General features: G+C 65.8%; 57 protein-coding genes and 2 tRNA genes (1 of these 59 running past the window's edge). 27 read left to right on the top strand and 32 right to left on the bottom strand.

Annotated elements, in window-relative coordinates; genetic code table 11:
- Both AB1411_14605 and AB1411_14600 read left to right on the top strand, forming a co-directional pair.
- On the top strand, positions 1-315 hold the end of the coding sequence (locus AB1411_14605) for an ABC transporter ATP-binding protein (GenBank protein ID MEW6544825.1). Its footprint begins 774 nt before the window's first position; the window shows 315 of its 1,089 coding nt (coding positions 775-1,089); the start codon falls outside the window, past its left edge; it ends in the stop codon at positions 313-315.
- Positions 316-371: 56 nt separating this feature from the next.
- Entirely contained in the window at positions 372-1,604 is a 1,233-nt protein-coding gene (locus tag AB1411_14600) for an MFS transporter (GenBank protein ID MEW6544824.1), read from the top strand.
- A gap of 120 nt (positions 1,605-1,724) precedes the next feature.
- Here the strand turns inward: AB1411_14600 and AB1411_14595 are convergent, their stop codons facing one another.
- The 8 genes from AB1411_14595 to AB1411_14560 all read right to left on the bottom strand — a co-directional run bounded on the left by AB1411_14595 (position 1,725) and on the right by AB1411_14560 (position 6,153).
- Positions 1,725-2,030: a PilZ domain-containing protein gene (locus AB1411_14595; GenBank protein ID MEW6544823.1), complete on the bottom strand. Its 306-nt coding sequence runs from the start codon at positions 2,028-2,030 to the stop codon at positions 1,725-1,727.
- 184 nt (positions 2,031-2,214) lie between these two features.
- Positions 2,215-2,290: transfer RNA gene (locus tag AB1411_14590), tRNA-Met, on the bottom strand.
- 94 nt (positions 2,291-2,384) lie between these two features.
- A complete protein-coding gene (locus AB1411_14585) occupies positions 2,385-2,702 on the bottom strand; it encodes a hypothetical protein (protein ID MEW6544822.1) in 318 nt (105 codons plus the stop codon).
- A gap of 171 nt (positions 2,703-2,873) precedes the next feature.
- Positions 2,874-4,025 carry a hypothetical protein gene (locus AB1411_14580; GenBank protein MEW6544821.1) on the bottom strand — a complete coding sequence of 384 codons (1,152 nt, stop codon included), beginning with the start codon at positions 4,023-4,025 and terminating at the stop codon, positions 2,874-2,876.
- A gap of 34 nt (positions 4,026-4,059) precedes the next feature.
- Entirely contained in the window at positions 4,060-4,272 is a 213-nt protein-coding gene (locus AB1411_14575; protein ID MEW6544820.1) for a hypothetical protein, read from the bottom strand.
- A gap of 88 nt (positions 4,273-4,360) precedes the next feature.
- Positions 4,361-5,056: a hypothetical protein gene (locus tag AB1411_14570; protein MEW6544819.1), complete on the bottom strand. Its 696-nt coding sequence runs from the start codon at positions 5,054-5,056 to the stop codon at positions 4,361-4,363.
- A 39-nt stretch (positions 5,057-5,095) separates the two neighbouring features.
- Positions 5,096-5,335, bottom strand: coding sequence for a hypothetical protein (locus tag AB1411_14565; protein ID MEW6544818.1), 240 nt, complete (start codon positions 5,333-5,335; stop codon positions 5,096-5,098).
- A 110-nt stretch (positions 5,336-5,445) separates the two neighbouring features.
- A complete protein-coding gene (locus AB1411_14560; protein ID MEW6544817.1) occupies positions 5,446-6,153 on the bottom strand; it encodes a chlorite dismutase family protein in 708 nt (235 codons plus the stop codon).
- 193 nt (positions 6,154-6,346) lie between these two features.
- On the opposite strand from AB1411_14560, the gene AB1411_14555 reads away from it, so the two are divergent.
- The 14 genes from AB1411_14555 to AB1411_14490 all read left to right on the top strand — a co-directional run bounded on the left by AB1411_14555 (position 6,347) and on the right by AB1411_14490 (position 22,626).
- The gene (locus AB1411_14555) at positions 6,347-6,934 is read left to right on the top strand and encodes a hypothetical protein (GenBank protein MEW6544816.1); all 588 of its coding nucleotides are present in this window, start codon (positions 6,347-6,349) and stop codon (positions 6,932-6,934) included.
- Between the two features lie 25 nt (positions 6,935-6,959).
- Positions 6,960-8,249 carry a competence/damage-inducible protein A gene (locus AB1411_14550; protein MEW6544815.1) on the top strand — a complete coding sequence of 430 codons (1,290 nt, stop codon included), beginning with the start codon at positions 6,960-6,962 and terminating at the stop codon, positions 8,247-8,249.
- Positions 8,213-8,845, top strand: coding sequence for an RNA 2',3'-cyclic phosphodiesterase (gene thpR, locus AB1411_14545; GenBank protein ID MEW6544814.1), 633 nt, complete (start codon positions 8,213-8,215; stop codon positions 8,843-8,845). Before AB1411_14550 ends, thpR begins: the two co-directional genes overlap by 37 nt.
- A 174-nt stretch (positions 8,846-9,019) precedes the next feature.
- Positions 9,020-10,117: a recombinase RecA gene (gene recA / locus AB1411_14540; protein MEW6544813.1), complete on the top strand. Its 1,098-nt coding sequence runs from the start codon at positions 9,020-9,022 to the stop codon at positions 10,115-10,117.
- Between the two features lie 98 nt (positions 10,118-10,215).
- Complete coding sequence (locus tag AB1411_14535; GenBank protein MEW6544812.1) at positions 10,216-10,695, top strand: RecX family transcriptional regulator; 480 nt, start codon at positions 10,216-10,218, stop codon at positions 10,693-10,695.
- On the top strand, positions 10,692-13,325 hold the full coding sequence (alaS, locus tag AB1411_14530) for an alanine--tRNA ligase (protein ID MEW6544811.1): 2,634 nt from the start codon (positions 10,692-10,694) through the stop codon (positions 13,323-13,325). Before AB1411_14535 ends, alaS begins: the two co-directional genes overlap by 4 nt.
- Before the next feature lie 83 nt (positions 13,326-13,408).
- Entirely contained in the window at positions 13,409-13,858 is a 450-nt protein-coding gene (gene ruvX / locus AB1411_14525) for a Holliday junction resolvase RuvX (protein MEW6544810.1), read from the top strand.
- Entirely contained in the window at positions 13,855-14,880 is a 1,026-nt protein-coding gene (mltG, locus tag AB1411_14520) for an endolytic transglycosylase MltG (GenBank protein MEW6544809.1), read from the top strand. Before ruvX ends, mltG begins: the two co-directional genes overlap by 4 nt.
- Positions 14,881-14,891: 11 nt before the next feature.
- Complete coding sequence (gene deoC / locus AB1411_14515) at positions 14,892-15,578, top strand: deoxyribose-phosphate aldolase (GenBank protein ID MEW6544808.1); 687 nt, start codon at positions 14,892-14,894, stop codon at positions 15,576-15,578.
- A gap of 42 nt (positions 15,579-15,620) precedes the next feature.
- Complete coding sequence (locus tag AB1411_14510; GenBank protein MEW6544807.1) at positions 15,621-18,074, top strand: hypothetical protein; 2,454 nt, start codon at positions 15,621-15,623, stop codon at positions 18,072-18,074.
- Between the two features lie 16 nt (positions 18,075-18,090).
- A complete protein-coding gene (locus AB1411_14505) occupies positions 18,091-19,266 on the top strand; it encodes a phosphopentomutase (protein MEW6544806.1) in 1,176 nt (391 codons plus the stop codon).
- 76 nt (positions 19,267-19,342) lie between these two features.
- Complete coding sequence (locus tag AB1411_14500) at positions 19,343-19,804, top strand: RidA family protein (protein MEW6544805.1); 462 nt, start codon at positions 19,343-19,345, stop codon at positions 19,802-19,804.
- Positions 19,805-19,992: 188 nt separating this feature from the next.
- On the top strand, positions 19,993-21,645 hold the full coding sequence (locus AB1411_14495) for an IPT/TIG domain-containing protein (protein ID MEW6544804.1): 1,653 nt from the start codon (positions 19,993-19,995) through the stop codon (positions 21,643-21,645).
- Between the two features lie 105 nt (positions 21,646-21,750).
- A complete protein-coding gene (locus AB1411_14490) occupies positions 21,751-22,626 on the top strand; it encodes a YCF48-related protein (GenBank protein MEW6544803.1) in 876 nt (291 codons plus the stop codon).
- A 14-nt stretch (positions 22,627-22,640) separates the two neighbouring features.
- Here the strand turns inward: AB1411_14490 and AB1411_14485 are convergent, their stop codons facing one another.
- The 9 genes from AB1411_14485 to AB1411_14445 all read right to left on the bottom strand — a co-directional run bounded on the left by AB1411_14485 (position 22,641) and on the right by AB1411_14445 (position 34,184).
- Positions 22,641-23,381: a 16S rRNA (uracil(1498)-N(3))-methyltransferase gene (locus AB1411_14485; GenBank protein MEW6544802.1), complete on the bottom strand. Its 741-nt coding sequence runs from the start codon at positions 23,379-23,381 to the stop codon at positions 22,641-22,643.
- Between the two features lie 148 nt (positions 23,382-23,529).
- Positions 23,530-24,660 carry a molecular chaperone DnaJ gene (gene dnaJ, locus AB1411_14480; protein MEW6544801.1) on the bottom strand — a complete coding sequence of 377 codons (1,131 nt, stop codon included), beginning with the start codon at positions 24,658-24,660 and terminating at the stop codon, positions 23,530-23,532.
- 29 nt (positions 24,661-24,689) lie between these two features.
- On the bottom strand, positions 24,690-26,597 hold the full coding sequence (gene dnaK, locus AB1411_14475; protein MEW6544800.1) for a molecular chaperone DnaK: 1,908 nt from the start codon (positions 26,595-26,597) through the stop codon (positions 24,690-24,692).
- Between the two features lie 49 nt (positions 26,598-26,646).
- Complete coding sequence (gene grpE, locus AB1411_14470) at positions 26,647-27,243, bottom strand: nucleotide exchange factor GrpE (GenBank protein ID MEW6544799.1); 597 nt, start codon at positions 27,241-27,243, stop codon at positions 26,647-26,649.
- A gap of 76 nt (positions 27,244-27,319) precedes the next feature.
- On the bottom strand, positions 27,320-28,093 hold the full coding sequence (locus AB1411_14465; protein ID MEW6544798.1) for a type III pantothenate kinase: 774 nt from the start codon (positions 28,091-28,093) through the stop codon (positions 27,320-27,322).
- An 86-nt stretch (positions 28,094-28,179) separates the two neighbouring features.
- On the bottom strand, positions 28,180-29,046 hold the full coding sequence (locus AB1411_14460) for a biotin--[acetyl-CoA-carboxylase] ligase (protein ID MEW6544797.1): 867 nt from the start codon (positions 29,044-29,046) through the stop codon (positions 28,180-28,182).
- Positions 29,047-29,050: 4 nt separating this feature from the next.
- Positions 29,051-29,947: a carboxylating nicotinate-nucleotide diphosphorylase gene (gene nadC, locus AB1411_14455; protein ID MEW6544796.1), complete on the bottom strand. Its 897-nt coding sequence runs from the start codon at positions 29,945-29,947 to the stop codon at positions 29,051-29,053.
- The gene (locus AB1411_14450; protein MEW6544795.1) at positions 29,944-32,757 is read right to left on the bottom strand and encodes a valine--tRNA ligase; all 2,814 of its coding nucleotides are present in this window, start codon (positions 32,755-32,757) and stop codon (positions 29,944-29,946) included. The genes nadC and AB1411_14450 overlap by 4 nt, the downstream gene beginning before the upstream one ends.
- A gap of 380 nt (positions 32,758-33,137) precedes the next feature.
- Positions 33,138-34,184 (bottom strand): response regulator, encoded by a 1,047-nt coding sequence (locus AB1411_14445; protein MEW6544794.1) that lies wholly within the window; start codon positions 34,182-34,184, stop codon positions 33,138-33,140.
- Positions 34,185-34,336: 152 nt separating this feature from the next.
- Between AB1411_14445 and AB1411_14440 the strand changes: the two genes are divergently transcribed.
- Positions 34,337-34,843 carry a DUF1284 domain-containing protein gene (locus AB1411_14440; GenBank protein MEW6544793.1) on the top strand — a complete coding sequence of 169 codons (507 nt, stop codon included), beginning with the start codon at positions 34,337-34,339 and terminating at the stop codon, positions 34,841-34,843.
- Between the two features lie 30 nt (positions 34,844-34,873).
- On the top strand, positions 34,874-35,590 hold the full coding sequence (locus AB1411_14435; protein ID MEW6544792.1) for an HAD-IA family hydrolase: 717 nt from the start codon (positions 34,874-34,876) through the stop codon (positions 35,588-35,590).
- Between the two features lie 17 nt (positions 35,591-35,607).
- Here AB1411_14435 and AB1411_14430 read toward each other — a convergent pair whose 3' ends face one another.
- A complete protein-coding gene (locus AB1411_14430) occupies positions 35,608-36,333 on the bottom strand; it encodes an NAD-dependent deacylase (GenBank protein MEW6544791.1) in 726 nt (241 codons plus the stop codon).
- A 247-nt stretch (positions 36,334-36,580) separates the two neighbouring features.
- On the opposite strand from AB1411_14430, the gene AB1411_14425 reads away from it, so the two are divergent.
- Genes AB1411_14425 through AB1411_14410 form a run of 4 tightly spaced genes read left to right on the top strand, consistent with a single transcriptional unit; the run spans position 36,581 to position 39,903 of the window.
- Positions 36,581-37,948: a 2-dehydropantoate 2-reductase gene (locus tag AB1411_14425; protein ID MEW6544790.1), complete on the top strand. Its 1,368-nt coding sequence runs from the start codon at positions 36,581-36,583 to the stop codon at positions 37,946-37,948.
- Between the two features lie 28 nt (positions 37,949-37,976).
- Complete coding sequence (locus tag AB1411_14420) at positions 37,977-38,336, top strand: hypothetical protein (protein ID MEW6544789.1); 360 nt, start codon at positions 37,977-37,979, stop codon at positions 38,334-38,336.
- Complete coding sequence (locus AB1411_14415; GenBank protein MEW6544788.1) at positions 38,228-39,457, top strand: DUF2779 domain-containing protein; 1,230 nt, start codon at positions 38,228-38,230, stop codon at positions 39,455-39,457. Before AB1411_14420 ends, AB1411_14415 begins: the two co-directional genes overlap by 109 nt.
- 26 nt (positions 39,458-39,483) lie before the next feature.
- Positions 39,484-39,903, top strand: a complete 420-nt coding sequence (locus AB1411_14410) for an HIT family protein (protein MEW6544787.1) — start codon at positions 39,484-39,486, stop codon at positions 39,901-39,903.
- Positions 39,904-40,142: 239 nt separating this feature from the next.
- Here the strand turns inward: AB1411_14410 and AB1411_14405 are convergent.
- From AB1411_14405 to AB1411_14350, 12 genes are all read right to left on the bottom strand, one after another.
- Positions 40,143-40,232 (bottom strand) — tRNA-Ser (locus AB1411_14405).
- A gap of 127 nt (positions 40,233-40,359) precedes the next feature.
- Complete coding sequence (gene tadA / locus AB1411_14400; protein MEW6544786.1) at positions 40,360-40,869, bottom strand: tRNA adenosine(34) deaminase TadA; 510 nt, start codon at positions 40,867-40,869, stop codon at positions 40,360-40,362.
- Positions 40,870-41,001: 132 nt separating this feature from the next.
- Complete coding sequence (locus tag AB1411_14395) at positions 41,002-41,883, bottom strand: hypothetical protein (GenBank protein MEW6544785.1); 882 nt, start codon at positions 41,881-41,883, stop codon at positions 41,002-41,004.
- A 168-nt stretch (positions 41,884-42,051) separates the two neighbouring features.
- Positions 42,052-43,098, bottom strand: a complete 1,047-nt coding sequence (locus AB1411_14390; protein ID MEW6544784.1) for an anti-sigma factor — start codon at positions 43,096-43,098, stop codon at positions 42,052-42,054.
- On the bottom strand, positions 43,098-43,691 hold the full coding sequence (locus AB1411_14385) for a sigma-70 family RNA polymerase sigma factor (protein ID MEW6544783.1): 594 nt from the start codon (positions 43,689-43,691) through the stop codon (positions 43,098-43,100). Before AB1411_14385 ends, AB1411_14390 begins: the two co-directional genes overlap by 1 nt.
- Before the next feature lie 127 nt (positions 43,692-43,818).
- Positions 43,819-44,961: a nucleotidyltransferase family protein gene (locus AB1411_14380; protein ID MEW6544782.1), complete on the bottom strand. Its 1,143-nt coding sequence runs from the start codon at positions 44,959-44,961 to the stop codon at positions 43,819-43,821.
- A 70-nt stretch (positions 44,962-45,031) separates the two neighbouring features.
- Positions 45,032-46,051, bottom strand: coding sequence for a hypothetical protein (locus tag AB1411_14375; GenBank protein MEW6544781.1), 1,020 nt, complete (start codon positions 46,049-46,051; stop codon positions 45,032-45,034).
- Positions 46,048-47,193, bottom strand: coding sequence for a 50S ribosomal protein L11 methyltransferase (locus AB1411_14370; GenBank protein MEW6544780.1), 1,146 nt, complete (start codon positions 47,191-47,193; stop codon positions 46,048-46,050). Before AB1411_14370 ends, AB1411_14375 begins: the two co-directional genes overlap by 4 nt.
- A 47-nt stretch (positions 47,194-47,240) precedes the next feature.
- A complete protein-coding gene (locus AB1411_14365) occupies positions 47,241-47,453 on the bottom strand; it encodes a lasso RiPP family leader peptide-containing protein (GenBank protein MEW6544779.1) in 213 nt (70 codons plus the stop codon).
- Positions 47,454-47,477: 24 nt separating this feature from the next.
- Entirely contained in the window at positions 47,478-49,445 is a 1,968-nt protein-coding gene (gene asnB, locus AB1411_14360) for an asparagine synthase (glutamine-hydrolyzing) (protein MEW6544778.1), read from the bottom strand.
- Positions 49,442-49,891, bottom strand: a complete 450-nt coding sequence (locus tag AB1411_14355) for a lasso peptide biosynthesis B2 protein (protein ID MEW6544777.1) — start codon at positions 49,889-49,891, stop codon at positions 49,442-49,444. The genes asnB and AB1411_14355 overlap by 4 nt, the downstream gene beginning before the upstream one ends.
- The gene (locus AB1411_14350) at positions 49,863-50,153 is read right to left on the bottom strand and encodes a PqqD family protein (protein MEW6544776.1); all 291 of its coding nucleotides are present in this window, start codon (positions 50,151-50,153) and stop codon (positions 49,863-49,865) included. Before AB1411_14350 ends, AB1411_14355 begins: the two co-directional genes overlap by 29 nt.
- Positions 50,154-50,353: 200 nt before the next feature.
- Here AB1411_14350 and AB1411_14345 point away from each other — a divergent pair, with 200 nt between their 5' ends.
- From AB1411_14345 to AB1411_14335, 3 genes are all read left to right on the top strand, one after another.
- Positions 50,354-51,859 carry a hypothetical protein gene (locus AB1411_14345; GenBank protein MEW6544775.1) on the top strand — a complete coding sequence of 502 codons (1,506 nt, stop codon included), beginning with the start codon at positions 50,354-50,356 and terminating at the stop codon, positions 51,857-51,859.
- Positions 51,856-52,422 carry a hypothetical protein gene (locus AB1411_14340; protein MEW6544774.1) on the top strand — a complete coding sequence of 189 codons (567 nt, stop codon included), beginning with the start codon at positions 51,856-51,858 and terminating at the stop codon, positions 52,420-52,422. Before AB1411_14345 ends, AB1411_14340 begins: the two co-directional genes overlap by 4 nt.
- A gap of 99 nt (positions 52,423-52,521) precedes the next feature.
- Positions 52,522-52,998, top strand: coding sequence for a group 1 truncated hemoglobin (locus AB1411_14335; GenBank protein ID MEW6544773.1), 477 nt, complete (start codon positions 52,522-52,524; stop codon positions 52,996-52,998).
- A gap of 85 nt (positions 52,999-53,083) precedes the next feature.
- On the opposite strand, the gene AB1411_14330 is transcribed toward AB1411_14335, so the two are convergent.
- Positions 53,084-54,133, bottom strand: a complete 1,050-nt coding sequence (locus AB1411_14330; GenBank protein ID MEW6544772.1) for a hypothetical protein — start codon at positions 54,131-54,133, stop codon at positions 53,084-53,086.
- Positions 54,134-54,336: 203 nt separating this feature from the next.
- Between AB1411_14330 and AB1411_14325 the strand changes: the two genes are divergently transcribed.
- A complete protein-coding gene (locus tag AB1411_14325; protein ID MEW6544771.1) occupies positions 54,337-54,687 on the top strand; it encodes a cupin domain-containing protein in 351 nt (116 codons plus the stop codon).
- A gap of 13 nt (positions 54,688-54,700) precedes the next feature.
- Here the strand turns inward: AB1411_14325 and AB1411_14320 are convergent, their stop codons facing one another.
- Positions 54,701-55,042, bottom strand: coding sequence for a hypothetical protein (locus AB1411_14320; GenBank protein ID MEW6544770.1), 342 nt, complete (start codon positions 55,040-55,042; stop codon positions 54,701-54,703).
- Between the two features lie 116 nt (positions 55,043-55,158).
- Here AB1411_14320 and AB1411_14315 point away from each other — a divergent pair.
- A partial coding sequence (locus AB1411_14315) for a SagB/ThcOx family dehydrogenase (protein MEW6544769.1) occupies positions 55,159-56,306 on the top strand: 1,148 nt, incomplete at its 3' end.

Here is a 56,306-nt window from a genome sequence, read left to right as displayed (position 1 = left end):
GCGCTGGTTGTCGGGGAGGTGCGGCTTTGGGCGGTCGAGCCCCAGGGCCAGGGGGATTCGTTCTACCTCTGCATCAGGGCCGAGGACGTGACTCTGGAGCGGGGCGCTCGGCCGGACAGCAGCGCCAGGAACCACCTCGTCGGCCGCGTGGCCGAAGTCCGCGCCGCCGGACCCGTTTCCCGCGTGGTCGTGGACTGCGGCGTGCTCTTGAGCGCGCTCGTGACCAGGCAGGCGGCCCAGGAGCTGGCTCTGGGACCGGGGGCCCCCGTCACGGCCACCATCAAGGCCTCGGCGATTCATCTCGTCCCAAGATAGCGAGGCGAGGCCGCCTCCGTCGGGCCGGTGCATCGAGCCCGAGCGGAACCGACGCCATGTCCCTCTCTCGTGATTCTCCTGAATCCGGCCGGTCCTGGATCACGACGACCGTGGTCGGCATCGTGCTGGCCACGTTCTTCTCCGACGCCAGCCATGAGATGTGCACGGCGGTCCTGCCGCTCTACCTGGCGACGCTGGGGCTGGGCCCCGCGGCGCTGGGTCTGATCGAAGGGATCGCCGATTTCCTCGTCAGCCTATCCAAGCTTGCCGGTGGGGTCGTCGGCCACCGCGTCCGGCGCAAACGCCCGTGGGCCTCGTTGGGCTACCTCGTCACGACCGTGGCGACGAGCGCCATCGCATTGGTCGGCGGGCTGGTTGCCCTGGTCTCGTTGCGGGGGATGGCCTGGGCCGGGCGAGGCTTCCGCGGGCCGCTCCGGGATTATCTGCTGGCCGACGCGGTGGGCGCGAGCCACTATGGCCGGGCTTACGCGCTGGAGCGGGCGGGCGACATGCTCGGGGCCGTGGCCGGGCCTCTGGCGGCCACGCTCCTCGTGTGGGTCGGCCTGGAATTCCGCACCGTCATTCTCTGGACCCTGCTGCCCGGTCTCCTTGCCGCCGGCTCGATGTTTTTCCTGACCAAAGAGCGTGGCCAGGCGGACGTCGGGAATGAGGACCCGGACGGGAAGCTGCCCTTTCGGTCGTTTCCCAAGGGCTTCTGGCTCTTTCTGATCGGGGTTCTCCTGTTCGGCCTGGGGGATTTCTCACGGACGTTCCTCGTCTGGCTGGGCGTTCGCGCGCTGGGCGAAACGGGCCTTCACCAAGCCGGAACGGTTTCGGCCGCCGTCCTCCTGTATGCCGGCCACAATCTCGTGAGCGCGGTGGCGGCCTATCCGATCGGCCATTGGGCTGATCGGCACTCCAAACGTCGGCTCCTGCTGTGGGGGTACGGTCTGGGGGCCGGCACGAATCTGCTGCTCGCCTGGTTCAGCGGATCGGTGCCCTGGCTCCTGGTCGTCGTGGCCCTGTCCGGGACGTACATCGCGGCGGAGGAGGTGCTGGAGCGGGCCGTGGTCGCGGAGATGCTCCCGCGCGAGCTGCGCAGCCTGGGCTTCGGCATCCTCGCCTGCGCGAACGCCGTCGGCGACATGGTGTCGAGCCTCTATGTCGGGGTGGCCCTGGAAACCCTGACCCCGGCGTGGACGTTCGGCACGGCCGCGGCCTTCAGCCTCGCCGGGACCCTCTGGCTGGTCCTGGTACACCAGCGGCGTCGGTCAGGGCCGCCTGTCTGATCTTGGATTCACGTATATCTCGGCCACGTGGAGCGCGCGAGACCCGCCGGTTATGACGGTTGTCTGGCGCATGATCACCTTAGCGAAAGCAGATGGAGGGAAAGAAAAGGAATGAGGAATTCAGCGGAGCCGGTGCAGAAGATGCGTGAGCCGGTCCTGTTCATCCGGACGGGTGTTCAGAAACTCCAGTCCGAATTCGTTGCCGGATGACCATCGGACGACCGCCTGGTCGATCTTGATCGGCGCATCGTCATCCACGTAGATACGCAGCGTCAAGGTTGTGCCTTGAGGGACCGGCGCCGTGGTGCTGATGGCACAGCCCGATTCCGAGAGGTTGCGCGTTGTGCCTTCGCCGACGTCCAAGTCACCGGTCACGGTGATCTTGAAAAGGACCGGGATTCGCTCGTGACGCCGCTTGTCTTCCACAGCCTCACCCGCCGAGCCCATGGTACGTCAGGGAACCACGGTGCGCAAGGTTTTTCCTTACGCTCGCTTGGGGCTTTTACCGGATGAGCGGCCTTGTGATTGGGAATAGATCAGTGGAACGGAGCAGCTTCAGCGCTGCGATGGATCGCCCCCCTCCGCATCCCCCGGTCGGGGGTTCGAAGGGTGGTGGCGGTGGAGGGGATCGAACCCCCGACCCGCGGCTTATGAGTCCGCTGCTCTACCAACTGAGCTACACCGCCACGAGGATTGGGTTGTATCAAGGGCTGTGATCCCGCGTCAAGCGGCTATCCCGTCTCGACGGTCAGAGGGGTGGGCGGCGGACGGAACGGACGGTCAGCCGACCAAGTCCGGGTTGAGTCGTTCCAGCGGGCGGATGAGACTGGCCTTGATCTCGTTGTAAATGATGGCGCGTCCGACCTGGCGCAGCCGGCTGAAGACCCCTTCGACAACCACCAAGTCGCCTTCGTGCACATCGGCTTTGCCCAGCCCGACGACCTTGACGGTGCTGTCCTTGTCCTTCAGAAGGAAGCCGTAAGCCAGCTGCCCCTGCCGGTTGGCCGCGATTTGAAGGTTGGCCACTCGTCCGACGACGACGACGTTCTGGTGGTCGTATTGCTCGGCATGGGCCAGAAGCTCCTCGATCTCGGTCATGCCGACGGCCCGAGCCGATGTCGGAGCCAGGATGAACAGGCAAAGCCCCGCGAGCAAGAATGCAAGAGGGAGGGGAGACGGAAGCGTTGTCCGAGGCCGCTTCGAGGGGCACCGCATGGGCGTCATTATAGCCTCGGAGGAAGGAATTGCAAGCCCGACACCGTGAACGGTCTATTCGCCCTTGAAGCTCCGAAGGATGTGCTCGCCCATCTCGCCGAGCTGAAATTCCGCCGGCTTGGCCTCCGGTTCGGGCAGCCCCGGAAGCTCTTTCGGCCTGGGGGAGATTCGCGCGATGAGATCCTGTTCCAGCGCCTCTGCGGAAGTATCCATCTCGTTGAGGATGGCGTGCAGCCGCTGCAGGGCGAAGAGCGACTTGAATTTGACGTACTCGCTCATCGGATTGGCTTCCTGGATGATGGACGACCAGAAGCGGCCTTCGACTTCCTCCGGAAGGGAGCCGAACGCGAAGGCGGTCAGCTTGTCCATGAGAGCCGCTTCGCTGCCTTCCATCCCGTCATACTCGTCGACCGACCGTTCGACCGGTCGCTGGGAGAGGGCGACGAACGTCTCCTTCCAGAGATCGACCGGAGAATGGGAGGCCTGGGAGCCGGCCGGCATGGCCGGCTTCAGTTTGGCTTGCATTTCCTGAAGAAACTGGTGAAGGTACTTCACCTTCCTGGCGGCCAGGCTTCCGATCGGAATACCCCAGATGAGGGCGATCTCGTGGTCCTGTAGCGGTGACAGGCTGACCGTCTGGAATTCACGCCTGGCGAGGTCCAGGCGACCGCGTTCCCGGAGCAGCTTGCGCTGCAGGCTCTGATACTCGGTGCACAGCCGCGCCTTGCGGTAATCCTCTTCGGCGATCTCGTCTTTCTCCCATTTCCGCTCCAGTTCCCGGATCGCCGGTTTGGGGAGGGCCGTCCGGGCCTGCTGAGTCAGGGTCTCCAACTCGGTTGCGTCCAGACCGAAACGGGTCGTGAGCAAGCGTTTGGCGAGCTGGATCTGGGCTTCCGTCAGAGCGATCTGCTTGCTCAGGCATTCGATCTGGAGCCACCGCCTCTCGCGCTTGTGACGGGTCATGGCGCGGTACTGGGCGACGCGGTCCGTAATGCCCTGGATCGTCTCCTTGGAGATGTAGGGCGTGAGCGGCTTGCCGCCCGACTGGAACCGCGGGTCGGGCCGATCCGCCGCCATGTATTCGACGTCTTCGGGCGGCACGTCCAGGTATTGCAGCATCAGCAGCCGCATCATGATGCGGCCCTGGACGGGCATGGCGTTGACGATCGTTTCGATCTGTTCGGGGCTGATGAGAGGTGACGTCATGTCGGGAAAGAATCGTGTGAGCGAGGCCGTGGGGTTACGCGGAGCGCCCCTCCCGCTCCTCAAGATAGGTGGCGACGAATTCCCGAATCTGTTGGATGGTCCCGCTGATGTAGAGCTCGCGCGGAATGTCCACTTTTACCAGGCGGTTCGGGTCTACGCCCTTTTCGATCGCGTAGGCCTCGTCCACGTAAAGGCTGACAGACCCGTCGGCGTATCTGATCGCCCAGAGAGCGCTGGATTCTTCCATGTGACGAGGTGCCCCGTTCCAGTGCGCGCCCAGGCGGCGCCGGAACCCCTGACGGTGTGATTGTCGTAACACATCGGTCTGCGCCCTGTCAAAGCGCGGCCCGCCCCGTATCGGATGAGCGGAAGCGGTCTCGGCGCCACACCACATAGGCAGTGAACGCCAGGAGGGTGACCAGAAACACGGTCCGGACCCGCCCGTACCCGAAGCAGGCGTAGTTGGCCGTGGCGTTGAGCAGTCCGAAGCCGGCATAGGCGAGATACAGGAAGAGCGACCAGCGCGTGAGGCGCAGGAAGCCGTAGCCGATCAGAACGTGCAGGGTTGGGGACTGGGCCTTGGCCAGGACGCCCCACAGGCCGGCCGGCTTGCTGCAGAAGACCGTCAGGGCGTATTCGGGGTTTGCCACGATGATGTAGAAATCCGTGACGGCGGTCAGGAGGAAAAGGCCTCCCAGGTAGCGGATGTCGTGGGCGCCGGACCAGGCCAGCCGGGCTGCGGGCCGGAGGCCGAGCCAGCTGGGCCGTGCCGACGGAGCGGGGATGGGTAGGAAGGCGTCGTAGCTTTGCAGGGCCCACCAGGGCAGGGCCAGGAGCATGAAAGCCAACACGGCGGCTCCGCCGCCCGCAACCCTCCCGATCCCCCACGTGCCGGCCAGGAGGACCATTCCCGTCAGGAAAATCAGACCGGCCTGTCGCGGTTGGCGCTTGAGCGCCTGCCCGAGCCCCGGGACGAGCGCGGACAGAACGGCTGGCCAGGGGTGGGGCTGTTCAGGAATCGATGGGCTCATCGAGCGTGGAGCGTGGGGGATGCGTGCTCGTCGGTTCCGTCAGGCCCGGGCCGCTGGCTTCCTGGGCCGTCCTTCCGTCTTGGATGGACGATCGGGGGAGCCGGCCGTGACGGAAGGGGCCTGGCGGCTCGGGCGCTCTCCTCCTTGGCCGTCGAGACGATTCTGGACGATCGTCCGGTCGAGTCGAAGACCGCACTGGATGCATCGCCACCCGTCGAAACGTCCGCTGTGGGCTTGGCTGTCTTCCTTGATGAGGAACCCGGCGCACTTGGGGCACATCGCCAACGGTTCTCCTTGGGGTCACAACGCCAGGCTGTCGCCGGAAAGCGGCACGGCCCCCCGGTGCTGCGGGAGGCCGTGCGCGCGACACGAGTCAGGAGCCGGAAGGATTACCCGCAGAGCGTGTCGAGGGTTTCCTTCAGGCTCTTCAGGATGCACGAGAAAATGGGCGTGTCGCGCTCGGTGTAGCGGCTGGCTTCCGCTGAGCGGAGCTCCATGACGAGATCCAGGAAATCCTCCGGCTTGTCCGTCTCGAACGCGACGACGAACTCCTGGTCGTCCAATCCGAAGGAATAGGTGGTGTTCAGTTTGACGGACGGATAGCGATGGCCGATTTCGATGTGCTCGTCCATCATGCCCTGGCGGGCCGCCTTGGTGAGCAGATACCACTCGCGCTTCTTCACGAACGGATAGACGAAGATGTACTTGCTCTTTCCCGGAACGATCTGGAGCCGCCGGCTCTCCTGTCCCTCATGGACGTGATGATCCACGTAGATCGATCGCTTGGTCATCGACAGGTAGGAGTAAGGCGTGGTCATGTACTTGCCCAGGCTCGTGGCCAGCAGCTTGGTCATCATCTCCTGGAACAGCTCGAGCTCGTAGCCGATCCGCCAGAGCATGAAGTCGCAGTCGCCCCTGATGCCGATGAGGGTGTAGGGAATGACGATGACCTTGGACGAATATTCCTCGACGACGCGGATGAATTCCTGCTTGCCCCGGCTCCGCTCTTCCTCCGGAAGCCGGCGCCACGCGGGGTCCACCTTGTGGAAGCTGAAATTGACGAATTGCCGCCTGGCGTTCTGCTCACCGCTGGCCATTACCCGCCTCCTTGCACCGCACCCAGATCACCGGACCCTCGGAAGGCGTGTTCCTATCACTTCGGAGCGCACGTTGTCAACCCGGACGGGGGGCTGGCCGCCGCACCGTTTGCCGCCATGGAGTTGCCGGGAGCCGTTGACAGGACCCAGGTGATCTGCTATCGCCTCACCCGATCGCTCCGAGAGGACGTGCATGCGGATCTTCGTGCTGCCGGTCGTCGCTTGGGGCCTGCTGGGATGGGCGGCCGTCGGGCAGGCCATCGAGGTCCACCCGACTCAGACCCAGATCGAGGCGGCTTTGGAGCGTGGCCGGGCGGCCGCAACTGCGCGCACCCCGCCGGACCGCCTCTATGCCTGGTTCGGGCCGCGGCGCGAGTTGGAACCGCAGGGCTTCCTCATGAGCAAGATCGTCGGGCTGACCGTCATGTCCGCCCACTTCGCCCTCCGCTCGGCCACGCCCAGCGAGAGGGAGATCAAGCAGGTCTTGGACGACGAGCTGCTCCTCGTCAGCGTCGTCATCTTCGGAGATTGGCCCGACTTCGCCGTGGACAGCTATATGACGCTCACGCAGGGGGAGCGGGTCATCAAGCCGGTCCGGGTGCGGTTCGATGGGCAGGCGGCGAGGACTTCCGTTTGGCCCAACCAGCCGGCCTACAGGGCCAAGGTCGTGGCCTCCTTCCGCTACGCCGATCTGGACCCGAAGGCCAGGACCAGGCTGTCGGTCTTTCCTCCGCGCGGGGGCGAGGTTTCGTTCGACCTGGATTTCGGAACGATCGAATGACCGGGACAGGGGCGCCTCAAGGGACATGAGATACGGCGAGATCATCGCGGTCGGTTCGGAACTCCTGTTGGGGGGGAGGCTGGATACCAACTCGCTCTTTCTCACGGAGGGCCTGGCTTCCGTCGGCGTCGAAGTGCGGTTCAAGTCGGTGGTGGGGGACGAGGAGGCCGACATCGTCCGGGCCATCCGAGCCGCAGTCAGCCGGGCCGGCGTGGTCCTGCTGACCGGCGGGTTGGGCCCGACCGGGGACGATTGCACCAGGGAGGCCGTGGCCCGGGCGACCGGACGGTCCCTGCGGCGGAATGCCGAAGCGCTCGAAGGGATGAGGCAGCGGCTGGCCGCCTGGGGACGGACGCCGACGCGGGCTCAGCTCCGTCAGGGATTGATTCCTTCCGGGGCGGAGGTGCTGGCCAATCCGGTGGGATCGGCCCCCGGCTTTGCCCTGGCTTGGCGGGGCTGTCTGATCGCCGCCCTGCCCGGGGTTCCCGCCGAGGCCGAAGCGATGTTCAGCCAGGCGCTGGCGCCCAAGCTGGCAACGGTCCAAGCGGGAGCCGGGGCTCCGTGGATTCGCCGCCATCTCCTGCACACCTTCGGCGTGCCGGAGGCCGAGTTGGAGGAGCGGCTCCGGACTGCGATCGAGCGATACGATCGGGTCCGGCTGGGGCTGCTGGCGTCTCCGTTGGGGGTCACCGTGTCCCTGACGGAAGTGGGGGAAGCAGGACGCCGGGCCAGGGACGGGGAATTCGACCGGGCCGTCCGGGCCGTGCGGCGGAGGGTCGGCGTGGCCCTCTATGGCGAGGGGGCTGACACGATGGAGGGGGTGATCGGCCGGCGCCTGGCGGACCGAAGGCTGATCCTTGCCGTGGCCGAGTCCTGCACGGGCGGGCTGATCGGCCATCGGATCACCCAGGTGCCAGGCAGCTCCGCCTACCTCGACCGGGTGGCCGTCTGTTACAGCAACCGGGCCAAGGTCGAGCTGCTGGGAGTTCCGGAGGAGCTGATCCGGCGGCATGGGGCCGTGAGCCAGCCGGTTGCGGCGGCGATGGCTCGGGGGATACGGCTCCGGAGTCGTGCCGCGGTCGGGTTGAGCGTGACCGGCATCGCCGGGCCGGACGGGGGCACGCGGGACAAGCCGGTCGGGTTGGTCTACGTCGGATTGAACGGCCGCTCCGGCCGAAGCGGACAGACGGCCGCCCTCACGCGCGAATTCCGCTTCCACGGGACCAGGGAGACGATCAAGCTGCGCGCTTCGCAGGCCGCGCTGAACCTTCTGAGGGAATGGCTCATGGCGACGAGCCGGGTGAGAACGTCGTGATCCGGACCTTCGTAGCGGTGGAGCTGGACGGGGCGCTCAAGGAGCGGCTCGCCCGGCTCCAAGACGGGATCAGGAACCGGCTCAGGCGGGACCTGCCCCCCGATGCCCGACTCCAGTGGGTTCGGCCCGAGTCCATCCACCTGACGTTCAAGTTTCTCGGGGAGATTCCAGAGGACCGGGTGGAAGAGATCCGGCGGGCCCTTGAGCCGGTTGCGAATCGGTCGCCGGGCTTCTCCGTCGAGGTCGGAGGAATCGGGGTCTTTCCCGAGCAGCGGGCGCCTCGCGTCCTGTGGATCGGACTGGCCGATCCGGGCGGGCGGCTCACGCACCTGGCCGGAGAAATTGACCGGGCTCTGGAACGGATCGGATTTTCCCCGGAGGCCAGGGCCTTCTCCCCACACCTGACCCTGGGTCGGATCAAAGAGCGGGCCAGGGAGATCGGGCGCGCATTGGCCTCCGCCGGAGTCCTGACGCAGACGGAGCCCCTCGGGTCCCTGGCCGTTCAGCGGGTGGCCTTGATGAAGAGCGAGCTCAAGCCTTCCGGGGCCGTGTACACGAGACTGTGGGAGGCCTCGCTCGGGAAGGCGGAAGCATGAAAGATGTGGGTTTTCCTACTCTCTCGGACTAGGTTTCCCCATCGGACTTGGGTATAATGGGCGCATTTCACAACGATGAGCGATGAAGGCGAATGATGAGCGGCTTGTGCCCCTCATTATTCATCATTCATCCTTCTACCTTCAGCCTTCGTTCTTAGGGAGTAAGGAGGCCTTATGGCCGAGCGAACTGTAGAAAAAGACGAGAAAAAGCGCGCATTGGAATTGGCCCTGACTCAGATCGAGAAGCAGTACGGGAAGGGCGCCATCATGAAGTTGGGCACGGCCGAGGTGGCGGCGGACGTGCCGGCCATCTCGACCGGATCGCTGGGACTGGACATTGCCCTGGGGGTAGGCGGTTTTCCGAGGGGGCGGGTGGTGGAGATCTTCGGTCCTGAGGCCTCGGGGAAGACCACGCTCTCGCTGCACGCGATCGCGGAGACGCAAAAGGCCGGAGGGGTCGCCGCCTTCATCGATGCCGAGCATGCGCTGGACCTGGGCTACGCCAGGAAGCTGGGCGTCAATACGGACGACCTGCTCGTGTCGCAGCCGGACACGGGCGAGCAGGCGCTGGAGATCGCCGAGACGCTGGTGCGGAGCGGCGCGGTGGACATCATCGTCGTGGACTCCGTGGCGGCGCTGGTGCCGCGGGCCGAGATCGAAGGGGAGATGGGGGACGCCCACATGGGGCTCCAGGCCCGGCTCATGTCCCAGGCGCTCCGCAAATTGACGGCCGCGATCTCCAAGTCCCTGACCACGGTGATCTTCATCAACCAGATCCGGATGAAGCTGGGCGTCATGTTCGGGAACCCGGAGACCACCACGGGCGGCAACGCGCTGAAGTTCTACTCCTCCGTGCGCCTGGACATCCGCCGGATCGAATCCATCAAGGAGGGCCAGGAGGTGGTGGGCAGCCGGGTCCGGGTCAAGGTGGTCAAGAACAAGATGGCGCCCCCCTTCAGGCAGGCGGAGTTCGATGTCCTGTTTGCGGAGGGCATCTCCAAGGCCGGCGAGCTGGTCGACCTCGGCGTGGACAAGAAGGTGCTGGAGAAGTCGGGGGCCTGGTATTCCTACAAGGGCGAGCGGCTGGGCCAGGGGCGGGAGGCGGTCCGGGACCAGCTCAAGGGCAACCAGGTTCTGGCCAAGGAAATCGAAGGGCGCCTGCGCGAACTGGCCGGGGTCGCGGCCCGGTCGGCGGAGAAGGTGCGGGCCGAGGAGAAGCGGCCGGACGGCAGGGCCGAGGAGAAGCGGGTTCACGCGGGACGCTCGTCCTGAAAAGGACCGGGGCCAAAAGGCTGGGCGGGGGGTCATGGAGGAAGACGGCTGTTCCCTCGCCCACGCCTCCGGCCTGCCACCGGATCGCGGAGGGCCGGATGCTTCCCCGCAAGCCTGCTCGATCCTCCCTTCCCGCCGTTGATCCCTTCGAGCAAGGCGTCCTCCGCTACCTGGCACGGCGGGACCGGACGGAAGCCCAAGTCAGGACCTACCTGGGCCGGACGGGGGCGTCGCCGGTCCGAATTAGGCAATTGCTTGAGCGGCTCCGGCACCTCGGCTATGTGGACGACGAGGCCGTCGCGCGGCGGCTGGCGCGGGCGAGACTCAGCCGGCGTCCGATGGGGCGAGCGAGGCTGGAGGCGGAGTTGCTGGCGCTGGGCCTGGCCCGCTCCGTCACCGATCCGGTGCTGGACGAACTCTACCGGGAGCGGAGCGAGCGGGACTTGGCCCGGCTCCTGCTCGGGCGCCGTCCGCCCCGGGGCAGGCCGAACGAGCGCGCGCGGGAGGCCGGCCGGTTGAGACGCTACGGGTTCAGCGAAGACACCATTCAGGACGTGCTCGGAGACGACGAGGCATGACGAGAAGCGCAGACGACCTTCGCCAGAGCTTTCTCCAGTATTTCGCCCGGCACGGGCACCAGACCGTGCCCAGCTCTCCGCTCATTCCCCAGGCGGACCCTACGCTGCTGTTCACGAACGCGGGCATGAACCAGTTCAAGGGGGTCTTTCTGGGCGAGGAGACGAGGGCCTACCGTCGGGCGGTCTCGGTGCAGAAGTGCATGAGGGCCGGCGGCAAGCACAACGACCTGGAAAACGTCGGGTACACGGGACGGCACCATACCTTTTTCGAGATGCTCGGCAATTTCTCGTTCGGGGACTATTTCAAGGAGGAGGCGATCCGGTTCGGATGGGAGTTCCTGACTGGCGTGGTGGGCCTGCAGAAGGACCGGCTGTGGGTCACGGTCTATCGCAACGACGACGAGGCCGCGGCCCTCTGGGAGCGGATCGGGGTTGCCAAGTCGCGGATCATGCGCTTCGGCGAGAAGGACAACTTCTGGCAGATGGCCGAGACGGGACCCTGCGGGCCCTGCTCCGAGATCCATTACGATCAGGGGCCGGCCGTGCCGGGAGACGACGTGCCCAACGGGGAGGGGGACCGGGTCATCGAGATCTGGAACCTGGTGTTCATGCAGTTCGACCGCGACGCGGCGGGCACGCTCAAGCCCCTGCCGAAGCCCAGCATCGACACGGGGATGGGGCTAGAGCGGCTCACCGCCGTCGCGCAGGGGGTGCACAGCAACTACGACACGGACCTCTTCCGTCCGATCCTGGAGGCGATCGGCAAGCGCACCGGCCACCGGTACGGCGCGCAGGCGGCCGCGGACCGGTCCATGAGGGTCATCGCCGACCACCTGCGCGCCACCGCCTTTCTGATTGCGGACGGGATCGTGCCGTCCAACGAAGGGCGGGGATACGTGCTGCGCCGGATCCTGCGGCGGGCCGCCAGACACGGGCGGTTGCTGGGCGCGACCGAGCCGTTCCTCCACGAGCTGACCGGCTCGGTCATCCAGCGCATGGGCGGGGCCTATCCGGAATTGCGCGTTTCGGCCGGCACCATCGCCCAGGCGACCCAGGGAGAGGAGGAGCGGTTCATCGCGACGCTGGACCAGGGGCTTCCGATCCTGAACGACCTCGTGGTCAAGGCCAAAGGCTCGGGTCGGACCGCCTTGCCCGGCCAGGAGGTCTTCAAGCTCTACGACACCTATGGGTTCCCGCTGGATCTCATCGGGGAGGCCTGCAAGGAGCAGGGGCTCGTGCTGGACGAGGCGGGATTCCAGCAGGCGCTCGAGGAGCAGCGTGAGCGGGCGCGCAGGACCCCCGGCTTCGAGGCCGAGACCGCCAGGCCGGTCGTGACGGAACTGGCCGGGCGGCTGGGGCCGACCCGCTTCGTCGGGTATGAGAGGCTTCAGGCCGAGGGAACCGTGCAGGCGATCGTGAAGGGGGACCGGCTCGTCAAGGAGGCGGTGGAGGGGGAGGAGATCGAGCTGGCGCTGGACGTGACCCCCTTCTACGCCGAGGGGGGCGGACAGGTCGGGGACCGGGGGATCCTGACCGGGCCGGAAGGACGGGTGCAGATCAAGGAGACGACGAGGCCGGTGCCGGATTTCATCCTGCACAAGGGGACCGTGCAGTCGGGGCGGGTGCGGGAGGGGGACCGGCTCGAGGCGCAGGTGAACCGGGTCAGCCGGCTGGACGCGGCCCGCAACCATACGGCCACGCACCTGATGCACGCGGCCCTGCGCGAGATCCTGGGGCCGCATGTCCGCCAGTACGGATCGCTCGTGGCGCCCAATCGCCTGCGGTTCGACTTTTCCCATTTCAAGCCGCTCTCCTCCCGCGACCTCGACGACATCGAGGGACTGGTGAACGAGCGGATCAGGCTGAACGATCCGGTCCAGACCGACGTCATGGGCGTGCAGGAGGCCGTCAAGGCCGGAGCCCTGGCCTTCTTCGGGGACAAGTACGGCGAGCAGGTGCGCGTCGTGCGCATCGAATCCTTCAGCAAGGAGTTGTGCGGCGGAACCCACTGCCGCTTCACGGGGGACATCGGCCTCTTCCGGATCGTCTCGGAGACCGGAGTGGCGGCCGGCGTCCGCCGGATCGAAGCCTTGAGCGGGAGCGGGGCCCTGGCGCAGCTCAAGCAGTTGGAGGCGGAGGTCCGCGAGCTGTCCGACCTGCTCAAGGTGGCCCCCTCCGACCTCGTCGTCAAAACCAGGAAGCTCATGGCCCAGTTGAAGGAGAAAGAGCGGGAGCTGGAGCAGCTCAAGCTGCGCATGGCCAGCGGCTCGACGGAAGGGGCGCAGGTGCGGGAGGTGCGCGGCGTCACCGTGCACGTCCAGCGGGCCGACGGGATGGACGGGGGGGAGCTCCGCAACCTGGCCGATCGCGTCCGGGACAAGCTCAAGAGCGGGGTGATCGCCCTGGGGTCGGTCCAGGACGACAAGGTGGCGCTGCTGGTCGTGGTCAGCAAGGATTTGACCTCGCGCCTCAAGGCCGGGGACTTGGTTCGGGACATGGCCGCGGAGGTCGGCGGGACCGGAGGCGGAAGGCCGGAGATGGCCCAGGCCGGGGGCAAGCAGCCGGAACGGTTGGATGCGGCCTTGAACAAAGTGTTTGAGTTGGTGGAGCGCGCGGTCGGGAGGACGTGAAGCGTCATCCGTCATTGGTCACTCGCTGGAGGAAAGGCGGCGGTCTCTTTCACGAATGACGAGTGACGAGTAACGATTCTGATATGGCGGGCACGCGCATCTTGGCCCTGGATCCGGGCACGAAACGCATCGGGGTCGCGCTGAGCGACGAGCTGGGCTGGACCGCGCAGCCGCTTGAGACATTCGAGCGCCGGTCGGTGGAGGCGGACATCGTCCACATCCGGGCTCTGGTCAAAGAGCACGAGGTCGGCGAGGTCGTCGTGGGGCTGCCGCTCCGGCTGGACGGCAGGGCCGGGCCGGAGGCGGAGGAGGCGGAGCGGTTCCGGGGCAAGCTGGCCGAGGCGCTGCCGGTTCCGGTCGTGGCGTGGGATGAGCGGTTGACGAGCCGGTCGGCGGAAGACCTGCTGATCCAGGCCAACGTGAGCCGCAAGAAGCGCAAGGGGGCGGTGGACCGGATCGCGGCGGCCCTCATCCTCCAGAGCTACCTGGCAAGCCGGTCTTCTGCCGGGGCGGGTCATTCCAACGGGGCATGAATCGGGTACTGGTGCCAGGGCTGGTCGCGGCGGCCCTCTGCGCGATGGGCGTCACGGCCTACCTCTGGATCATGCAGCCGGCGGCGGCTGACGGCGCTCCTCCCGCGAGGGTCGTTGACATTGCGGAGGGCACGACGTTCAAGCAGGTGGCGAGCCTGCTTGCGAGGGAGCGGCTCATCAGGAGCCAATGGGGGTTCTTGCTGCTCGGTCGGTTGACCGCGGCGGATCGGCGGGTTCCGGCCGGTGAATACGAGATCCACGCGGGCATGACGCCCGCGGAGATCCTGTCCAAGCTCCTGAACGGACAGGTCGTGCTCCACCAAGTGACGATTCCGGAAGGGTACACGGCGATCCAAGTCGCCGAACTGCTGGGGCAGAAGGGGCTCGTCGACCCTCAGGAGTTCCTGAGGCTGGTGTACGACCGCGAGTTCATCCGCACGTTGAACCTGGAGGTGGACGGGCTGGAGGGGTATCTGTTTCCGGACACCTATCGCTTTCCCCGGCATGCCAGGCCCGGAGAGATCGTCCAGGCGATGGTGTCGGCCACGTTGCAGGTCCTGACGCCCGAGCTGCGGGCTCGCGCCGAAGAGATCAACATGAGCCTGCACCAAGTGCTGACGCTGGCCTCGGTGGTGGAGAAGGAGACCGGCGTGGACGCGGAACGGGAGTTGGTGGCGAGCGTGTTCCATAACCGTCTCCGCCGGCACATTCCGCTCCAGAGCGATCCCACCGTCATTTACGGCCTCCCTTCCTTCAACGGGAACCTCCGCAAGCGCGACCTGGCCTCGGCCAGCCCGTACAATACCTACCGGTTCGCCGGCCTGCCGCCCGGTCCCATCGCCAATCCCGGCGCGGCGTCCATCAAGGCGGTGCTCTATCCGGCGCCGAGCCGGTTCCTGTACTTCGTTTCCCGCAACGACGGAACCCATGAATTCTCCGCCAGCTTGGCCGACCACAACCGGGCCGTGGCCAAGTACCAGCCGCGTCGGCCGAACCGGACGGGAAGCCGGCCGCTCTCGTGAGGTTGAGCCAGATGTTTCGTGCACTCCCGTCGCTGATTGACCACACGGTGCTCCGCCCGGAGGCCACGAGGGCCGACGTGCTGCGCGCGTGCGCGGAAGCCCGGCGCTACGGGTTCGCCGTCGTCTTCGTCCCGCCCTGTTACGTGAGGGAGGCGGTGGAGATCCTGGCCGGCGCCCCGATCGCGGTCGGCGCGCCTGTCGGATTTCCGCTGGGTGCCCAGACGACCGGGATCAAAATCGCGGAGGCTCGGGAGGCGCACGAGCTGGGAGCCGGCGAGTTGGACATGGTCCTCAACATCAGCCGTCTCAAATCCGGGGACCTGGACGCCGTCCGGGACGAGATCCGGGCGGTCATCGAGGCGACTCCCGGCGCCGGACACAAGGTGATCCTGGAGACCTGCTACCTGACCCGACAGGAGAAGATCACGGCCTGCCGCCTGGCGCTCGAGGCGGGAGCCGATTTCGTCAAGACCTCGACCGGCTTCGGCCCGGGCGGTGCGACGGTGGACGACGTGCGGCTCATGAAAGAGGCGGTCTCGGGTCGGGCCAGGGTCAAGGCGTCAGGCGGAATCAGAGACCTCAAGACGGCGCTGGCGCTCCTGGAGGCCGGCGCCGATCGGATCGGAACGAGCGCGTCAGTGGCGATCATGGAAGAGTGGCTGACGGCCCGGTCCGGGGAGCCGGTCTGGAAGTCATAACCCGCCTTCACCGGCGGCAACATCCTGCGTCTGGTCACCGCTGTGCCGAGACTGCTGCGACATATGCTCTGCCGCCTGCTGGGCCTGTTCCTCGCTCCCGCCGTTCCCTCCGGCTCGCTGTACCCACTGCAGAAGAAGACCGTCACCGTCATCGACTTCGAGGGGTTCACGAAGGGGATCGACAACGTCCACATCGACGTCCGGCTGAGCCCGCAGTTTCAGGCGAAGGCGCGCCGCATCCTGGGCAGCCTGCTGGAGCAGGCCGTGGGCGGCGGGCGCTGGGGCAAACAGGCGGTTGGGGCCACCAGGCAGGACTGGGAGGAGTTCCGGAGCAGTTACGCCAGGATGGTTGAGTCCGCCCTTCACCGAGCCAAGGTCTCCGGCGGGCTGGCCCTCGTGCAGTTGGTGCAGGTGGCGACGCTCAAATTTCTGCTGGGGCTCGTCCAGACCGAGTTGGACCAGCTCCGGCAGGGGCTCCGGACGGCCATGAGCTCGGGAGGTTCCACGACCGACACCAACCGGATGGAGCTCACCGAGCGGCTGGGCTGGCTGGCTCGCAATCGGGCCAAGCTCCGGTACAAGCTCAGCCAGCAACTGCTCGCGCAGTTGCTTAAAGTCGAGGAGGGAGGAATCGGCGAGCTCCGCCATTCGCTCCTCGGAGAGCGGTGGTCGCTTCCCGAGGAGATGCTGTCCAACCCGTTGCTGCAGGCGGAAAGCCCGGGGGACGACGAGATCCTCATGAAGCATTACGTCCTCTTGGGTCCGCAGGACGACGAGGTCTTCAGCTTCCGGGCCGTGGACAAGCTTCTCCAGAACCTTTTCCGGGGGGTCGGAAAGCCGGGTCAGACCGAGGCGGCTCTCGCCGCCGCGGAGCAGACCAGGGCGAAATTGGCGGAGGAGGTCGCCCGCCTGCGGAAGCGGGACCGGAAGGGCGGTGGCGCCTCCAAGGATCCGTGCAGGACCGAGCTCGAGGGACGGTTGAGGCAGGCCGAGGCCGAGCTCGAGCGGCTCCGCGCCGAGTACCTGCGGGAGAGCTACGCCTGGGCGGACGTGCCGGCCAACGTGGACGTGCTGTTCAACGCCGGCCTTTATCAGGAGGCCCTGCGCGGCGCCGTCAAGGAGGGGGACAAGAAGAAGGCGGCGAGCCTGCAGCAGCAGATCCGCTTCCAGCGCCGGCTGCTCTCCGTCGCCGAACGGCGGTTTCGGCAGACCGGGCTCCTGGCGCAGGTCGTGGCGAGCTACGAGCTGGTGCCGGCGTATCGGGACTATGCCCCCGTGCTCGGGGCTCAGGATTTGCGGCGCTTCCTGTCCGGCGAAACGAGGAAAAAGGAGATCCTGGCCAAGGTGAAGGAGCGGCAGCAGGCCACCGGGAAGGCCGTCGCCGCCGAGGCGCTGCTCAACGCCTCGGCCCGGGTGGATCACCTGTCCTGCCAGCAGGAGCGCGGGTATCTCGTCCGCTTTCTGAAGGACTTCGTGACCTTCCGGCGGGATCTGGGCAACTACCATGCGATCCTCCGGAAGATGGACCGGATCGTGCTGCAGGACGACCCCAAGAGTGTCCGCCTGTCCCGTACGAACCACACCCTCTACGAGTTCCTCGCCTCGAACGAGGAGGGGGCGGTGGCCCAAACCGTGCTCGGCCACGTCATCCTGAAAGCCGACGTGCGCGGTTCGACCACCATGGTCGCGGAGTTGCGCAAGCGAGGGCTAAATCCGGCCTCGCATTTCAGCTTGAACTTTTTCGAGCCGCTCAACGAGCTCCTGGAGACCTACGGGGCCGGCAAGGTGTTCATCGAAGGGGACGCCGTCATCCTCAGCATCCTCGAGCACGAAGAGACACTGGAGCACCAGCTCAGCGTGGCGCGCGCCTGCGGGTTGGCGAAGCGGCTGCTCGGAATGGTGCAGGCCCAGAACGCCCTCTGCCGCAAGGAGGGGCTGCCGGAGCTGGAGTTGGGCATCGGGCTTGTCTTCAGCGTGGAGCAGCCGGCGTTCCTCTACGACGGCAACGCCCAGATCATGATCTCGCCGGCCATCGGCAAGGCGGACCGGTTGTCGTCCTGTTCCTGGATGCTGCGGAAGCAGCGGAGCCAGCAGCCGAACAACTTTTGCACGAACGTGGAGATTTACGAGATTCCGGAGGGGGATCCCCTGCGCGGCGAGAAGGGGGAAATCCATCTTCGGTACAACCTCAACGGGATCGAGTTGGACGAACCGGGCTTCGGCAAGCTCAAGACCGAGATCTCGCTTCAGCGGCTCGAGGTCACGCTGCCGGGAGACCGCGAGCCTACGTCCGTCTACACGGGCCGGTATCCGGATCTCAAGGGCGCCATCCACCGCGTGGTGGTCCGCGAGGGGAAGATGCGCCTGCTCGACAAGCGGCACCCCAAGCTCGGGGAGCCGACGGCCAACGTCTTCTACGAGGTCGTGACGGACGAGTGGGTACTCGGCCGCGTCCACGAGGCGCTCAAGGGCACGGACGCGGGCGAGGCGGTGTGAAGGGGGCCGGACGCTCATGATCGGCCGGGTCGTCCTCATCGTGCTGGACAGCGTCGGGGTGGGTGAGCTGCCCGACGCCGGAGACTATGGCGATCGGGGCGTCAATACCCTGGCCCACGTGGCGGAAGCGGCGGGCGGGCTCAGCCTGCCGACCCTGGAAGCGCTGGGCCTGGGCCACGTCGGCGAGTTCGCGGGGGTCCGGAAGGTGAGCGAGCCCGACGGCTGCTTCGGCAGGATGGCCGAGCTCTCGAAAGGAAAGGATACGACGGTGGGCCATTGGGAGCTTGCTGGGCTCGTGCGGGAGGAGCCGTTCCCGACGTACCCGCAGGGATTCCCGCGGGAGGTGATCGAGCCAATCGAGCGGGCGATCGGCCGGGCGGTGCTGGGCAACAGGCCGGCCTCGGGGACGGAGATCATTCGGGAGCTGGGGGAGGAGCACCTGCGCACCGGCCGCCCGATCGTCTACACCAGCGCCGACAGCGTGTTGCAGATCGCGGCCCACGAGCGGGTGATCCCGGTCGAAGACCTGTACCAGATGTGCCGCGAGGCCAGGCGGGTGCTGAAGCCGCCGCATCAGGTCGCCCGCGTCATCGCGCGTCCGTTCGTGGGGGAGCCGGGCTCCTTTGTGCGGACGGAACGGCGCCGGGACTTTTCGGTGGAGCCGTCCGGCCGGACCCTGCTGGACGAGCTGAAGGCGGCCGGGGAGCCGGTGCTCGGCATCGGCAAGATCGACGATCTGTTCTGCGGCAGGGGACTGACCCGTGCGATTCATGCCGGCCACAATGCCGCCGGCATGGAAGAGACCGTGCGGGCGCTCAAGCTGGTCCCGCGCGGGCTGATCTTCGTCAACCTGGTGGACTTCGACACCCGCTACGGCCACCGGAACGACCCGGCCGGCTATGCCAAGGCGCTGATGGAGTTCGATGCCCGGCTGCCGGAGCTGCTGGCCGGGCTCAAGCCGGGCGATCTTCTCTGCTTGACCGCGGACCATGGCAACGACCCGGTCGCGCCGGGGACTGACCATACCCGTGAGTATGTCCCGCTGCTCGCCTACGGACCCAGGCTGGCCAGGGGCGTGAATTTGGGGACGAGACGGACCTTCGCCGACGCGGGCCAGACGGTCGCGGATGCGCTCCGGGTCAAGCGGTTGGCCTGGGGGGAGAGTTTCCTGCACGCGCTTCTGCCGGGGTGAGGAAGGCGTAAGACGTGAAACGTGAATCGTCCGACGAGCGACGTAGGACGCAACTCGATGTGGCACGAGAGAGCATATGACCACTGAAGAGCGATTGAAGCAACTGGGGATCGAGCTGCCCGCCCCGCCGAAGCCGGTCGCCACCTACGTGCCGGCCGTCCTGGCCGGCGACCTGTTGTTCGTGAGCGGGGTGTTGCCGTTCCGAGACGGCAAGGTCGTGCAGCCGGGCAAGCTGGGGAAGGACCTGACGCTCGAACAGGGGTACGAGGCCGCGCGGCTCGCGCTCTTGAACGCCTTGTCGCTCGTGAAGCGCGAGCTCGGCTCCCTGGACCGCGTGAAACGGGTGGTGCGGCTGGTCGGGTACGTCGCCTCCGCCGAAGGCTTCACGCAGCAGCCGGCGGTCGTCAACGGAGCCTCCGATCTGCTCGTGAAGCTGTTCGATGAGGCAGGCCGGCATGCGCGCGTGGCCGTCGGAGCCGCCGAGCTGCCCCTTCAGGCCCCGGTGGAGCTGGAGTTCATCGTCCAGGTTTCAGGCTGAGCGAGCCTGCGCACGCAGCCGCTCCCCTCCGGCTCGCCTTGACAAGAAAAAAACCCGCTTGTTATAGTCCGCTCAGTTCCTGCGCTCCACGGCGTGCTTCCGACCAGCCTTCGTGCTTGCTCTCGCGTGGGGTGTGTTGCCACGCAGACTTGCGGGCCCTTCCGTTACGAGTTCGAGGAGTCATCACCATGAGGTTTGTTGTCGCCCTCTGTGCGAGCCTGGCGGTGTTTACCCTGCCGGCTGGGGTTCCCGCCGCATCCGTCCTGTCACCGGACGCGGCGCCGCCGGGCGCCACGGTCACCATTGCCGGCAAGGGGTTCGGAACGTTCAAGTCCACGCAACAGAACCGCGTGCTGTTCGACGGCCTGCCGGCTCTGATCCAGCGGTGGGAAGCCGACCTGATCGTCGTCAAGGTTCCGCTTCGAGCCGCCAACGGGCCGGTCGAGATCGTGGTCGGGAGGAAGAAACAGGTCGTCGGGCGCTTCACGGTGCAGCAGCCGACGATCCAGGCGATCCAGCCGGCTGAGACGGAGCCGGGCAGCACGATCCAGATCGCCGGCGCCCATTTCGGAAACACCGCCGGCTCAAAGGATCCGAACACGATGTTCGGCGTCAACGGCGTGCTGGTCAACGGCGTTCCGGCCAAGGTCAGGAAATGGCGGGACGACAGGATTGAAGTCGAAGTGCCGGCGAATGCGGCGTCCGGGGACGTGGTCGTCCGCCTCGCCTCTTCGGACCCTCTGCCAGACGGCTCCTGCTGCGCTCCGGTGGAGTACAGCGTGAGCAATCCCGTCCCGCTCAAGGTGTTGCCGTCCATCCGGGTGGATCCGATGAGCGGGCCGATCGGGACGAAGGTCGTGCTGTTCGGAAAGGGGTTCGGCACGGCAAAGACATCGGAAGACGCGGTCCTGTTCAACGGCCGGCCGGCCACGGTGGCCCAGTGGGCGGACGAGACGATCGTGGTGCACGTGCCCCTGAATGCGGCGACCGGCCCCCTCGTGCTCAGGCGGGGGGCGGTCGAGCGGCCGCTGGGACAGTTCACGGTGAGGGTTCCGAAGGCCAAGGGAGTCTCGCCGGCGAGCGCGCCGGTCGGCAGCCTCCTGCGCATCACAGGGGAAAACTTCGGACTCTATTCGGAGAGCGGCTCCACGCCCTTTGCCTTCGTGGACTTCAACAGGGGCGACAACGGGGTGACCATCGGCGGGGTGCCGGCCGTCGTCTACCGGTGGCACGAGGACCGGATCGACGTGTGGGTTCCCTATAGCGCGAAAAGCGGGCCCGTGGTGGTGAAGCGAGGCGGGACGATTCCCAAGCCGGACGGCTCCTGCTGCGCCGAGCGCGGCTTGGTTGCCACCGAGGCCGGGACCTTTTCGGTTGCGACGCCGAGTGTAGAGTCCTACTCGCCCACGGCGGCCGGACTCGACGAGATCGTGACGATCACAGGCTCCGGATTCGGCACCTTCCTCAAGACGACCGAAGCGACCCAGCCGGGGTTGAACGAAGGCGGGCACGATTTCCTCCCGATCGAGCTGCGGGAGGATATTGCCCGCAGCGAAGTCTTGTTCAACGGGGTGGCCGGCGTCGTGGTGTCCTGGACGGACGCGGAGATCAAGGTGCGGGTCCCCCGGCGTCCCCTGTTCGGAATCGGCAAGCCGCGCGAGTTCCACACCGACCTCTCGACCGGCCCCTTGATCGTGCGACGGGGCTCCTGGGACCTTCTCCCGGACGGCAGTTGCTGCACCCCGAAGCGGTGGGTCAGCGTGGAGGCCGGTCCGTTCACCATTCAGGCCAAGGGGCTGCCGGATCAGGGATTCTTTGAGGAGCAGCCGGGACGCGACTGATCGGGGACGCGCGTGAGGCCAATAGGAACGATCATCGGACTGGCGGGAGGGCTCCTTTGGGTCTTGACGGCCTGGAGCTCACTTGGGGCGGGGGAGCGGAAGCCCGTGGCGGCCGTGCAGAAGAGCGGGACGGCGGCCACCTTGATGGGCGTGCACTTCCGTGACGGGAAGCTCGGCTGGGCCGTCGGCGCCGGCGGCGCGATCCTCAAAACCGTCGACGGCGGGAAACGTTGGCGGTCTGTGTCGAGCGGCACCCGCCTGCCGCTGAGCGGAGTCTTCTTCGCCGACAACCGACGGGGCTGGGTCGTCGGCGCCGGCGGGACCGTCCTCCACTCTTCGGACGGGGGCGACACGTGGGCCCCGAAACCCAGCGGAACCCAAGCGCCCCTCTATGGGGTGTTTTTCCTCTCTCCTGCCTCAGGGTGGATCGTCGGCGGCAACGGCACCATCCTGCACACGGAGGACGGGGGCGCTCACTGGACCGACCAGCCCAGCGGCACGAACGCGGCCCTCCATGCGGTGCAGTTCCTGGATCAGACCCACGGGCGAGTCGCGGGAGCGCTGGGCACGATCCTCTCGACGGAGGACGGCGGGACCACGTGGCAGGCTCAGGAGGCTCAGAATGCGGCCACGTTCTTCGACGTGTTCTTCACCGATCTCCTGAACGGCTGGGTCGTGGGCAACGCGGGCGCGGTGTACCAGACGATCGACGGCGGCAGGCGGTGGATCGACCGGACGTTCGCCTGCACCCATGACTGCTCCAGGCCGACCGATCTTCTGAAAATCCGGTTCACGGACTCCAAGTCCGGCTGGGTGGTCGGGGACCGGGGGGCGATCTACCGAACGACCGACGCGGGATTCAACTGGGTGGAGCAGGAGAACAGCACCAGGACGGCCCTCTACGGCCTCTCGTTCCCGGTGCCGGATCGCGGCTGGGCGGCGGGGGAGCGGGGGACGATCCTGCACATTACCGCAGAGTAGCGATCAGGATCGCTTTACCCCAATTCCCCCAGACGGCTCTGCAAGACGCTGAGCGCGGCCAGGGCGGCGGTTTCGGCCCGCAGGATGCGCGGGCCGAGGGTGACGGGTACGAACCCGCTCTCGAGGGCTTGTCCCGTTTCTTCCTCCGTCCACCCTCCTTCCGGGCCAATGGCGAGGACGACGAGCTTGCCCCGCTCCCGAGGGAGCGGAATCCGGTCGAGGCTCTTCCCCGAACTCCGCTCCGCGAGGATGATCCTGACCGAGGAGGAACTCTGCTGCTGGAAGAACTCGACTGCGTCGCCGGGGGGCGAGACCGTCGGGATGTCCCATCGTTCCGACTGCTGGGCTGCCTCGAGCGCGATGGTCTGCCATCGGTCCCGCTGTGAAGCGAGCCGGGCCGCCCGTGGCCGCACGACCGTGCGGCTGGTGACCAGCGGCACGAGGGTGGCGACTCCCAGTTCCGTCGCCTTCTGAATCAACCAGTCCATCCGATCCCCCTTGAGGAGGGCCTGACCCAGAATCAGACCCCGACCGGTTGGAGCCGGACCGGTCCGTTCCTCCAGCACGCGCCCCGTGATGGCCTGCCGGGTAATCGAGGTGGCAGCGACTCGGTACCGATGCCGGCGCTCGTCTCCGAGCCAGAACTCTTCGCCGACTTGGAGGCGGAGGCTGGCTCGGAGGTGGTCGCAGAGGGAGCCGGAGACGCACACGGCTCCGTCCTGGACTTGGCTGGCCTGGATGAAGAAGACGGGCACTGCTCAAGACGTGAGGCGTGAGACGCGAGACGCGGATCGTGAAGCGTGCAACGAGGGATGGAAAAGGGGGGAGCGGCACGGCACGCAAGGCAAGGAAGGCAAAAGCCGCCGATCACATCTCACGTCTCACCTTTCACGATGAACGGGGTTATTCGAACAGGCTCTTCATCTTCTCGAAGAAACCGTCTCCTTCTGTGTCCGCCGACATGCCGCTCTCCTTGGCGAACTCCGTCAGCAGCTCTTTCTGCTTGGCCGTCAGTTTGGTGGGAACCTGGATCCTGACCCGGATGATCTGATCGCCGGGTTCGTGCCCCTTCAAGCTGGGCGCGCCGAGCCCCTTGAGCCGGAACGTCTTGTCGTGCTGGGTGCCGGCCGGCACCTTGATCACGGTGGAGCCTTTCAGCGTCGGCACCTCGATCTTGCCGCCCAGAGCCGCCGTGACGAAGCTGATCGGCACGTCGCAATGGACGTCGTTGCCCTTCCTGGTGAAGGACGGATGGGGCTTGACGGTGACCGCGACGTAGAGGTCGCCCGGGGGGCCCCCGTTCATCCCGTGCTCTCCCTCGTGGGCCAGGCGGAGCCTCATGCCGGACTCGATCCCGGCCGGGATGTTCACGGACAGGGTGCGCTCGCGATAGACGCGCTTCCGGCCGCGGCAGGCCCCGCAAGGGTCCGTGACGATCTGCCCGGCGCCGTCGCACTGGTGGCAGGGGCGGCTGACGCTGAAAAAGCCTTGCTGGAACCGCAACTGTCCGGCCCCCTTGCAGCTCGGACAGACCTTCAGGGCCGCCGCGGACTTGGCGCCGGTGCCCTTGCATTCGTGGCAGGTCTCCCAGCGCGGAACCTTGAGCTTGGCCTCCTTGCCGAAAATCGCCTCTTCGAAGGACAACTCCAGGTTGTACTGAAGGTCGGACCCCTGCTCGGCCCGCTGCCGCCCCCGGCCGCCGCCACCGAAGAAGTCCTCGAAGATGTCGTTGAAGATGTCGCCGAAGCCCCCTCGCCCGAACTCGAAGCCCTCGAAGCCGCCCGCCCCCGGCTGGGCCCCGGCGTGACCGAACATGTCGTAGCGCCGGCGCTTGTCCTGGTCGCTCAACACCTCGTAGGCTTCGTTGATTTCCTTGAACTTTTCCTCGGCCTGCTTTTTCTGATTGGCCTCGGCGTGGAGGTCGGGGTGGTGCTGGCGGGCCAGCTTGCGGAAGGCTTTCTTGATCTCGTCGTCGGAGGCGGTGCGCTCAACCCCCAGTGTCTCGTAGTAGTCGCGCTTGGTCACGTGCGGCATCGTTCAAGAGCCATCAGCTCTCGGCTTCGTTACTTCTTGTCCTTGTCAACTTCCGTGAACTCGGCGTCCACGACCTTCTCCTCGGTCTTGGCGGACCCGTTGCCCTGGCCCGCACTCTCCCCGGCTCCGGCCGAAGCCTTCTTGTACATCTCTTCGGCCAGCTTGTGCGAAGCGGTGTTCAGGGCCTGGGTGGCCGACTCGATCGCCGAGAGGTCGCTGCCCTCCATCGCCTTCCGGAGGGCGGCGACGGCGTCCTTGATCTTGGTCTTGTCGTCCTCGCCGATCTTGTCGCCGTGCTCCGCCAGGTTCTTCTCCGTGCCGTAGATGAGCGTGTCGGCCTGGTTCTTGGCTTCGGCCAACTGGCGGCGCTTCTTGTCCTCCTCCGTGTGGGACTGGGCTTCCTTGACCATCCGCTCGATCTCGTCCTTGCTGAGCCCGCTGGAGGCCGTGATCTTGATGGATTGCTCCTTCCCCGTGCCTAGGTCCTTGGCCGCGACGTGCACGATGCCGTTCGCGTCGATGTCGAACGCCACCTCGATCTGCGGCATGCCCCGCGGGGCCGGCGGAATGCCGACGAGGTCGAACTGGCCGAGCAGCTTGTTGTCGTTGGCCATCTCGCGCTCGCCCTGGAAAACCCGGATCGTCACCGCGCTCTGGTTGTCGGCTGCGGTCGAGAAGATTTGGCTCTTTTTGGTCGGGATCGTGGTGTTCCGCTCGATCAGGTGCGTGAAGATGCCGCCCAGGGTCTCGATGCCCAGCGTGAGCGGCGTGACGTCCAGGAGCAGCACGTCCTTGACCTCACCCTTGAGCACGCCGGCCTGGATGCCCGCTCCGACCGCGACGACCTCGTCCGGGTTCACGCCCCGGTGCGGCTCCTTGCCGAAGAATTCCTTCACCTTTTCGATCACCTTCGGCATCCGGGTCATGCCGCCCACCAGCACGACCTCGTTGACGTCGCGGGCGGTGACTCCGGCGTCGGCCAAGGCTTTTCGGCAGGGCTCGATGGTCCGCTGGATCAGGTCGTCCACGAGCTGTTCCAATTTGGCGCGCGTGAGCTTGGTCACCAGGTGCTTGGGCCCGCTCGCGTCCGCCGTGATGAAGGGCAGGTTGATCTCGGTCTCCTGGGAGGAGGAGAGCTCGATCTTGGCCCGCTCCGCCGCCTCCTTCAACCGCTGCAGGGCCATCCGGTCCTTGCGGAGGTCGATCCCCTGGTCCTTCCTGAACTCGTCCACGAGCCAATCCATGACCCGCAGGTCGAAGTCGTCCCCGCCCAGGTAGGTGTCGCCGTTGGTGGACTTGACCTCGAAGACCCCCTCGCCGATCTCCAGGATCGAGATGTCGAACGTGCCGCCGCCCAGGTCGTACACCGCGATCCGCTCGTCTTTCTTCTTGTCGAGGCCGTAGGCCAGGGAGGCGGCCGTCGGCTCGTTGATGATCCGGAGCACGTTGAGGCCGGAAATCTGGCCCGCGTCCTTGGTGGCCTGGCGCTGGCTGTCGTCGAAGTAGGCGGGGACCGTGATGACGGCCTCGGTGACCTTTTCGCCCAGGTAGTCCTCGGCGGTCTGCTTCATCTTCTGCAGGATCATGGCGGAGATTTCCGCCGGGCTGTACTTCTTGCCCCGAATCTCCACGTGGGCGTCGCCGTTGCTGGCCTCCAGGATCTTGTACGGGAGGCGCTTGATCGCCTCCTGGACCTCCCGGCTGTGGAACTTTCGGCCCATCAGCCGCTTGACCGAGAAGATCGTGTTTTCGGGGTTCGTGATGGCCTGGCGCTTGGCGATCTGCCCGACCAGGCGCTCCCCCTTGTCCGTGATCGCGACGACCGACGGAGTCGTGCGGCTGCCCTCGGCGTTGGCGATGACCACCGGGTCGCCGCCGCTCATGATGGCCACGCACGAGTTCGTCGTCCCCAGATCGATGCCGATGACCTTGCCCATGTGCGTTCTCCTTCCTCCAGAAAAAAATCGGTCCGTCACTCCACGGCCGTCACGTCTCCGCCGACGCCGTCCCCTGCCGTTCAGCCGGGGAGGTCGCCACGGAGACCATGGCCGCCCGCAGCACCCGGTCGTGCAGCCGGTAGCCTTTTTGGAACTCCTCCACGACCGTGTTGTCGGCCGCAGTGGCGGACTCCACGCGGGTCACGGCCTGGTGACAGGCCGGATCGAACGGCTGCCCGACGCTGGCGATCGGCTTGATGCCGAACTTGGCCAGCGTCTCCTGGAACTGTTTGAGCGTGAGCTCCACTCCCTGGATCAGCCCGTTGCCGGCGGGCGAGTCGGCGGCGGACCGGATCGCGCGCTCCAGGTTGTCAACGATGGGCAACAGCTCCTTCAAGATGCTCTCGGTGGCGAACCGGGTATGCTCACGCTGTTCCTTCAAGGACAGCTTTTTGAAGTTCTCAAATTCCGCGGCCAGCCGGAGGTATTTGTCCTGTGTCGCCTGGGCCTCCTCCGTCTTGGCGGCCAGGGCCTGCCGCAGGTCTTCAGCCTCATCTTTGGGCAGGACCTCTTGCGGTCCCTGTCCCTCAGAGGTCGAAGAGTCTAACTCGCTGATAGTATTGTTGTTTTTGTCCTTCTTCTCCACGAAGCGCACCCGTAGTGCAGGGAGATAGCCACCCGGGGTAGAAAGTCAACCGGGAGGCCGACTTTTGTTGAGCGGTTCAGGAGTCGCCGCGGGTCAGCCGATGGAGCAGCTCCAGTCCCTCGAGCGTGAGGAGCGGCCGGACTTCCTGGATCGTCTGGCACTCAGGTGCAATCACCGAGGCCAGCCCGCCGGTCGCAATGACCGTCGCGTTCTGCCCCAATTCAGCCCGCATCCGGATGACGATGGCGTCCACGAGGCCGGCGTAGCCGTAGAGGAGTCCGGATTGGATGCTGCTCACCGTGTCCCGACCGATGGTGGTCTTGGGAGGGACCAGCGGGACTTTGGGCAGTTGGGCGGTCCTGGCCGCGAGGGCGTCGGCGGCGACGCCGAGTCCCGGCGCGATCACGCCGCCCAGAAATTCCCCCGCTTGGGTGATGGCGTCGAAGGTGGTCGCGGTCCCGAAGTCAATCACGATGACGGTGGCCCTGTATCGGGCGTAGGCGGCGGTCGCATTGACCAGCCGGTCCACGCCCAGCTCGCGGGGATTGGTGTAGCTCAGCTTCAGCCCGGTCTCCAGGTCTGGCGAGACGAGGAGCGGCGTGCAGTGGAAGCGGGTCTCGGCCAGTTGGGTAAAGACGGGGATCAGGCCGGGGACGACGCTGGAGAGGATCAGGTCCGTCACCTGGTCCGGCCTGATTCCGGCGGCTCGCAGGAGCTCCACCGTGAGGACGCCATACTCGTCGGCGGTCCTTGCGGGCTCCGTGGACAGACGCCAGGGCCCGGTCAGGACCCGGTCCTTGAACAGTCCGAAGACCACGTTGGAGTTCCCGATGTCGATCGCGAGCAGCATGAAACCCCGTGATGGGTGATCAGTGATAGGCGAGGGAGCTACGCGAAAATTGCCCGTCACCCATCACTCATCACCCATCACAGAACTTATCGGAGGTGCAGTACATCTCCGGCCCGTATCTCCAACGTCGTGCCGGTCTCGGCGAGGACGAGTCTGAGCGATCCGTCCGTCCCGATCGAGTCGGCCCGTCCCTCCACAGTCCGCCCGTCAGCCAGGCTCACTCTCACCGGACGACCTAAGGTGGTGCACCATCTGCTATATTCCGTGACGAAACGGTCACGCTCTTTGGAAAGCGAGGGGAGAAGGCGCTCGGTGGAATCTTCAAGCTCGCTCAGGATGGCGGCAAGGAGAACCGAACGGTCCACCGCATGGCTAGTTTCTTCAGCCAGCGAGGTTGCCAGGGATCGGAGCTCTTCTGGAAAGTCGCCTCGCCCCATGTTGACGTTGAGACCGATGCCGATCACCACGAAGCCCTCGAGACGGTCCGTGACCGGCCTGCTCGGAGAAGATGGGGCGGACCAACCTCCGCTCTCGCAGAGGAGGCCCCCCAGTTTCCAGTCGCCGATCAGGACGTCGTTCGGCCATTTGAGGGAAGGGTGGACTTCGGCAATGGTCTGTACGGCACGGGCGACGGAAACAGCCGAGACCAGGGGGAGCCAGGACAGCCAGGTTGCCAGCAGGGCGGGAGGGACCGGCTGCTGGATGATCACCGAACAGTAGAGGTTTCCTGCGGCGGGGGAGTGCCAGTGACGTCCGAGCCGGCCCTTGCCGGCCGTTTGACGCTCCGCCACGACGACGGTCCCGTGTCCAGCCCCTCGTTGAGCCAACTCCGATGCGTAGGTGTTGGTCGAGGCCACCTCATCCAGGACGTGCAGGGAACGTCCCAGCGTCTTGGTTCGCAATTGCGCCAGGACGGCTTCGCGCGTGAGGGGCTGGAAAGGGATGGAGGGCATGGAGCTACCGTCGTCTCCGTCCGTGGCTCTTTCGCTCGATCGGGACGAGGTCCATGCTCAGATCGGCGGCGGGCGCCGAATGGGTCAGGGCCCCGATCGAAATGAAGTCGGCCCCGGCTGCGGCCGCCTCGCGGGCGGTTTGGAGCGTGATGCCGCCCGACACTTCCACGAGGGCCCGCCCTTTGACGAGGGCGATGGCTTTCCGGATGAGCGGGGGCGTCATATTGTCCAGCAGGACGACGTCCGCTCCTCCGTCCAGCGCTTCCTGGACCTGACCGAGACTCTGAACCTCCACGGTGATGCGGAGCCCGTGGGGGCCTCGCTCCCTGGCGAGACGGCAGGCCTGGGCCACGCCGGCGCCCAGGGCCCGCAGGACCGCCAGGTGATTGTCCTTGATCAGGATGCCGTCGCCGAGCGAGGAGCGATGGTTGGCGCCGCCGCCCAGACGGACCGCCCACTTCTCCAGGACCCTCAGCCCCGGGGTGGTCTTGCGCGTGTCCAGAATCCTGGTCCGATAGCCACGGACCGAATCGCAGAAGCGGGCGGTCAGCGTGGCGATGCCGGACAGCCGTTGAAGGAAGTTCAGCGCCACGCGCTCCGCCATCAGGAGCGAGCGGGCATCGCCTTCGAGGACCATCACGTGACTGCCCGGTTCGACTGCCGACCCATCGTCAACGGCACGGGTGGTCCAGACCGTCCGGTCCACCTCGGCAAAGACCAGCCGGGCCACGGCGACGCCGGCCACGGTCATCGGCTGGTGGGCGGTGATGATCCCGCGGGCGCGGACCGGTGCAGGAAGCAACGGTGCGGTGGTGGCGTCGCCGAGCGTCAGATCTTCCGCCAGGGCCGCTCGGATGATCGGCAGGATCTGTACGGATAAAGGAGCGGACGCCTGGGTCATAGCTGGCGGCCCTGCGACATGGCGCGAAGCTGTTGCTCGCTGCTCGTCAGGATATCCTGTTCGTGGCGAAGCGTCCTGAGCCGCTGCTCGTGCTCGGCCACGACTTCTGGCGGGGCCTTGGCCGTGAATTCGCGGTGGGCCAGCTTGGCGTCGAGCCGGGCGGCCTCCTTGTGTCCTTCTTCCCGCTGCTTCACGACCCGTTCCAGCGCCTTTTGAAGGTCCACGTCGCCCTCGACGAGCACTCCCACCGCCACCTGGTCCATGACCAGCCGGAGAACGTTCTGGCCGGGCCACGTCTCCAGCGTCTGGAGATGGACGGCGCCGCGGGCCAGATGGACCAGATGGGGTTGAAGGGACTGGAGCAGAGTCAAGACGCCCCTGTCCTTAGCCGCCCCGTACAGGACGAGTTGCTTTCCCGGCGGATAGTTGAGCAATGCTCGTCCCGTGCGGGCCGTCGTGACGAACTGCTCCAGGATGGAAAAGGCCGTTTCCGCCTCCTTGGAGTCCCAACTTGTCACCGGCGCCGGATAGGGCTGGACGACGATACTGGCGCCTTTGTGCGGGATCGTCTGCCAGATCTCTTCGGTAATGAAGGGCATAAAGGGATGCAGCAGCCGGAGCAGCGCGTCGAACGACTCGATCAGCGTCATCCTGGCTTGCCGGGCCTCGGCCGAGTCCTTCTGCTGGAGAGCCGGCTTGACCATCTCCAGGTACCAGTCACAGTACTCGTGCCAGATGAACCGATAGAGCTGGCTGGAAGCCTGGTCGAAGCGGTACTGTTCGAGCGATTCGGTGACCTGTCCGATCGTCCGGTTCAGCCGGCTGAGGATCCAGCGGTCGGCGAACGGCCGGTCGGCGGCCGGGAGCGGGCCGGCCTGGCCTTCTTCCTCCGCCTCCAGGTGCATCAGGATGAAGCGCGCCGCGTTCCAGATCTTGTTGGCGAAGTTCCTGTAGCCTTCGATCCGCTCCTCGGCCAGCTTGATGTCGCGCCCCGGGGAGGCCATGGAGGCCAGCGTGAACCGGAGCGCGTCCGTGCCGTATCGCTCCATCACTTCCAGCGGATCGATCACATTCCCCTTCGACTTGCTCATCTTCTTGCCTTCCGCGTCCCGCACGAGGGCGTGGATGTAGACGTCGCGGAACGGCGCCTGCCCGGTGAACTTGAGCCCCATCATGATCATCCGGGCCACCCAGAAGAAGAGGATGTCCAGGCCGGTGACCAGCGTGGATGTGGGGTAGAAGGTCTTCAGGTCCGGGGTCTGCTCCGGCCAGCCGAGTGTGGAGAACGGCCAGAGGGCCGAGGAGAACCAGGTGTCCAGGACGTCGGGGGCCTGCAGGAACTCGCGTCCGCCGCAGGTCGGGCAGGCTGTAGGCTGCGACCTCGATACGATTGGCTTCGCCTGCGTTGTAATATAGAACGACCGTGTTGATGGTTCAGGGAGTTGTCCACCCTCTCCGGTTGCCATGACGGCGTGCGCAGTCCAGCCGATCTCGCCCCGGTTGCAATTCGTGCAGTACCAGGCGGGAATCTGGTGCCCCCACCAGATCTGGCGGGAGATGCACCAGTCCTTGATGTCCCGCATCCAGCCAAGATAGTTGTTCTTCCAGCCTTCGGGAACGATCCTGATCCGTCCGTCCTCCACGGCCTTGATGGCCGGGTCGGCCAGGGGCTGGATCTTCACGAACCACTGGGGCGAGAGGTAGGGCTCCACGACGGTTTTGCACCGGTAGCACTTGCCCAGCGCCATCTTGTGGGGCTCGGTTTTCGCGAGTAGCCCACGATCCTTTAGAGCTTTGACAACGAGCTCTCTTGCTTGTTTGACGGACTTCGAAGCCAAGGCTTGAGCTAAGTCGGTTTCGACCTCTGCATCATGCATCCCCATTGGCGACATCTTTGCCTGTTCGTCCAAGATGGACAGCCGATCGAGTCCGTGGCGGAGTCCTGCTGCCTCGTCGTTGAAGTCGTGCGCGGGGGTGATCTTCACCGCGCCCGTGCCGAATTCCCGATCCACCAGGACCGGGTCGCCCACGATCGGAATCTTCCGCTTGGTCAGGGGCAGACGGATTTTCCGGCCGATGAAGTGCCGGTAACGCGGGTCGTCCGGATGCACGGCCACCGCCGTGTCCCCCAGCAGGGTCTCGGGTCTGGTCGTCGCGACGAGCAGCGACGAGGCGGGATCGTCGGCCAGCGGATAGCGGATATGGTAGAGCTGCCCCGTCGTCTCCTCGTGCTCCACCTCGATATCCGACAGGGCGGTCAGGCAGCGGGGGCACCAGTTGATCAGCCGTTCTCCCCGATAGATCAAGCCCTCTTCATACAGGCGGACGAAGACTTCGCGGACCGCCGCGGACAGGCCCTCGTCCATCGTGAAGCGCAGGCGGCTCCAGTCGCAGGAGGCGCCCAGCCGCTTGAGTTGCTGGATGATCGTCCCGCCGGACTGGGCTTTCCATTCCCAGACCCGCTTGACGAAGGCCTCGCGCCCCAGGGCCTCCCGGGATGCGCCTTCCGCGAGGAGCTGCCGTTCCACCACGTTCTGCGTGGCGATGCCGGCATGGTCCGTGCCCGGAACCCAGAGGGCGTTGCGTCCCTGCATCCGCCGCCATCGAATCAGGATGTCCTGGAGCGAATTGTTCAGGGCGTGGCCGATGTGCAGCGAGCCGGTGATGTTCGGCGGGGGGATGACGATCACGTAGGGCTGGCCCCGGTGTTCCACCGGAGCGTGGAAATAGCCCTGGTCGATCCAGAGCCGGTACCACCGGTCCTCGACCTGCCTGGGCTCGTAGGTTTTTGCCAGTTGCCGGAGCGTCATGATGCGCGTCGTGTCAGCCGCGACCGAAAACGGGGGCGTATCTTAACACGCGGCCTTACCCCCCTCAAGGAACGTCTGCGAGGGGGCGTCGTGCATGAAGCGTGAAGCGTCAGGTGAGTGACGATTCACGAGATGCGAGAGACGCTTCACGGCTCGTCCCGTCATGTCGCTTGTGCCGGATCGGACGGTTGTGCTATACATCGCGCCGCTTCGTCGTGAGCGGCGCATGCGGAGACACGAGAAAGGAGCGGAGGAGCATGGCACGAGGACGGGAGAAGGATCGGGCGACCCGCAGGAAGCACCGGAAGAACGTCCAGCGTCTCAAGCGGCTGGCCAAAGCCAGGCGGATGAAGCGCGGCAGGAAGTAGCGGCTCGATCGCTCAGCTTTTCGGCTGCTCTCCTTTGTGACTCGCCCAGGCCTGCAGGCCCAGGCGGAGGACCTGCGTGAGCGCTTCTTCCACCACCCCCTTGGCGGCCTCGCGGAGGGCCGCCTCCGCCGTCTGGCGCACCTGCTGGGCCGCGACCTCCTGCACAGCCTTTCTGACCGGCGTGTCGAGCGCGCCGATCTCCCGTTCGAGCACGGCCGGCAGGTGACGGCTGACCGCCGGTTCCAGTTGTTCCAGCACCAGCTTTTCGGCGATCTCCTTGATCAGGCGGCCGGCCGTGTCCGCGAGCCCCTGATGAAGCGCGGGCTTCATCTCCGCGAGGAGCTGCGAGGCGACGGGCGGGAGCTGCTCCTGCACCGAGCGTCGAATGGTCGCGATCGTCTCTTCCTTGGGGAAGGCGGCGGCGACCTGCGCAGGAAGCTGCTCGCGGAGGATCTGGGCGGTCTGCAGGCGGACTTCCTGCTTCAGGAGGTCGGGAGGCAACCTGGCGATCGTCCGTTCGACTTCTTCCGCCCCCGACGTGATCGCTCCCGGCCGCTCGCCGGGTGACGGGCCCTTGACGGGTGCGACTTCCGCGGCAAGGCTGAGCGGCTGGGAAGCCGGCTGATCCGAGACGCCCCTCCGATGCTTCTGTTCGACTCGCTCCGCGCCCTCGGCGGTCCGATTAGGCGCCGATTCCTGCCTCAGCTTCTTGACCGTGTGGACCAGGTCGTCGGACCGGAGGGGCTTTTCGAGAAAAGCCTTGACGCCGAGGAACCGGAGCTCCGCTTCGTCGATCCGATCGGAGGGATTGACCAGGGCGATCAAGGGCGTGTGGGGCAGAAGCTCGAGGCCGGCCAGCCGTTCGCAAAACGGAACGAAGGCGATTTCGTCCAGGTTGTAGTCGGCAATGATCAGCTCCGGCCTCAACTGCTCGGCCGTCTGGAGCCCGGACAACCCGTCCTTCGACGTGACCACCTCGAACCCCTCGGGGACGGAGGCCTGTTTGACCAGCCGTTGGACGGCCGGGCTGCTGTCGACGAGCAAGAGTTTCTGAGACATGGGAGGGCCCCGTTTCCCTTGATGAATCGCTCGATCGCCAAGGTAGCGGAGGAGGGAGGCTTTGTCAAGGAACGGGGCCGAGCGCGACTTTTGACTTCGGGGCGCGGGACTCGATAGAATTTTCGCTCAACCTTCCGTTGATGGAGCTCACCGTGAGCGTCCGTGTTCCAGCGACCGGGGAGCAGCCGCCAATCCGCCTCAGGGGGCATACGCTCCTGTGCCTCCAGGGGTTCCGAGGCGAAGGCTACAGTCCCGGATTTGTCGAGAACCTCGCGTCGGTCCATCGCGACCTCCGCGACCATCCCGATCGGTGGGTCCTGGTCGTGGATGAACCGGACGACGTGTGCCGGGCCTGTCCCCATCGAGGGCCGGGGGGATGCACGCTCAACGGCGAGGACTCGGAGGACGTGATGCGCGCGCAGGACCGGCACGTCTTGGAACGGCTCGGCTTGCAGACGGGCGCCAAGGTCCGGTGGCGGGACATTCTAGACCGGATCGGCGTGAGCCTGTCCGGGGAGGATCTTCCGGGCCTCTGCGGGGCCTGCCGGTGGCTCCCGCTGGGCTATTGCCGGGAAGGGATCGGGAGCCTGCGCGGGCAAGAGGTTATCAGTATTCAGTCGTCGGTTTTCAGGCGGAAACCGTCAACTGAGGGCCGGTAACTGAACACTGAGCACTGAGGACTCTTCTGAATGAACCGGATCAAAGTCGTCTTTTTCGACGCGGCCGGAACCCTCTTTCACGTCAGGGGGTCGGTCGCGGAGGTGTATCTGGGCTATGCCGAGCCCTACGGCGTTCGGAAGACTCCCGAGCTGCTCACGTCGGTCGGCGAGGCCTTCAAACGGGCCTTCCGCGACGCCCCGCCCCCGGTGTTCTCGGTCACCGATCCGGCCGACATCAAGCGGTGCGAACGGCTCTGGTGGTTCGACATCGTCCACAACGTGTTCTATCGGGTCGGGATGTTCGAGGGATTCGACGACTACTTCGAGCAGGTCTTCGAGGCCTTTGCCGGCCCCCAGCACTGGCGGCTCTACCCGGACACGCTGGGGGTCCTGAAGGAGCTGAGGGGGCGGGGATTCGAGCTGGGCATCGTGTCCAATTTCGACACGCGTCTGTTTTCGGTGCTGCGCGGGCTCGGGCTGAGCGACCTGTTCGATACGGTGACGATCTCCAGCCTGGCTCGTGCGGCCAAGCCGGCCCCCCGGATCTTCCGCCTGGCTTTGGAGAAGCATTCGGTCGATCCGGAGGAGGCCCTCCACGTCGGGGACAGCGTCCGGGACGACTTCGAAGGCGCGCAGGTCGCGGGCCTGGCCGGGGTCGTCATTACCCGCGAGCCGAAGGAGCTTCCCCCGCAGGTCCCCCGGATCGGGAGCCTCGACGCGCTCCCGTCCCTCCTGGCGAACCTCTAGCCGCGCCCTGCTGACGGCTATCCCTCAAGCAACTGCGGGACGACCTCGCTGGCCCGTCCCTGAACGGAGACGTCCACGACGGTCGAATTGGGGGTCGGGTCCAGGTTGAGCTCCGCGACGAAGGCCCCGGCCGCCTTGGCGATGCCGACAAAGGAAGCGGCGGGATTGACCAGGCCCGAGGTGCCGATGATCAGCAGGACCTCGCAGGAGGCCACCGCTTCCATGCTCCGGTCCAGATCCGGTTCGCTCAGGGCCTCGCCGAACCAGACGATGTGCGGCCGCAACAGTCCCCGGCAGGAGGGGCAAGGAGGCGGGATCGCAATCGGTACGTCGCGGTTCTCCGCCACCAGCCGGCAAGCCGTGCAGCGGACCTTCCAGATGTTGCCGTGAATCTCCGTGAGTTTCCGCGAACCGGCGGCCGGATGCAGCCCGTCCACGTTCTGGGTGATGAGCCAGAAGCGTTCGATCCGCCGCTCCAGCTCGACGAGCGCATAGTGGGCGGGGTTCGGGCGTTTCGTCGCGATCAGCTCCCGCCGCCAGTTGTACCATTCCCAGACGAGCTTGGGATCGCGCGCGAAGGCCTCGGGGGTCGCCAGGTCCTCGGCGCGAAAGTTTCGCCACAGGCCGTCCTGCCCCCGGAAGGTCGGCACCCCGCTGTCCGCCGAGATGCCGGCGCCCGTCAGCACGGTGACCGCCTTGGCTCGGCCGAGCCTGGCGCGGATTTCTTGAAGGGGAGGAGTCATGCAACGATCGGTCAAGCCGGGACGGTCCGTGGCCGGTTGGCTGGCCACAACCGGCATGCTATAGTACCGGAGCTTTCCGCTCTCAGCAATCAGCCGTCAGCTTCGCCATAGGCGACGCGGGGACGCGGAGACAGGGCGGCGGAACGAAGCAGAGTTCGCCGCGTCCCCCCGTCACCCCTCTCCGCGTCGAGTCAAGAGCCATTGAGGGCTGAAGGCTGACAGCCGATGGCGATTTTCAGGAGACTCCATGCAACAGATCATGATGGTCGGAGCCGGGGCGGTCGGGGGATTTTTCGGCGCCCACCTGGCCCGGCACAATCCCCACGTGTCCTTCCTGCTCCGGCCCAGGACCCTTCAAGCCGTGAGGAACCACGGCCTGATCCTCAGAAGCCCGGCCGGCACCTTCACCGTGCACCCGCCGGCCGCTTCCGACCCTCGCGAGCTGCCCAGGCCGGACCTGATCGTTCTCTCGGTCAAGGCCTACGATCTGGACGAAGCCCTCACCCAGATCGAGCCGGTCATGACCGAGCGGACGGTCCTGTTGACGCTGCAGAACGGGGTGGACACGGAGGACCGCATCCTGAGCCGGTTCCACCGGGACTGCGTGGTGGGCGGGGTGGCCTTCATCTATGCCAAGATCGTCGAGCCGGGGGTGATCGAACATTACAAGCGCGGGAGCGTGGCGATCGGCGAGCTGCTCGGACACAGAAGCGAACGGGTGCTCCGGATCGCCGAAATCTTCACGCAGGCGGGCCTGCCCTGCCAGATCGTCGAGGACATCCGCCGGAGCAAGTGGGAGAAGATGTGCTGGAACTGCGTCTTCAATCCCCTGACGGTGCTCATCAACGACCGCGTGGCCAAGGCGTTGGATCATCCGGAGATGCTGGGCGTGATCCGCCAGCTCGTGGAAGAGGTGGCGGCGGTTTCGGCCGCCCTGAAGGTGCCGCTGGCGGCGGACATGGCCGGCAAGGTCGTGCGCTGGACGCAGGAGATTCGCGACATCCACACGTCCATGTATGACGACTGGAAGGCCGGCCGTCCGACCGAGATCGAGTCCCTCAACGGCTACGTTGCACGGAAGGGGCGGGAGCTGGGCATCCCCACCCCGCTGAACGAGGCGATGACGGCCCTGGTCAAGGTCATCACCGGGCGCGAGAAGAGCGGGCCGGGCGTGCTCCGGATCGACGGGGCCGTGATCCAGCCGGTCGCCTTGGATCGGACCGCCCTGGCTCAGTTGCCGGCCGAGCATCACGTGCCGGATGTCGGCGCCGTGGCGCAGGGCATGAAGGGCCGGGGCGTCCGCGTCAGGGGCCTCCTCGATCTGCCCACCGCGGCGGTCAGTGCCGACCATGTGACGTTCCATTCGCAGGACGGACGGTTTGCCGCCAGCCTGACGATGCAGCAGGCGCGGGACTACGGCATCCTGATCTATGAGCTCGACGGGGAGCCCCTGCCTGAGCAGAAGGGCGGGCCCTTTCGGCTGGTGGCGCCCGGGCTGGGAGATCTCTGCGCCAACGTCAAGGGCGTGGCCCGCATCGAATTGACGACGGGGCCGGGCAAGGACACGAGGCCCTCGCTGAAAGCCGATGGAGCCTCTGTCACGCGTCACGCGTGACGCGTCACTCGTCACGAATTCAATCCCCTTGAACGACATTCGGCTGTCCAAGTCGAAATTCCTCTCCGGTCTCCAGTGCCCCAAGCGGCTCTATCTGGAAATCCACCATCCGGACCTGGCCGCCGAACCGGACGAACAGACTCGAGCCATCCTGGAGAGGGGCACCGGCATCGGAGCCCTGGCCAGGGCCAGGTTCCCCGGCGGGGTCCTGGTCGAGGCGGATCACCGCCATCTGGCGAGGCCCTCAAGCAGACCGCCCAACTGCTGGCCGATCCCTTGGTGCCGGCCATATTCGAAGGAACCTTCGAGTGTGACCAGGTGCTGGTCCGGGTGGACGTGCTGGAGCGGATACGGCGGCAGCCGACGGGACCGGACGCCTGGCGGCTGATCGAAGTCAAGTCCTCCACCAGGGTCAAGACCGTCCATTTGGACGATCTGGCCGTCCAGGCCTACGTGCTCCAGGGAGCCGGTCTCCCGCTCGCCGGCTCCTCCCTCATGCACCTCGACACCGGCTATGTCTATCAGGGAGGGGAACTGAATCTCGACCGGCTGTTCTCCATTGAAGATCTCACGTCTCCCGTGGCGGAGCTTCTGCCCTCCGTGCCCGGCCGGCTGGCCGGGATGAAGGCGATGCTGGCCGCCCCGTCCCCTCCGGCCGTCGAGCCGGACAGCCACTGCCATCAACCCTACGAATGTCCCTTCTGGGCCCATTGCACCAAAGACAAGCCGGAGCGCTGGATCTATCATCTGCCGGGCGGAGCCAGGACCATTGAGCCGCTTGCGGCCCAGGGGGTCCAGACCATTGACGAGATTCCGCTCTCGTATCCCCTGACCATCATCCAGCAGCGCGTCAAGGAAAACGCCGAATGGATCGGGCCCGGACTCAGGAGTCTGCTGGAATCGGCCCGGTATCCGGTCCATCACCTGGACTTCGAGACCTTCATGCCGGCCGTCCCCAAGTACCAAGGAACCAGGCCTTACCAGGCGATTCCGACCCAATGGTCCAACCATGTCGAAGCGGAGGATGGGACCGTCCGGCACGAGGAGTACCTCTGTGTGGAGGCGCGAGACCCGAGAGAAGAGCTGGCCCTGGCGCTGCTGGCCTCGGTCGGGGAAGAAGGAAGCATCTGCGTCTATTCCGGCTACGAGCGGATGATCCTGGAAGGCCTGATCGAGGCCCTGCCCGGACTCAGGAAGGATCTGGAGCGCGTGATCGCGCGCCTGTGGGACCTGCTCCCGGTGATCAGGGCCCAGTATTACCACCCGCAGTTCGCCGGGTCCTACTCGATCAAGTCCGTCCTGCCGGCCCTCGCGCCGCACCTGGACTATGGAGACCTGGAAATCCGGGAGGGGAGCCTGGCGGCCTTGGCCTATCAGCGGATGGTCTTTGAGGAGACCGACTGGGTGGAGAAGGAGCGGCTGAGGCAGGCGCTCCTCCGCTACTGTGCGCGGGACACGCTCGGGATGGTCGAGCTCCGGAGGGCGCTGATCCGAAAGGCCAGTCCGTGAGCGGTAAATCGGGAAAGGACGCAGCGGTGAGCCGCGACGATTGCAAGGCCTGTGCGGGACGATGGCCCCTGCCGGACCACCGGATCGCCGACTGCGGGTTGACCGTCGCCTACCTGTTCGAGGATCAGTTCTTTCCCGGCTGGACGGTCCTCGTGCTCAAGCGGCACGCGACCGAGCTGTTCGAGCTGAGCCGGGAGGAGCGGAGCCAGGTCATCGAAGAGGTCAGCCTGGTGGCCGAGGCGCTGGCCTCAGAGTTTCGCCCGGTCAAGATCAACTACGGGCTGCTGGGCAATCAACTGTCCCACATCCACTGGCACGTGATTCCGAGGCTGGCCACCGACCCGGCTCCGCTGGAGGCGGTGTGGAGCGTGAAGCACGAAGCGAAGAGGCTGGGGCAGGCGGAACTGGCCGAGATGATCGCCCGAATCCGCAACCGGCTCAAGTAGCGGCATGCCGAGTTTCTCTCCCCCGCGATCCCTCTCGTTCGAATCCCAACCTCCCGTGTGGCTGGAACGGTCGTGCTGCTCCATACTAAACAGTTTTGCAATTGAAGTCGCGGGACGCGACACCGTTTCATGGCCATAGAACGTCACTGCCTGTTGGTACTGCTGGCGCGGCACTGCCTGTTGAGAGGAGAGATTCGCTGCGGATCTCGCTTTCGCGCTCCCGCCAAGCAAGCTCGGTGTGGCGGAGAGGGTGGGATTCGAACCCACGGTCGAGTTGCCCCGACAGCGGTTTTCGAGACCGCCCGATTCGGCCACTCTCGCACCTCTCCACCTCGCTTGCGCTAGCCGGGCGTCATGTGATGGTTCCGGACGCCCGGAGAGAATACCTCAGCGGCTTCATCACCTTGATTCTTGCAGTTGGCGCTTCACGAACGACGCTTCACGAGCAACGGTTCTTCATTGTCTCGTTCGCTCTTCGACGTTTTCGCGTAGACCTCTGAAAAAGGCCTGGAGCAGGTCCTGGCTCTCCTGCTCCAAGACCCCGCCCACGACTTCAACCCGGTGATTCAGCCGGCGCTCGTCCGGCAGGTTGAAGATCGAGCCGCAGGCGCCGGCCTTGGGGTCCTTGGCACCGAAGATCAGCCGGTCAATGCGGGATAGGATGACGGCACCGATGCACATTGCACAGGGCTCCACGGTCACATAGAGGGTCGTACCGGTCAGCCGCCAGGTGCCCGACCGCGTAGCGGCCTCGCGGATGGCCACGACTTCCGCATGGGCGGTCGGGTCCTGCCAGACCTCCCGGAGGTTGTGGGCCTGCGCCAGGACCTGCCCATCCCGCACCAGGACCGCCCCGATCGGGACTTCCCCGATGGCTGGAGCCCGCTTTGCGGCCTCCAGGGCCAACTGCATGTATGCGATGTCGTTGTCGGTCATAGCTGGGAAGCGATCAGCAGTCAACTCCACCCCCACCTTTCCTCCCCCTTCTTGAGGGGAGGGATCGAGGGAGGGAGCTGATCGCTGAACGCTGAGGGCTGAAGGCTTTCAAACGCGCGCATCTTATCACAGCGGCTTGTGACGGAGAAGGCCCACCCGCTGTCACTTGAGGGCGGCCGCTTTCCCCTTCATCCACTCGAATTCGTATCGGAGTTGAATTGCCGTATATCGCTGGATCAAGCCGTCACGGTCCAACGGCATGTCCGCCTCGTGGTAGAGGCTGATCTCAGCATGGCCCCAACGGAAGGCGATGCCGACCATCCAATCCAACTCCGACGGGCGGACCGCGTTGCTCGACTGCCGGTCGGTGAAGAAGTTCGTGTCGCCGAAGACCACGACGCGGTTCTTGTAGAGGTCCAAGTCCGCGTGGGCGACGTAGCGGTAGAGGGCCCGCCCGGTGTTGTCCGGACGGGCGAAGTACGTGTCATTGTAAAACAGCCAACCGGCGCCGGCGTAGGCGGTGAGGTTCTGGGAGGGAAAGAGCTGCTTCCACCAGCTTCGCGTCGCCAGCGGGTCGATCGCATAGGTGATGACCGAGTCGCCGTAGGATTGCGAGAGACCGCTCCGGTCCAGGGGGGAGTCCTTTTCATACTGGATGCGCCAGCCCCAGTTGCCCAGCGAGCCGGTGAACGCGTAGGTCTGGTCCCATTCGGTCAAGGTGATCCAGCCCCTCTTCCGGTCCGAAAAGAAGTTCTGGTCCGTGTAGAACTGGAGATAGTCCTTGTAGAGGTCCGTCTCCAGGTGGATCATGTGCCGGAGCCCGACCAACCCCGTGTTGTTCGGCCGCGCGGCGAACGTAGGATTGTCGAGGAAGGCGGCCGTCAGCAGATAGCCCCGCAGCCACTCCTCTTGCCCCGCTCCTTCCAGCTCCTCTTTGCCCCTGGCGACGCCTTCCTCGCCGACGTCGCCGATCGCCGGCAGGGGCCGTCCGTATTTCTCAAGGGCGTGAACGACGGACGGGCAGATCGAGGCGCAGGAAACCAACAGGCCTGTCAGCCAGGCCCAGAAAGACAGTTTCCCCGTCCTCCTGCAGAACCGCGCGGTGATGGTCTTCTCCTCGGTTGCGGATGGGGATCAGCGACAGACGGCGTGAAAGCCGGGCTCTTGTAGCGGCGTTGGAATGAACTGTCAAGAAAAAGATGCGGGTGGCGATCAGAGCTGCCCGACGAGATAGATCTCTCCGGTGGGCTGCGGTCGGCCGCCTTCCGGCTCCATGCTGACCGCGAACTTGGCGACGTCGGCCGGGTCGGGGATGCTGCGGATCACGAGCCGGCTCTTCTGGCCGGCGTCGGTTCCGAACACTCCGGCGCTGATCGGCTTGCCCGCGATGGCCCAGAGCTGGTAGGTCTTGCCGGCCGGAAGCGGCGGCATGTTGAAGCCGTAGAAAAACGCCTTCTTGCTCTCCGGATCGAACAACAGCAGGGCGCCGGCCGACTTGGCCTGATCCGCTCCGGCGAGCGAGACCACCTTGACGTTGGGGGACCGCAGGAAAGCCAGCATCTCGTCGCGCTGCGCGAGCGTCTTGCGAAGCCCGGCGATCTCCCGTTGCTGGTCGCTCGCCTGCGCCCGCAGTCGGTCCAGCTCGGCTTCCCGCTCGGTCAGGGTTCCGAGGAGATCGCCCACGTCGCCGGACCGATGCGTGATCTCCTCCCGCAAGCCGGCCAACAGGCGCTCCTGCTCCGCCACCTGCCGTTGCAACGTGGCCAGGCGCGCGGTTTCGGCTTGCAGGGCCGCCTCCACGTGCTGACGCTGCACGCTCTCGTCGAGCACCCGAGACCGGAGGGTCCAGGCGTAGAAGCCCGTGCCCGCCACGGCCAGGGTGAGCACCAGCACGAAGGCTGGACGGAAGAAGACGCTGTACCAGGGAGGCTCCGGCGGGATCACGTGATTGAGCCACCGGCCCGGCTCCAGACGGGGTGGTGGCTCGGCCGGCTTGGCCGTCTCCTGCACGGAGGGCTTCTGCGCGAGCGCCCCGACGATCCGTCCCTTTAAAGAGGGGGGCGCGGGGACCGGCGGAAGCCCGTAGGGGAGGAGTCCCGCCGCGGCACGGTATTCTTTCAACGCGGCGTGGCAGACAGGACAGCCGGTCAGGAGGTGCGCCTCGATCGGCTGGCGATCCTGGCGGTCCAGTGCCCCGACGGCGTAGAGCGGCAGGGCCTCTTCGAAAGTCTCGTGCGACACCGATTCCCTCTCCACCATCACCCTTGATCCCACCAGGGCCGCAGGTCGTCCTTGAGCTTGCCCATGCCGAGCCTGATCCTGGTTTTGACCGTGCCCAGCGGCTGGTTCAGCCGCGCGGCGATCTCCGTGTGGGACAGCCCTTCGTAGAATGCGAGCATGACCGCCTGTTGCTGATCTTCCGGGAGATCCGCCAGGGCCTTCTCCACCGCCGTGCGCAGTTCCTGGCCGGCCCGATCGTCCAGGGGGCTGGGGCGATCATCCTTCAACTCGGCGGCCGCGGCGGCGTCCAGGGGGTCCGTCCGCCCATGCCCCCTCGCAGTCCCGGCCCTGAGCCGGTCAATGGCGCGGCTGCGCGTGACCGTCACGAGCCACGCCGTCGGCGTGCCGCGCCCGGCGTCGAAGCGGAGGCTTTTCCGCCAGATTTCCAGATACACTTCCTGCAGCAGCTCGGCCGCCTCGTCGCGGTCGCCGAGGATCTTCACCGCCAGCGTGAAGAGCAGGGAGCTGGACTGATCGTAGAGTTGTTCGAAGGCCTGCTGATCCCCCTTGGCGACGCGGGCCAAGAGGGCCGGTTGAACGGTGGAGGAGACCGATCGGGGCGTGGATCCCATGGGCGCCGTGCTCACGGAGATCTGAGGTGCCTGCGTCGGCGGGCATCATACCATAACCTACGGGCGATGCACGCAAAAGGATGCAAGGATCTTGCGTGTCCCGCGATGCAGCTCGACCGCGGTGAGTCTAGCTGGGTGAGGAGGGGAGCGATTTCCCGGCCGGGAAGATCAGACGGGCGAGGCCCTTGGCCCCCTCGCGGACCAGAAACAGGAGACGCTTCACGTACCAGACGGCCACCTGAGTCCGGCCGGACAGTCCGTAATGGAACCGCATGAAGGCGGAGGTGGGGAAGAGCAGGGCAAACGCGAAGCGGAGTCTGGGGCGGAGGCCCTTGATGGTCAGGAGTTGAGCGAAACTTTCCCGGCCGTCCACCTGGTCATCGCCGGCCAAGAGGCGGACCAGGCGTTCCTCCAGTCCCGAGCAAGCCGGGGCTCGCCTGCCCGCTAAGCCCGTTTCGGTGAGGAGGGCCAAGACGGAGGGAGGGACAGGCGAACCAAACAGTTGCCGGAGCTGATTCAGAGCTTCGGCGAGGAACAGGCCCTGGCCGGTCTGATGGGTAATGAGGACGATGTCCGGCCAGTCGAGCGAGGCCCCCTGTTGCCGGATCAGGCGGTGGAGTTCGTACCACCACAGGAGGGGTGCCTCCTCTCCCTTGTGGATCAAGTGGAAGCAGAGGTGCAGCAGAAGATCGGTCGGATCGAGCAGGGAGGTGTCGAGCCCCGCCACCGTCCCCCGCCGGCGTCGCTGCCAAACCTTGGCCATGTCCACCCGATCCGCGAAGGGAGGATAGGCGATGGTCCAATGGGGCTCGACCAACGGCTGGCCGGTTCCGCTTCTAATGAACTCCAGCGTGTAGGAAAAGGTCCGGGCAAAGCCGGGTCGCCGGTCGATCTCCCGGTAGCCCAGAGCAGTCAGGGTTTCCGCTGCCAGGGCGAGATCCTCGCGGCGGACCAGGAGATCCAGATCGTTCATCGGCCTGGCGGTGAGATCCCAGCCGAGTTGTTCGGCCAGGGCCAGGCCGCGCAGGGGGATGCAGTCCAGGCCCGCGGCGCGGCAGGCGCGCAAGATGGTCGCAAGCTCGTGCGCGAACGACAGGTTCTTGGCCGCGATTTGATGAGCGGCGTGACGGAGCTCCTGCCATGCGGAGGCCGGTGGCCGGTGCGCCGGATCTGCAGCCTTGAGCCGCCGATAGAGGATTCCAGTCACCCCGTGCTCGGCCGCATCGGAGAGGACTTGTCCCCATTCCGCCTCGAACAGGGAGGACGACATCCCATCCTCCTGTTCCGAGTCTCGCAGAAGTTGTAGCAGGAACGGGCGAATGACGGGAAGGAGCATCGGCTCACCCGGTTCGGAGGTCTGCCAGAACAGCCTCCCGCGCCAGCGGCAAAGAGGAGAAGTCCGGAGGAACGACGAGCTGACGGACGGGGACCCGGGCGACGAGCCGGTCGAGAAAGAGGAACTGCCTGGTGAGCATGGCCCGATCCTGGATGTCGAGCCGGAACAGGCAGGGCAGCAGGTGCATGAATGAGTCCCGGCGCCTCAGGTGCCGAATGGAAGGTGGTGAGAGAGGCTCCGCCTCGTGACAACCGGCGGGCCCTTCCAGGCAATAGACCCGCGCCAGGGGAACTGGCTCGGTCGGGAACTGCTCTCGCTGGTTTGGGACCAGGAGCCGGCGTTTGGTCGTATAGGGGGCGGTGGTTGGAAACTTCTCATGGGCTCCGTGCAGGGCCTCAAGCGCATCGTCCCACAGTCTGATGCCCGGATAAGCGGGAATGGCGGCGATACGTCCGTTCCGCTCGTCCAGCAAGAGGCAGTCGTCGCTGATGACGGGGTAGCCGGCGAGCAGGAAGCCGGCGGCCAGCGTGGACTTGCCCGAGCCGGTCTGGCCGGTGAATGCGCAGGCCCCTGCGGGCGTGAGCACGGTGGTGGCATGAAGAACCTCCCGCCCGCGCAGGTTGAGCACCAGCGGCAGCACTTGGTTCAGGAGCAGGTGCCTGAGAGCCTCCTCTCCCGTTCCTGGCTTGGCCTTGCAGGCAATCTCCTGCCCCGCTGCATCCACCAGGAAATCGCCCAGTCCTGGGAAATGGAGCAGGTAGCTGGCGTTCGAGGTGCTTCCGGCTGCAACCCGGCCGCAAGAGAGCCAAGGCTCCCCGTCGGGCAGCGTCATGGTCAAGAACCAGTCGGAAATTTTGGGAAAGTGGTGCCCTTCTCCCGCGAGGCGGACGAGGATCTCTGGTCCCTCCGTGACGGGCTGATCCTGGAGGGGAGTGAGCTCCGGCAGATGGAGCTCGCTGGCCAGAACCAGACCGCTCACTCGGTACCGATGGAAGTGGAGTCCCTGTGCGAGCTTGAGCGTCATCGGGCGTAACGGGTGACCACCTCGGCCACGAACTGCGCGGCCTCGGCCGGCGAGCGGAACAGGGCCTGGTGCCGGCGGTGAACTTCCTTCTCGATCTCGGCCAGGGGGGTCTTGCCGTCGCACAACTCCAGGATGGATCGGCGTGCCTCTCCCCAGGGAGTGAGGATGGGGACGAACTCCGGCCGGGTCCGCTGAAGATCCTCCTTGCAGAGCAGCATGCCCTGGAAGGTGGAGTGGGTGAAGGTTGCCTTCGGCCGGTCCTGGACGGCCGATCCCCACACGTCAACTTTCCAGGTCATCAGCGTCTCAGCCGGCACGATGCTCATCGTGATCCGGACCCGGTCTCCCTCTTCGACGGCAACCGGGCTGGCAATCGGGAAAAACACCGCCCGCCTGTTGATCGGCGCTTCAGCCAGGGGGGAATTGGATAGGGTGACGTTCGGGGAAAGCAGGGCGAAGAACCACCCGCCGATGCCGTGGAGAGTACCGGCCCTCCGGACCGGGCACGAGGCTTCGAGCCTCAGCCAAGTCGCCGGTGCGCGTGAGGGGTCGAGAGATGCGAGCGTCGCCGGCTCTCCGAGGAGTTGCTCGGGGCGGAGCTTCACCGAGTAGCAGGCATTGACGGCGCGAGCTCGAACGGGAGAGAAATCGAATCCCTCCGGTGAGGTGTTCCAGAACTCAACCCGTTCCCACATCTGACGGAACTCGACAGGAGCGACGTGGAGGTCAATGCGGGACGGGATGGTCACTCCGTCGGGCTTGAGGAAGCGCTCGCGGGCGTCACGAAAATATTCGAAGATCCCTGCATCGAACCCGAACTCGCCGATCTGATCCGCGACCACCACGTCGGCTCGCTCTGGAAGCTCGGCCCTGGTCGAGGATTCTTTGATGAGCGTCACGCGGTCTTCATATCCGTTGGCCCGGCAGAGGTCCCTGGTCAAGTCAATGATCGCGGTTTCTTCGACCGAATAGACGCGCTTGGCCCCGGCCCGGCAGGCAAGGAGTCCCAGGATGCCGGTTCCAGCTCCCAGGTCCACGACCACGTCGCCCGGCTTGACGACTTCGCCGATCGCCCGGTGAAAGGCGCGCGTGCGCGCTTCGTCAGCGAGGTATTGCCGATGCTCGTCGAGAATGAAAGACATCGGAACGGTTGTCTCGACTTCGTGCTGCGGAGATGACCGGTGGCACGCTAGTCATCATCAAGCCCGAAACCAAGCATCATCCCCATTCCTGGATGCATCCCACCCTTGCCGCCCTTGCCGTGTCCCATCGTCATCCCGGATTTGCCGTCAGGGATGGAGCCGCTCTTTTTCTCCGTCAGCTTGGCGACGCTGCCGTACTCCAGCAGGGTTGGGGGCGCATAAGGCTTTTTCCTGCCCACCGGACGCGTTTCACGCTGCATGACCTGTCCTCCATCGCGTAAGGACTAATGCTGCCTCGTCCATTCTAATTCAAAACTGGGGGATGAAGCGAGCGACACCGCGGTTTCCCTATACGGCCGCACAGGAGGCATGCGACCGATCGGCTCCTTCAGGGCGGCGTTGCCCCAGAGATCCATGCCGGCGATCATCCACAGGGGCCAGACGTGCGGAATCCCCTCGTCGTCGGCTGAGGCGCGGAGCGTCTCTTCGTACATCCGGCAAACCGTCTCCTTGCACACCCATCCTTGCGTCACAGCGGAAAGGGACGCAAAGAACTGCCGGCCTCCCAGGGTCTCGAAGGCGCGCAGGAAGACCGGTGAAAATTCCGCCTTGGTCTGACGCTCACGCACGAGGTCGGGCAGCAAGTCTCGCATGGCCTGTCGCATGATGAACTTGATCCGGCCGTCCCGCTGCCGCTGCGTCTGGGGCAGGGACAAGACGAACTCGATGAAGCGCCGATCGTTGAAGGGATGGCGATTCTCAAGGCCAAACCTGGCGGCCGAACGGTCAACCAATTCACAGGACAGTGTGTGCTCTCCGCTCCGGAGCGAGAGGAAGATGTCCCGCTGGGCATAGCTGGTGAAGGGGCCGGCCGGCGATGGGGCGCGGAGCCGGTCGGCCAAGTCAACGCGGCGTGCGAACCCGCCGTCGATCCAGGGAGGCAGGCCGTCGCGGCGAACCGCCCATCTATACGGGCGCAGCACCCAGGCGGGAAGGACGATCGCAAGCAACTCTTGGAGGTTCTGCATCAGCCCGAGCCCTTGAGGGTCCTGCCGAAGCTGTCGGATCAATGCGAGCCAGCGCCCCGAGCGGAGCAGATCCGCGTGGGGGGGGAATCCAGAGCCCAGCCAGTCGTCGCCGCCGATCCCCGTCAGTACGACCGCGATCCCCTTCTCACGGGCGAGTGCCGACAGGGGGTTGGACATGGTCTGGTTGGGATAGTCCGGAAAATCCAGGTGACGGCGAATCTGTAGAGCGATCGCGTCTGCATCCGCAAATTCCGGCAGAAGTTTATTCGCGCGGAGTCCCCACCGCTCGACGACGGCATCAATATAGGGGCTCTCGTCGCAGGCCGTCCCTGGAAAGACCAGCGAAAAGGCCTCAAAGCCCTTGTCGAGGACAGCGCCTCGGCGGACCAACGATTGCACCAAGCCGACGACGGAGGACGAATCGAGCCCGCCGCTCAGATCGGCGCCGACCGGGGTGCGACTGCGGAGCCTGCACCGCACCGCTTCGCCGAAGACGGACAGGAAGTGCTCCGCGTACTCGGCGTCGGCGCGGTAATGCAGCTCGTTCGAAGGGTCGGCGTCCCAGTAGCGAGTTTTGCGGACCGAACGGGGAGTCACGATGAGATAATGGGCTGGCGGGAGGCGGAGAACTCCGCGAAACAGCGTCTCCTCCTGGCTGGTCACCTGGTTGGCCAGATACTCGCCGATCATCCCCTCGTTGGGCTCTGGGTGGACGTCGGGATGCCGGAGGATGAGGTGCGGCTCCGAGCCGAACAGGAAGAGCCGACCGGACAGGAAATAATAGAAGGGCCTGATGCCGATGTGGTCCCGTGCGCAGAACAGGCGCTGGCTCGGCTCATCCCAGATGGCAAAAGCGAAGTCCCCGATGATCCGCTTGGCGCAGCCCTCCCCCCAGCATTCGTAGGCGCGCAGGACCAACTCGGCGTCGGTCTCGTTTCGGAAGGTGGCGCCGGCTCCCTCGAGTGCGCCCTGGAGTTCGTCCCGATTGTCCACCCGTCCATCAAGGGTCAGGCAGAGGCGCCCCGACTCGTCGGACCAGGGTTGCCGCTCATGAGACGATTCCGGCGTGGTCTGGAGCAGCACGTGACCCAGCCCAACGGGGCCGTTGATCCAGTGACCGTGCCCGTCCGGGCCGCGATGGGCGAGGCAGTCCGTCAGACGCCATAGGTCCGCCCGATTGACCGGCTGGCCGTCACGATGGAGGATTCCGGCGATTCCGCTCATCTCGGGTCGAACGTGAGGACTGTGGCGAACTGTTCGGCGACTTCGGGAGAGTCCCCCACGATTTCCCCCCCTCGTTCGACCCAGGCGTGCCCGTGAAGGACATCGGCCTCTTTGGCGACGCCGATGAGGAGCCGGACCGACGTGTCACGGGCGCTGAGGAGCCAGAAGAGGAGCAGGGACCGTCGCAGGCAATATCCGCCGCCGCAGGTTGCCCGCGCGGCGATGTCCACAAGGGCGGTCAGTCGCTCAAGCCTGGCTTGACGGTGCAGCGCGGGAACGCGGCACAACCAGGGATGTCGGGCGCAACGGGAGAGAACACGAGCCAGGTAGGAGAGCGGAAGAAGCCGCGTCCCGGCGCCGATCGTCAGAGCCGCCAAGAACAACTGCGGCAACAGGAGCCACTCGTCGGGCGAGAGGCTAGCCAGCCGGCGAAGTTTCCTCAGCATCGATCTTCACCAGTCCCTTCTCGGCCAGTCGTCCGAGGAGTCGGTCCACGTCCTCGCGGAGCCGCGCTTCTTCCACCTCGTACTCACCGAGCAGAATCTCGATGACCTTGTCCTTCCGGCCGTGGAGCCCGATGAGGGTCCAGATTCTGGTGCCCACTTCATCCAGACCGAAATAGGTGCCGGTGGCCAGGTTCAGCAACACGGCTTCACCCGCTAAATCCCGGAACACGACGTCGTCTGCAATGCGAATGGGCGCGGTCATGGCCTCTCCGTATCGCTATCCGAAGGTCACCCTAACGGCTGCCGAAGGGCTTGTCAAGAAGAAGCGCCGGCTCGCCGGGGCTCCGTGGATGGCGGCCGCTTGCGGACCGGGCTTCTGTTGAGCTTGCTCAAATACACGGGTTCGTGTACAGGGATGTCCGGACGGGCGGCTTCAGCCAAATGGGGGACCGGACACGGGAAATGGCAACTCCGCGCTCTCTCTGGATCCTGTTCGGCGCGGGAATCAACCTGATTCTCGCCCAATATTGGACCATGAAGGAATTCCTCATGGTCTTCGAGTCGTCCGAGGTTACGATCCTGCTGGTCCTCGTGGCGTTCCTGGGCAGTTGCTCCCTCGGCTACGCGCTTTCCCCCAGGACGTTGCACCGCTGGCTTCCGCACGTTTGCACGGTCCTGGTCGTGGGCCAATTGTTCTTCCCTTGGCTGATCAAGGATCTGGCCGCCCTCTGGTACCAGCGCTCCCTGCCGCACATGACGTTCTCGCTTCTGGCCTTCGGCACGCTCTTGATGGCGCCGCTGGCAACGGTCTTTCTTCCCTATCTTATCGGGATTCGCGAGGAGGCAGCCGAGGCGGCAGAAGGGGAACCTCTGGCTCGGTGCTATGCCGTCGAGCTGGGGGGAGCGATGTTCGGCGTCGCGCTCATTCTCACGACGGGTCGGACCAGCTTCGCTGCACTCCTGGTCCTCTATTTTCTCAACCTCTCGATCATGCTCGCGTTCCTGTTTGGAAGGATGGCCCTCGTCTTCGCGGGCGTCCCGGCGGCAATCTTGTACGGATTGTCCTACGGCCCGTTGGATCGGGCCGCGGCGGAGGATTTCTACCGAGGACGGGACGGCTACTCCCAGATCGAGGTCCTGGCCTCCACCCAGTCCATCTACAACCGGATTGACGTGTTGCTGGTGGAGGGAAAGGAAAAGCGGCTGCTCCTGAACGGACGGGAATATTTCAACCCGACCAATCTGGAGGCCTTCAATCGGTACCTGGCTGGCGTTCCGTCCTTGCTTGCGCCGGGGGGCCGTGTGCTGATCGTGGGCACCGGTTCCCTCTCCTCCGTCTACCACGCTTCGCGAACGGCCCGCACGGTGGAGTCCGTGGAGATCGACGAGCAGGTCGTCGGGCTGACCAAGGACTTGTTTCGCGAGTTCAACCACCTCGATCAGGTGAGGGGCTGGACCCTCCACGTGGACGATGCCAAGCATTTTCTCGGCTCCTCGCAGGAGCAGTACGATCTGATCGTCATTGACTTGGTTCCGCCGGTCTACGTGCAGACCGCCCTGCTCTATACGCGGGAGTTCTACGAGCTGGTCAAGCGACGATTGTCGCCGCGGGGGGTCCTGGCCATCTATACGGGAGAATGGTTCGGAGACCCGGACATGAGACGGTATGGGAGTTCCACGGAAAAGACCGTTGACGCCGTGTTTTCCGACTATCTGGTCCTGAACAGCCGGGCGGCCGACAATACGTTCGTCTATGCCTCGAAAGATCTGCCCTTCAGCAAGCAGGACCTTGTCGCCCTCCTGGAGACCTGGGGAGCCAATGGTGCGGATCAAGTCTTTGAGCCGGCGCAGGTCCGCCCGCTGGTCCAAGACAGAACCGTCACCTCCATGGACGATCTCGACATCGTGCTCGAATGGGCCCCCTCCACCTACCGAACCTTTGCTTCGTTCTTTCGGATCTGGCCGTGAGCCCGCTGCTCCCCAGTCTGTTCGCGCTGACCGCCGGCTTTTACTTCGCCGTCTGCCAGGTCGGCTATTTCGTGCATCTGCAATTTCACCTGTCCTCCACCTTCGTGTCCTATTACACGACCATTGGTGTATGGCTATTGGGCGGCCTGCTCGGCTTGTTCGTGCGAGTCAAGCGCCTCGAGTTTTGGATGGTGGCGGCGGGGTTGGGCGCCTATTACGCCCAAGGTCTCGTCCTCCGACAGCATCCCTACGATCTACGGTGGCTGCCCGTCTATCTGCTCTTCGTTTTCGCGACGGCCGTCTATAGCGGCTACTTCTTCCGGCGGGCGCGGGCGGCGTTCCCGTCGGCCAAATCGCTGTTCTTTCACGAAAATAACGGCTTCCTGCTCGGCTGTTTCGTGGCGTTGATCGAGCTGCTCCTGAAGGGACAGGTTTCGCAGCAGGTGCTGCCCGCGCTCGGGGCGGTCGGACACCTGGCGATGCTCGCCCTGCTCCACGCCGGCTGGCCTGGACGGAACGCGCCGGTCGTGGCCCATACATCCGGCAGCACGGACGCTCCGTAGTGGGGACAGAGGGCGATCCCGGGCAAAGGCGGATGGGATGCCGACTTGCCTGCGCGATCGAAGAGGCCACCCACTATGGAGAGCAGAGGAGGAGCAACGATGATTCGTCGTGGTCTGCTGATATGGGGATTGGTGGGAGTGGTTGCCGCCGGCGCCGGGTGCGCGGGCGAGATGACCGCATCGGGGAGCGGAAGCGCGCCGGGCGGGGCATCGGCGGGCGCCTCGCTGTACGAGCGGCTGGGCAAGAAGGAGGCGATCACGGCCGTCGTAGACGATTTCGTCGCGCGGGTGGCGGCCGATCCGCGGATCAACGGGAAGTTTGCCAGTGCCAACATCCCGCACCTGAAAGCTATGCTGCTGGATCAGATCTGCGAGGCCGTCGGCGGGCCTTGCAAGTACACGGGCAGGGACATGAAATCGGCCCATGCGGGCATGGCGATCACGGGGCAGCAGTTCGACGCCCTGGTGGGAGATCTGGTCGCAACGTTGGACAAGTTTAAGGTGCCGGAGCGGGAGAAGAACGAGCTGCTGGGAGCCTTGGGCCCGATGAAAAGGGACATCGTGACGGCGATGTAGATTCAGGTGGGTACGAGGCGCGAGGCGAGAGGTAAGGGAAAGGGGAGGCGAGGGGACGCGCGGTTCCACCCCTTGCCTCTCGCCGCTAGCCCCGCGCCTCTCGTCCGTTCAGATAGCCAGCCAGAATCGACGCCGCCTCGCTCGCGCCGGTGGGGACCGGCGCCGTCTGGCCGGGTGGGGAGACGGTCCCGACCTGTTCCAGCGCGGCCTTCCACCGTCCCGCGTGAAAGTCCTCCAACGACAGTTCCACCCCTCGGCCAAAGCGGTGGAGGTATTTGACGAGCGCCGGCTCGTCCACGAAATTCGAGCGCGGAACATAGACCATGGGCTTGGCGAGGGCCACGGCTTCCACCACGGTGTTGTATCCCGGCTTCGACACGACGACGTCGACGGACGCGAAGACCGTTCCGAAGGCGAGCGGGACCGCAGACAGCGCGTGGCTTCGACGGGCGTCGCTCGGCACCGGCCCGGCCACGACGAAGCGGTAACCGCTCAATTCGTCCAGCGCCTTGCAGGGAAGGTGCTGCAGGGGAATCCCCCCCAGGGCGACGAGCACGAGGCGTTCTCCTGGAGAGGCGCCGGTTGCGGCGAGGAGCGCCGCCCGGTCCGGAGGGGAGGGCGTGGCGACCGGACCGACGTCCGCGACGCGCCGGAACGCGTCCAATTCTATTCCAGGAGCGAGGCGCACCATCAGGTCGGTCAGGGCGTAGGCCCGGCGGATGTGCGACAGCACCGAGCGGTGTTCCTGCCTGTCCGGCGTGAGAAAACGATCGAGGACACGGTCCCAGGAAAGATTGCACAGACCGACGGTCGGAAGGCCGGCGCGGCCCCCTGCCTCGATGGCCAGGTAGGAGATGTCCGAGAGCACCAGGTTCGGCGCACTGGCCTGGATGGCGCGCGTCTCCGTCGTCACGAGCCGGTCCCAGTCTTCGTGCAGCCGAATGTGCTCGATCCAGGTCGCCGCGACGTCAACGTGCAGCGGACCGTGCTGCACGCAGCCGACGTCCTGCCGGGCGGCGCTCACCTCCCAGGGGATGGTCAGGCGCCCTTCGAAAAACGAACGGGGGACGGTCGTGCGCAGGATCGCGTGAAGGCCTGGGACCCGTCGCCCCAATTCGTTCAGGACTGGGACCACCTGGGCCGCATGGCCGAAACCGTGACCGGAGATGGAACACCAGATCAAAGGCATCGCGGGGGCGCATCATACCACAATCGGCCGGTTACATCGGCGGCCGTGCGGCTAAGGATTGAGACAGAATCCGGGGAAAGCGGCGGCTTGTCCGGCTCAGGAGGGCGTGCTAAGGTACCTGACATCGGGGCGTGCATGAGAGGTCCGGCATGATTATCAAACATTCCCGAACGGTCGCACCCGGGACCTATGCCGACGCCCCGCCCGGGGTGGAGATGCGGGAGCTGATCACCGATCGGGACGGAGCCCCGAACTTCTCCATGCGGGTCTTCGACATCCAACCGGGGGCCAGCACCCCGTTCCACCGGCATGAGTGGGAGCACGAAGTGTTCATCCTGGCCGGGAGCGGCCTGGTGCGGACGGAAGAGAACGCCACCCCGTTTCAAGCCGGAGATTCCGTGTTCATCGCGCCGGGGGAGCAGCATTGCTTCGTGGCCGATGCGGGGTCGGCCGTCCGGTTCATCTGCGTCATTCCCAGGCGGAACCAGTGCCGTCTCTGAGCGGATCGCGCGCTCACTGGGCGATCCGGGATCGGGGCACGGACACTTCTACCTGGACCGATCCGTCTGGGAGACGTGTGATCCTGGTGATGCGGAAGTCGCGGATGACGGCCCCTACCTTGATCGGGCCGGCATAGTCCAGCGGCGGCTGACGGCCTGCCTTGTTCGCCGCCTCCCGTACGGCCTGCAGGAAGGCCGCCCGTTCGGCCATGGCGTAGGCCTGGGCGGGCGAAACGGAGTCGGCCGGCGGCCGGCCCAGACCTGTGGCGGAAATCAGATCCTGCGCCTGGGCGAGACCCACGGTAGTCAAGAGCAGGGCGGCCAGCCAATTGAACCGGGCGCGGCGGTGAGCCATAGAAAACCTCCTCGTCATGAATGACTCTTTCTACCACTGTTGTGACGGTCCTGTCCGCATGTCCTGTCCCCGGTGCGGCAGCCATCCCTTCCCGCAGTGAGCCGGTTCGACCGCCGATGGATCAGATCCAGCACGTCATCCGGTATCATCAGGAGACGAAACATCATTTTTTCCGGTTTGCCCGATCCCTGGGATACCTGGACTGGGCCAACCAGCCCGATCCCTTCCGCCGATTTGAGGGGAGCCCGGCGGTCCGCCTGCCGGTTCTGAAGCCGGAGGAGTCTCCCGTGTCCCCTCGCTACGACGATCTCTACCGTCGGGGGCGCGTCCCCGCCGAACCGGTCTCGCTCCGTAGCCTGTCCCGGTTCTTCGAATACGCCCTGGCCATTTCGGCCTGGAAGCAGGCGGGGGAGACCAGGTGGGCCCTCCGCAGCAACCCGTCCAGCGGGAACCTGCATCCGACCGAGGGGTATCTTTTGATCGGCGCCGTCCCGGATTTGGCGCCAGCGCCCGGCCTGTACCATTATGCGCCCAGGGAGCACGTGCTGGAGCGGCGGAGCGACTGGGAATCCGAGCGGTTCGCGACCCTCATGCAGGCCTTCCCGCCCGGCGCTTTCCTGATCGCCTTCTCCTCGATCCATTGGCGGGAGGCCTGGAAGTACGGGGAGCGGGCCTTCCGCTACTGTCAGCATGATGCCGGCCATGCGATCGGGACGGCCCGGATCGGAGCCGCGGCCCTCGGTTGGGACCTGCTGCTCCTGGAAGACATGACCGACGACCTGCTGGAGGGCCTGCTCGGCCTGAACCGGCCCGAGGATTTCGTCGGGGCCGAGAGGGAGCACCCGGACTGTGCGGCGGCGGTCTGGCCGGCGGGTGCCGCGAGCCGTTCGATGTCGCTCCCCCTCTTCCTCGATGCGGGAGCGGTGCAGGACCCTGCAAATGCGAAATGGTACGGGAGAGCGAACCGCCTCAGCCGGGACGAGCCAGTGCGCTGGGAGATCATCGACGAGGTTACGGCGGCCTCGCGGAAATCGAGGGCGGGGCAGCGGTTCGTAGACCTCCCCGCTGAGCCGTCTGATCTTTCCATTCGTCACCCGTCACTCATCACCGGTCACGAGAGGGGGCGCCGCTTGGACGGGGCGCCCGCCCTCTCAGCAGGCCAGATCATCCGCCAGCGGCGCAGCGCCTTGGCTTTCGACGCGAAGACCTCGATCTCCTCGTCCAACTTCTTTGACATGCTCGCCCGCGTGATGCCACGCGCCGA

This window comes from Nitrospirota bacterium (assembly GCA_040757595.1).
In the GTDB taxonomy this organism is placed as follows: domain Bacteria; phylum Nitrospirota; class Nitrospiria; order Nitrospirales; family Nitrospiraceae; genus JBFLWP01.
This window is presented reverse-complemented; position numbering and strand designations above follow the sequence as displayed.

Bases quoted from the DNA above. Each gene is read 5' to 3' on its own strand.
- AB1411_14600 (MEW6544824.1), top strand. From the start codon at position 372: ATGTCCCTCTCTCGTGATTCTCCTGAATCCGGCCGGTCCTGGATCACG.
- AB1411_14585 (MEW6544822.1), bottom strand. From the start codon at position 2,702: ATGACCGAGATCGAGGAGCTTCTGGCCCATGCCGAGCAATACGACCAC.
- AB1411_14580 (MEW6544821.1), bottom strand. From the start codon at position 4,025: ATGACGTCACCTCTCATCAGCCCCGAACAGATCGAAACGATCGTCAAC.
- AB1411_14575 (MEW6544820.1), bottom strand. From the start codon at position 4,272: ATGGAAGAATCCAGCGCTCTCTGGGCGATCAGATACGCCGACGGGTCT.
- AB1411_14570 (MEW6544819.1), bottom strand. From the start codon at position 5,056: ATGAGCCCATCGATTCCTGAACAGCCCCACCCCTGGCCAGCCGTTCTG.
- AB1411_14565 (MEW6544818.1), bottom strand. From the start codon at position 5,335: ATGTGCCCCAAGTGCGCCGGGTTCCTCATCAAGGAAGACAGCCAAGCC.
- AB1411_14560 (MEW6544817.1), bottom strand. From the start codon at position 6,153: ATGGCCAGCGGTGAGCAGAACGCCAGGCGGCAATTCGTCAATTTCAGC.
- AB1411_14555 (MEW6544816.1), top strand. From the start codon at position 6,347: ATGCGGATCTTCGTGCTGCCGGTCGTCGCTTGGGGCCTGCTGGGATGG.
- AB1411_14550 (MEW6544815.1), top strand. From the start codon at position 6,960: ATGAGATACGGCGAGATCATCGCGGTCGGTTCGGAACTCCTGTTGGGG.
- thpR (MEW6544814.1), top strand. From the start codon at position 8,213: ATGGCTCATGGCGACGAGCCGGGTGAGAACGTCGTGATCCGGACCTTC.
- recA (MEW6544813.1), top strand. From the start codon at position 9,020: ATGGCCGAGCGAACTGTAGAAAAAGACGAGAAAAAGCGCGCATTGGAA.
- AB1411_14535 (MEW6544812.1), top strand. From the start codon at position 10,216: ATGCTTCCCCGCAAGCCTGCTCGATCCTCCCTTCCCGCCGTTGATCCC.
- alaS (MEW6544811.1), top strand. From the start codon at position 10,692: ATGACGAGAAGCGCAGACGACCTTCGCCAGAGCTTTCTCCAGTATTTC.
- ruvX (MEW6544810.1), top strand. From the start codon at position 13,409: ATGGCGGGCACGCGCATCTTGGCCCTGGATCCGGGCACGAAACGCATC.
- mltG (MEW6544809.1), top strand. From the start codon at position 13,855: ATGAATCGGGTACTGGTGCCAGGGCTGGTCGCGGCGGCCCTCTGCGCG.
- deoC (MEW6544808.1), top strand. From the start codon at position 14,892: ATGTTTCGTGCACTCCCGTCGCTGATTGACCACACGGTGCTCCGCCCG.
- AB1411_14505 (MEW6544806.1), top strand. From the start codon at position 18,091: ATGATCGGCCGGGTCGTCCTCATCGTGCTGGACAGCGTCGGGGTGGGT.
- AB1411_14500 (MEW6544805.1), top strand. From the start codon at position 19,343: ATGACCACTGAAGAGCGATTGAAGCAACTGGGGATCGAGCTGCCCGCC.
- AB1411_14495 (MEW6544804.1), top strand. From the start codon at position 19,993: ATGAGGTTTGTTGTCGCCCTCTGTGCGAGCCTGGCGGTGTTTACCCTG.
- dnaJ (MEW6544801.1), bottom strand. From the start codon at position 24,660: ATGCCGCACGTGACCAAGCGCGACTACTACGAGACACTGGGGGTTGAG.
- dnaK (MEW6544800.1), bottom strand. From the start codon at position 26,597: ATGGGCAAGGTCATCGGCATCGATCTGGGGACGACGAACTCGTGCGTG.
- AB1411_14465 (MEW6544798.1), bottom strand. From the start codon at position 28,093: ATGCTGCTCGCGATCGACATCGGGAACTCCAACGTGGTCTTCGGACTG.
- AB1411_14460 (MEW6544797.1), bottom strand. From the start codon at position 29,046: ATGCCCTCCATCCCTTTCCAGCCCCTCACGCGCGAAGCCGTCCTGGCG.
- nadC (MEW6544796.1), bottom strand. From the start codon at position 29,947: ATGACCCAGGCGTCCGCTCCTTTATCCGTACAGATCCTGCCGATCATC.
- AB1411_14450 (MEW6544795.1), bottom strand. From the start codon at position 32,757: ATGACGCTCCGGCAACTGGCAAAAACCTACGAGCCCAGGCAGGTCGAG.
- AB1411_14445 (MEW6544794.1), bottom strand. From the start codon at position 34,184: ATGTCTCAGAAACTCTTGCTCGTCGACAGCAGCCCGGCCGTCCAACGG.
- AB1411_14435 (MEW6544792.1), top strand. From the start codon at position 34,874: ATGAACCGGATCAAAGTCGTCTTTTTCGACGCGGCCGGAACCCTCTTT.
- AB1411_14430 (MEW6544791.1), bottom strand. From the start codon at position 36,333: ATGACTCCTCCCCTTCAAGAAATCCGCGCCAGGCTCGGCCGAGCCAAG.
- AB1411_14425 (MEW6544790.1), top strand. From the start codon at position 36,581: ATGCAACAGATCATGATGGTCGGAGCCGGGGCGGTCGGGGGATTTTTC.
- AB1411_14390 (MEW6544784.1), bottom strand. From the start codon at position 43,098: ATGGTGGAGAGGGAATCGGTGTCGCACGAGACTTTCGAAGAGGCCCTG.
- AB1411_14385 (MEW6544783.1), bottom strand. From the start codon at position 43,691: ATGGGATCCACGCCCCGATCGGTCTCCTCCACCGTTCAACCGGCCCTC.
- AB1411_14380 (MEW6544782.1), bottom strand. From the start codon at position 44,961: ATGTCGTCCTCCCTGTTCGAGGCGGAATGGGGACAAGTCCTCTCCGAT.
- AB1411_14375 (MEW6544781.1), bottom strand. From the start codon at position 46,051: ATGACGCTCAAGCTCGCACAGGGACTCCACTTCCATCGGTACCGAGTG.
- AB1411_14370 (MEW6544780.1), bottom strand. From the start codon at position 47,193: ATGTCTTTCATTCTCGACGAGCATCGGCAATACCTCGCTGACGAAGCG.
- AB1411_14365 (MEW6544779.1), bottom strand. From the start codon at position 47,453: ATGCAGCGTGAAACGCGTCCGGTGGGCAGGAAAAAGCCTTATGCGCCC.
- asnB (MEW6544778.1), bottom strand. From the start codon at position 49,445: ATGAGCGGAATCGCCGGAATCCTCCATCGTGACGGCCAGCCGGTCAAT.
- AB1411_14355 (MEW6544777.1), bottom strand. From the start codon at position 49,891: ATGCTGAGGAAACTTCGCCGGCTGGCTAGCCTCTCGCCCGACGAGTGG.
- AB1411_14350 (MEW6544776.1), bottom strand. From the start codon at position 50,153: ATGACCGCGCCCATTCGCATTGCAGACGACGTCGTGTTCCGGGATTTA.
- AB1411_14345 (MEW6544775.1), top strand. From the start codon at position 50,354: ATGGCAACTCCGCGCTCTCTCTGGATCCTGTTCGGCGCGGGAATCAAC.
- AB1411_14335 (MEW6544773.1), top strand. From the start codon at position 52,522: ATGATTCGTCGTGGTCTGCTGATATGGGGATTGGTGGGAGTGGTTGCC.
- AB1411_14325 (MEW6544771.1), top strand. From the start codon at position 54,337: ATGATTATCAAACATTCCCGAACGGTCGCACCCGGGACCTATGCCGAC.
- AB1411_14320 (MEW6544770.1), bottom strand. From the start codon at position 55,042: ATGGCTCACCGCCGCGCCCGGTTCAATTGGCTGGCCGCCCTGCTCTTG.